This window comes from Polaromonas sp. CG_9.5 (genome assembly GCF_035984465.1).
Lineage (GTDB): Bacteria > Pseudomonadota > Gammaproteobacteria > Burkholderiales > Burkholderiaceae_C > Polaromonas.
In genome coordinates this window covers 55678-110927 of record NZ_JAXCHR010000003.1, presented here as the reverse complement: position 1 = coordinate 110927, position 55250 = coordinate 55678, and the positions used below count along the sequence as shown (strand labels likewise).

At 59.1% G+C, this 55250-nt stretch carries 57 protein-coding genes, 2 other RNA genes and 1 riboswitch (2 of these 60 only partly in view); of the genes, 33 read left to right on the top strand and 26 right to left on the bottom strand.

Annotated features, from left to right (window positions below; genetic code table 11):
- Both RCH06_RS03445 and RCH06_RS03440 read left to right on the top strand, forming a co-directional pair.
- On the top strand, positions 1-331 hold the end of the coding sequence (locus tag RCH06_RS03445; protein ID WP_327080029.1) for an efflux transporter outer membrane subunit. Its footprint begins 1106 nt before the window's first position; only the last 331 of its 1437 coding nucleotides appear in the window; the start codon falls outside the window, past its left edge; its stop codon occupies positions 329-331.
- A 263-nt stretch (positions 332-594) separates the two neighbouring features.
- A complete protein-coding gene (locus tag RCH06_RS03440) occupies positions 595-738 on the top strand; it encodes a DUF3149 domain-containing protein (RefSeq protein WP_327080028.1) in 144 nt (47 codons plus the stop codon).
- Positions 739-836: 98 nt separating this feature from the next.
- Here RCH06_RS03440 and RCH06_RS03435 read toward each other — a convergent pair whose 3' ends face one another.
- Positions 837-1778 carry a LysR family transcriptional regulator gene (locus RCH06_RS03435; RefSeq protein ID WP_327080027.1) on the bottom strand — a complete coding sequence of 314 codons (942 nt, stop codon included), beginning with the start codon at positions 1776-1778 and terminating at the stop codon, positions 837-839.
- 139 nt (positions 1779-1917) lie between these two features.
- On the opposite strand from RCH06_RS03435, the gene RCH06_RS03430 reads away from it, so the two are divergent.
- From RCH06_RS03430 to RCH06_RS03415, 4 genes are read left to right on the top strand one after another with little or no spacing between them, the layout of a single operon-like run.
- The gene (locus RCH06_RS03430; RefSeq protein WP_327080026.1) at positions 1918-2880 is read left to right on the top strand and encodes a Bug family tripartite tricarboxylate transporter substrate binding protein; all 963 of its coding nucleotides are present in this window, start codon (positions 1918-1920) and stop codon (positions 2878-2880) included.
- 4 nt (positions 2881-2884) lie between these two features.
- The gene (locus RCH06_RS03425) at positions 2885-3904 is read left to right on the top strand and encodes a 4-hydroxythreonine-4-phosphate dehydrogenase PdxA (protein ID WP_327080025.1); all 1020 of its coding nucleotides are present in this window, start codon (positions 2885-2887) and stop codon (positions 3902-3904) included.
- 16 nt (positions 3905-3920) lie between these two features.
- On the top strand, positions 3921-5093 hold the full coding sequence (locus RCH06_RS03420; protein WP_327080024.1) for an L-rhamnonate dehydratase: 1173 nt from the start codon (positions 3921-3923) through the stop codon (positions 5091-5093).
- A gap of 2 nt (positions 5094-5095) precedes the next feature.
- A complete protein-coding gene (locus RCH06_RS03415; RefSeq protein WP_327080023.1) occupies positions 5096-6013 on the top strand; it encodes a dihydrodipicolinate synthase family protein in 918 nt (305 codons plus the stop codon).
- A gap of 87 nt (positions 6014-6100) precedes the next feature.
- On the opposite strand, the gene RCH06_RS03410 is transcribed toward RCH06_RS03415, so the two are convergent.
- The 7 genes from RCH06_RS03410 to RCH06_RS03380 form a co-directional block, all read right to left on the bottom strand.
- Entirely contained in the window at positions 6101-6868 is a 768-nt protein-coding gene (locus RCH06_RS03410) for an ABC transporter ATP-binding protein (protein ID WP_327080022.1), read from the bottom strand.
- Between the two features lie 23 nt (positions 6869-6891).
- Positions 6892-7911, bottom strand: a complete 1020-nt coding sequence (locus tag RCH06_RS03405; protein WP_327080021.1) for a FecCD family ABC transporter permease — start codon at positions 7909-7911, stop codon at positions 6892-6894.
- Positions 7908-8768, bottom strand: a complete 861-nt coding sequence (locus RCH06_RS03400; RefSeq protein WP_327080020.1) for an ABC transporter substrate-binding protein — start codon at positions 8766-8768, stop codon at positions 7908-7910. Before RCH06_RS03400 ends, RCH06_RS03405 begins: the two co-directional genes overlap by 4 nt.
- A 68-nt stretch (positions 8769-8836) precedes the next feature.
- Positions 8837-9427, bottom strand: a complete 591-nt coding sequence (gene cobU, locus RCH06_RS03395; protein ID WP_327080019.1) for a bifunctional adenosylcobinamide kinase/adenosylcobinamide-phosphate guanylyltransferase — start codon at positions 9425-9427, stop codon at positions 8837-8839.
- Positions 9420-10271, bottom strand: a complete 852-nt coding sequence (locus RCH06_RS03390; RefSeq protein WP_327080018.1) for a cobalamin-binding protein — start codon at positions 10269-10271, stop codon at positions 9420-9422. Before RCH06_RS03390 ends, cobU begins: the two co-directional genes overlap by 8 nt.
- On the bottom strand, positions 10264-11607 hold the full coding sequence (locus tag RCH06_RS03385; protein WP_327080017.1) for a cobyrinate a,c-diamide synthase: 1344 nt from the start codon (positions 11605-11607) through the stop codon (positions 10264-10266). The genes RCH06_RS03390 and RCH06_RS03385 overlap by 8 nt, the downstream gene beginning before the upstream one ends.
- Positions 11608-11609: 2 nt before the next feature.
- Positions 11610-13427 (bottom strand): TonB-dependent receptor domain-containing protein, encoded by a 1818-nt coding sequence (locus RCH06_RS03380; protein WP_327080016.1) that lies wholly within the window; start codon positions 13425-13427, stop codon positions 11610-11612.
- Positions 13428-13511: 84 nt separating this feature from the next.
- Positions 13512-13797: riboswitch (cobalamin riboswitch) on the bottom strand.
- Positions 13798-13834: 37 nt separating this feature from the next.
- Here RCH06_RS03380 and RCH06_RS03375 point away from each other — a divergent pair.
- The 4 genes from RCH06_RS03375 to RCH06_RS03360 all read left to right on the top strand — a co-directional run bounded on the left by RCH06_RS03375 (position 13835) and on the right by RCH06_RS03360 (position 15493).
- Entirely contained in the window at positions 13835-14083 is a 249-nt protein-coding gene (locus tag RCH06_RS03375) for a DUF904 domain-containing protein (RefSeq protein ID WP_327080015.1), read from the top strand.
- Positions 14080-14367: a cell division protein ZapA gene (locus RCH06_RS03370; RefSeq protein WP_327080014.1), complete on the top strand. Its 288-nt coding sequence runs from the start codon at positions 14080-14082 to the stop codon at positions 14365-14367. Before RCH06_RS03375 ends, RCH06_RS03370 begins: the two co-directional genes overlap by 4 nt.
- Positions 14368-14414: 47 nt before the next feature.
- A non-coding RNA gene (gene ssrS / locus RCH06_RS03365) (6S RNA) lies at positions 14415-14594 on the top strand.
- Between the two features lie 77 nt (positions 14595-14671).
- Entirely contained in the window at positions 14672-15493 is an 822-nt protein-coding gene (locus RCH06_RS03360) for a sulfite exporter TauE/SafE family protein (RefSeq protein ID WP_327080013.1), read from the top strand.
- A 31-nt stretch (positions 15494-15524) separates the two neighbouring features.
- Here RCH06_RS03360 and rraA read toward each other — a convergent pair whose 3' ends face one another.
- Together rraA and RCH06_RS03350 are read right to left on the bottom strand one after the other, a co-directional pair.
- Positions 15525-16037, bottom strand: a complete 513-nt coding sequence (gene rraA, locus RCH06_RS03355; RefSeq protein ID WP_327080012.1) for a ribonuclease E activity regulator RraA — start codon at positions 16035-16037, stop codon at positions 15525-15527.
- Positions 16034-16210, bottom strand: a complete 177-nt coding sequence (locus RCH06_RS03350) for a hypothetical protein (RefSeq protein WP_327080011.1) — start codon at positions 16208-16210, stop codon at positions 16034-16036. Before RCH06_RS03350 ends, rraA begins: the two co-directional genes overlap by 4 nt.
- 65 nt (positions 16211-16275) lie before the next feature.
- Here RCH06_RS03350 and RCH06_RS03345 point away from each other — a divergent pair, with 65 nt between their 5' ends.
- Positions 16276-16665 carry an SWIB/MDM2 domain-containing protein gene (locus tag RCH06_RS03345; RefSeq protein WP_327080010.1) on the top strand — a complete coding sequence of 130 codons (390 nt, stop codon included), beginning with the start codon at positions 16276-16278 and terminating at the stop codon, positions 16663-16665.
- Between the two features lie 406 nt (positions 16666-17071).
- Here the strand turns inward: RCH06_RS03345 and aroC are convergent, their stop codons facing one another.
- Positions 17072-18169, bottom strand: a complete 1098-nt coding sequence (gene aroC / locus RCH06_RS03340; protein WP_327080009.1) for a chorismate synthase — start codon at positions 18167-18169, stop codon at positions 17072-17074.
- Between the two features lie 165 nt (positions 18170-18334).
- On the opposite strand from aroC, the gene RCH06_RS03335 reads away from it, so the two are divergent.
- On the top strand, positions 18335-18922 hold the full coding sequence (locus RCH06_RS03335) for a hypothetical protein (RefSeq protein ID WP_327080008.1): 588 nt from the start codon (positions 18335-18337) through the stop codon (positions 18920-18922).
- An 85-nt stretch (positions 18923-19007) separates the two neighbouring features.
- Here RCH06_RS03335 and RCH06_RS03330 read toward each other — a convergent pair whose 3' ends face one another.
- The gene (locus RCH06_RS03330) at positions 19008-19463 is read right to left on the bottom strand and encodes a CBS domain-containing protein (RefSeq protein ID WP_327080007.1); all 456 of its coding nucleotides are present in this window, start codon (positions 19461-19463) and stop codon (positions 19008-19010) included.
- 250 nt (positions 19464-19713) lie between these two features.
- On the opposite strand from RCH06_RS03330, the gene RCH06_RS03325 reads away from it, so the two are divergent.
- Both RCH06_RS03325 and RCH06_RS03320 read left to right on the top strand, forming a co-directional pair.
- Positions 19714-21015, top strand: a complete 1302-nt coding sequence (locus RCH06_RS03325) for an O-acetylhomoserine aminocarboxypropyltransferase (protein WP_327080006.1) — start codon at positions 19714-19716, stop codon at positions 21013-21015.
- Positions 21016-21017: 2 nt separating this feature from the next.
- Positions 21018-21833 carry an alpha/beta fold hydrolase gene (locus tag RCH06_RS03320; RefSeq protein ID WP_327080005.1) on the top strand — a complete coding sequence of 272 codons (816 nt, stop codon included), beginning with the start codon at positions 21018-21020 and terminating at the stop codon, positions 21831-21833.
- A gap of 168 nt (positions 21834-22001) precedes the next feature.
- Here RCH06_RS03320 and RCH06_RS03315 read toward each other — a convergent pair whose 3' ends face one another.
- Positions 22002-22403, bottom strand: coding sequence for a thioredoxin family protein (locus tag RCH06_RS03315; RefSeq protein WP_327080004.1), 402 nt, complete (start codon positions 22401-22403; stop codon positions 22002-22004).
- Positions 22404-22501: 98 nt separating this feature from the next.
- Positions 22502-23716, bottom strand: coding sequence for a YihY family inner membrane protein (locus RCH06_RS03310; protein ID WP_327080003.1), 1215 nt, complete (start codon positions 23714-23716; stop codon positions 22502-22504).
- Between the two features lie 21 nt (positions 23717-23737).
- Here RCH06_RS03310 and RCH06_RS03305 point away from each other — a divergent pair, with 21 nt between their 5' ends.
- The 6 genes from RCH06_RS03305 to xth are packed head-to-tail and all read left to right on the top strand — an operon-like array spanning position 23738 to position 28895.
- Entirely contained in the window at positions 23738-24139 is a 402-nt protein-coding gene (locus RCH06_RS03305) for a DUF2069 domain-containing protein (RefSeq protein WP_327080002.1), read from the top strand.
- Positions 24136-25638, top strand: a complete 1503-nt coding sequence (locus tag RCH06_RS03300) for an FAD-binding oxidoreductase (protein ID WP_327080001.1) — start codon at positions 24136-24138, stop codon at positions 25636-25638. Before RCH06_RS03305 ends, RCH06_RS03300 begins: the two co-directional genes overlap by 4 nt.
- A gap of 54 nt (positions 25639-25692) precedes the next feature.
- Entirely contained in the window at positions 25693-26523 is an 831-nt protein-coding gene (locus RCH06_RS03295; protein ID WP_327080000.1) for a thymidylate synthase, read from the top strand.
- Entirely contained in the window at positions 26523-27038 is a 516-nt protein-coding gene (locus tag RCH06_RS03290) for a dihydrofolate reductase (protein WP_442799583.1), read from the top strand. The genes RCH06_RS03295 and RCH06_RS03290 overlap by 1 nt, the downstream gene beginning before the upstream one ends.
- The gene (locus tag RCH06_RS03285) at positions 27035-28069 is read left to right on the top strand and encodes an NAD(P)H-dependent flavin oxidoreductase (RefSeq protein WP_327079999.1); all 1035 of its coding nucleotides are present in this window, start codon (positions 27035-27037) and stop codon (positions 28067-28069) included. The genes RCH06_RS03290 and RCH06_RS03285 overlap by 4 nt, the downstream gene beginning before the upstream one ends.
- A gap of 43 nt (positions 28070-28112) precedes the next feature.
- Positions 28113-28895 carry an exodeoxyribonuclease III gene (gene xth, locus RCH06_RS03280; protein WP_327079998.1) on the top strand — a complete coding sequence of 261 codons (783 nt, stop codon included), beginning with the start codon at positions 28113-28115 and terminating at the stop codon, positions 28893-28895.
- Positions 28896-28951: 56 nt separating this feature from the next.
- On the opposite strand, the gene ntrC is transcribed toward xth, so the two are convergent.
- From ntrC to RCH06_RS03240, 8 genes are all read right to left on the bottom strand, one after another.
- A complete protein-coding gene (gene ntrC, locus RCH06_RS03275; protein WP_327079997.1) occupies positions 28952-30496 on the bottom strand; it encodes a nitrogen regulation protein NR(I) in 1545 nt (514 codons plus the stop codon).
- Positions 30497-30548: 52 nt separating this feature from the next.
- The gene (gene glnL, locus RCH06_RS03270) at positions 30549-31646 is read right to left on the bottom strand and encodes a nitrogen regulation protein NR(II) (RefSeq protein ID WP_327079996.1); all 1098 of its coding nucleotides are present in this window, start codon (positions 31644-31646) and stop codon (positions 30549-30551) included.
- Positions 31647-31690: 44 nt separating this feature from the next.
- Positions 31691-32212, bottom strand: coding sequence for a hypothetical protein (locus RCH06_RS03265; protein ID WP_327079995.1), 522 nt, complete (start codon positions 32210-32212; stop codon positions 31691-31693).
- Positions 32213-32410: 198 nt separating this feature from the next.
- On the bottom strand, positions 32411-33826 hold the full coding sequence (gene glnA, locus RCH06_RS03260) for a type I glutamate--ammonia ligase (protein WP_327079994.1): 1416 nt from the start codon (positions 33824-33826) through the stop codon (positions 32411-32413).
- 233 nt (positions 33827-34059) lie between these two features.
- On the bottom strand, positions 34060-35025 hold the full coding sequence (locus RCH06_RS03255) for a competence/damage-inducible protein A (RefSeq protein WP_327079993.1): 966 nt from the start codon (positions 35023-35025) through the stop codon (positions 34060-34062).
- 26 nt (positions 35026-35051) lie between these two features.
- Entirely contained in the window at positions 35052-35954 is a 903-nt protein-coding gene (locus tag RCH06_RS03250) for an EI24 domain-containing protein (RefSeq protein WP_327079992.1), read from the bottom strand.
- Entirely contained in the window at positions 35951-36211 is a 261-nt protein-coding gene (locus RCH06_RS03245; RefSeq protein ID WP_327079991.1) for a hypothetical protein, read from the bottom strand. The genes RCH06_RS03250 and RCH06_RS03245 overlap by 4 nt, the downstream gene beginning before the upstream one ends.
- Before the next feature lie 164 nt (positions 36212-36375).
- Positions 36376-37110, bottom strand: coding sequence for a pseudouridine synthase (locus RCH06_RS03240; protein WP_327080143.1), 735 nt, complete (start codon positions 37108-37110; stop codon positions 36376-36378).
- Between the two features lie 177 nt (positions 37111-37287).
- Between RCH06_RS03240 and RCH06_RS03235 the strand changes: the two genes are divergently transcribed.
- The gene (locus RCH06_RS03235; RefSeq protein WP_327079990.1) at positions 37288-38571 is read left to right on the top strand and encodes a phospholipase D-like domain-containing protein; all 1284 of its coding nucleotides are present in this window, start codon (positions 37288-37290) and stop codon (positions 38569-38571) included.
- Positions 38572-39297: 726 nt separating this feature from the next.
- Here the strand turns inward: RCH06_RS03235 and ssrA are convergent.
- The 4 genes from ssrA to ompA all read right to left on the bottom strand — a co-directional run bounded on the left by ssrA (position 39298) and on the right by ompA (position 41823).
- Positions 39298-39684, bottom strand: a transfer-messenger RNA (tmRNA) gene (ssrA, locus tag RCH06_RS03230).
- 12 nt (positions 39685-39696) lie between these two features.
- A complete protein-coding gene (locus tag RCH06_RS03225) occupies positions 39697-40362 on the bottom strand; it encodes an HAD family hydrolase (RefSeq protein WP_327079989.1) in 666 nt (221 codons plus the stop codon).
- Positions 40363-40408: 46 nt separating this feature from the next.
- On the bottom strand, positions 40409-41116 hold the full coding sequence (gene ubiG, locus RCH06_RS03220; protein WP_327079988.1) for a bifunctional 2-polyprenyl-6-hydroxyphenol methylase/3-demethylubiquinol 3-O-methyltransferase UbiG: 708 nt from the start codon (positions 41114-41116) through the stop codon (positions 40409-40411).
- A gap of 68 nt (positions 41117-41184) precedes the next feature.
- On the bottom strand, positions 41185-41823 hold the full coding sequence (gene ompA / locus RCH06_RS03215; protein ID WP_327079987.1) for an outer membrane protein OmpA: 639 nt from the start codon (positions 41821-41823) through the stop codon (positions 41185-41187).
- A gap of 256 nt (positions 41824-42079) precedes the next feature.
- Between ompA and gyrA the strand changes: the two genes are divergently transcribed.
- From gyrA to rfaD, 12 genes are all read left to right on the top strand, one after another.
- Positions 42080-44782, top strand: a complete 2703-nt coding sequence (gene gyrA / locus RCH06_RS03210) for a DNA gyrase subunit A (protein ID WP_327079986.1) — start codon at positions 42080-42082, stop codon at positions 44780-44782.
- Positions 44779-45351 carry a DUF2059 domain-containing protein gene (locus tag RCH06_RS03205; protein ID WP_327079985.1) on the top strand — a complete coding sequence of 191 codons (573 nt, stop codon included), beginning with the start codon at positions 44779-44781 and terminating at the stop codon, positions 45349-45351. The genes gyrA and RCH06_RS03205 overlap by 4 nt, the downstream gene beginning before the upstream one ends.
- Positions 45348-46454 carry a 3-phosphoserine/phosphohydroxythreonine transaminase gene (gene serC / locus RCH06_RS03200; protein ID WP_327079984.1) on the top strand — a complete coding sequence of 369 codons (1107 nt, stop codon included), beginning with the start codon at positions 45348-45350 and terminating at the stop codon, positions 46452-46454. The genes RCH06_RS03205 and serC overlap by 4 nt, the downstream gene beginning before the upstream one ends.
- A gap of 1 nt (position 46455) precedes the next feature.
- Entirely contained in the window at positions 46456-47538 is a 1083-nt protein-coding gene (pheA, locus tag RCH06_RS03195) for a prephenate dehydratase (protein ID WP_327079983.1), read from the top strand.
- Between the two features lie 52 nt (positions 47539-47590).
- Entirely contained in the window at positions 47591-48469 is an 879-nt protein-coding gene (locus RCH06_RS03190; protein ID WP_327079982.1) for a prephenate dehydrogenase, read from the top strand.
- A gap of 10 nt (positions 48470-48479) precedes the next feature.
- Positions 48480-50483, top strand: a complete 2004-nt coding sequence (locus RCH06_RS03185; protein WP_327079981.1) for a bifunctional 3-phosphoshikimate 1-carboxyvinyltransferase/cytidylate kinase — start codon at positions 48480-48482, stop codon at positions 50481-50483.
- Positions 50484-50651: 168 nt separating this feature from the next.
- The gene (rpsA, locus tag RCH06_RS03180; RefSeq protein ID WP_327079980.1) at positions 50652-52340 is read left to right on the top strand and encodes a 30S ribosomal protein S1; all 1689 of its coding nucleotides are present in this window, start codon (positions 50652-50654) and stop codon (positions 52338-52340) included.
- A gap of 70 nt (positions 52341-52410) precedes the next feature.
- Positions 52411-52725: an integration host factor subunit beta gene (locus RCH06_RS03175; RefSeq protein WP_327079979.1), complete on the top strand. Its 315-nt coding sequence runs from the start codon at positions 52411-52413 to the stop codon at positions 52723-52725.
- Positions 52726-52782: 57 nt separating this feature from the next.
- Complete coding sequence (locus tag RCH06_RS03170; protein ID WP_327079978.1) at positions 52783-53070, top strand: LapA family protein; 288 nt, start codon at positions 52783-52785, stop codon at positions 53068-53070.
- Positions 53060-54205 (top strand): lipopolysaccharide assembly protein LapB, encoded by a 1146-nt coding sequence (gene lapB / locus RCH06_RS03165; RefSeq protein ID WP_327079977.1) that lies wholly within the window; start codon positions 53060-53062, stop codon positions 54203-54205. The genes RCH06_RS03170 and lapB overlap by 11 nt, the downstream gene beginning before the upstream one ends.
- Before the next feature lie 17 nt (positions 54206-54222).
- A complete protein-coding gene (gene rfaE1, locus RCH06_RS03160) occupies positions 54223-55164 on the top strand; it encodes a D-glycero-beta-D-manno-heptose-7-phosphate kinase (protein WP_327079976.1) in 942 nt (313 codons plus the stop codon).
- Positions 55165-55197: 33 nt separating this feature from the next.
- Positions 55198-55250: the start of an ADP-glyceromanno-heptose 6-epimerase gene (gene rfaD, locus RCH06_RS03155; RefSeq protein WP_327079975.1), read on the top strand. 961 nt of this gene lie beyond the right edge of the window; 53 of the gene's 1014 nt are visible here — the first part of the coding sequence; the start codon lies at positions 55198-55200; its stop codon lies beyond the right edge, outside the window.

Below are 55250 nucleotides of genomic sequence, written 5' to 3'. Positions count from 1 at the left end.
AGGCAGCGAAGCCGCGCATGCGCAGGCCGTGGCCCGTTACCGGCAAACCGTGTTGACCGCGTTTCAGGGCGTGGAAGACCAATTGGCCGCCACGCGCGTGCTGCTGGCCCAGCAAGACTTGCGCCGTCAGGCGTCACAAGCCGCTGACCAGGTCGAGCAGCAAGTGCTCAACCGCTACCGCAGCGGCCAGGTCAGCTACACCGAAGTGATTACCGCCCAAGCCACAGCCCTGAGCGCCCGCCGCGCGCTGGTGCAAGCGATGGCCGACCGGCAAACCACGGCAGTGGCGCTAATCCAGTCGCTGGGCTGCGGCTGGCAAGCGGGGCAATAAAGCGGGTGGCGGGTGGCACGTCACGTTGAATGCGGCTGGAGCGGGCTGAGCGTATTGCTATGCTTTAAATAGCTGCTTGCGCCCGCAGCTGTTGCACCAGCGGCCTGTTTGATGCATAAAACCTGTGTTATGCCGGTCTGGGCGAACCTGGCACCCTGCCATGCCGCGCTGAAACGCACTTTCAACCGCCGCATTGTTGACCTGGATCAGCATGGCCCTGAGTCGAATAGGGGATAGTGCATGGAACCAAGGAAGTGACCGCCATGAAACTGCTGATTGATTTGTTTTCTACCGACTATGGCCTGATGAGCATCATCGGTATTTTCTTCATGATGGGCATGGGCGTGTTCTTTCTTCGCCTGTTCATGGGCAAGATGAAGCACGACCCGACCGCACCACGCAAATAAGCCACCCGCGCGCCTCGAATATCGTCGATTAATGCTCAAACAGGCCGCTTTCGCACTGCCGGCGGGCGCAGGCAGCTACAAAATAAGTAGCAATTCAGCTAATCACCAGCCTTCTTTTCCGGTTGATGCAGTGCCGCCAGAAAAAACCGCGTGGCCTCGCTCAGCGGGCGGTCCCGGCGGGTAATCGAGCCAAACGACTCCATCTTGTGCCGGATAGCACACGGCAACACCCGCAGCAGCCCATGCCGCGCGTACGTGCCGGCAATCGACAGCGGCACGACGCCAATCATGTCGGTTTCGGCAATCAGGTTGGTCGTGGTCAGGATGGACGCGGTTTCTATCAAGCCGCGCGGCAACGGGGCCTGCTGCATCCGGAACTCCTGCTCCAGCACTTCGCGCATCGGGCTGCCGGTGGGCTGCAATATCCACGGGTAGTCGAGCAAGCTGGAAAACGCCACAGTTTTGCGGCTGGCCAGCGGGTGCTGCACGCCGACCACGACGGCCAGTTCCTCGTTTTCCAGCGGCGTGAATACGTAATCAGCCCACTGCTCGCCCCGAATCCGTCCAATCGCCACATCCAGCACGCCTTCGCGCAGCAACTCAAACAGGCGGTCGCTGGTGTCTAGCGTCACATCGAGCGACAGCAGCGGATAGGCTTTTTTCAGCGCAATGATGGCGTGCGTCAGCAGTGTCGGCGACGGTGCCATGATGCTGCCCACCGACAGCCGGCCTGAGCTGCCCAGCTGCAACTCGGCCAGCTCCCGCGTCATGGACGCCAGCGTGCCCCGCATGCCGGTGAAGTAACCCAGCACACTGGTGCCGGCAGGCGTCAGCTTCTGTCCGCGCCCTACCCGCTCAAACAGTTTTTGCCCCAGGGCCGACTCCAGCTCCTGAATCATCTTGGTCGCGGCGGGCTGCGTCATGCCGAGTTCTGCCGACGCCTTTCGCAGTGTGCCGTGTTCGCCCACCGCAAGAATCAGCGCAACCTGCCGCATGCGCAAGCGGTTCAGCAGCTGGGGAATCAAAGAAGGGGTGTTCATGCGCGTCAAACCGGCTCAAAAAAAGTGATGGGCAATGATAACCAGCGCTTATCAAATAATCATTAATTTTCAATTTACGTTAAGTTTTTGCCCCACTACGATCGGCGCAGTGATTCATAACAACAACCCGTGAGACAAGATGAAAAAAGTTCTGACCCTGCTCGCAGTCGCCTGCGCCTTCACCAGCACGCTGCCTGCCTTCGCCCAGGAATGGCCGACCAAGCCGGTGCGCATTCTGGTCGGCTCGGCGCCCGGCGGCGGCACTGACGCGATGGCGCGTGCGGTGGCTGACCGGCTCGGGCCGCTGCTCAAGCAAGCCGTGGTGGTCGAGAACCGGCCCGGCGCATCCAACACGCTGGCCGTTGACGTGGTGGCCAAGTCCACCGACGGTCACACGATGATCATGGGCGTCTCCACCGCGCACGCCATTGCGCCGCACCTGCTCAAGCTGAACTACGACAACAACAAAGACTTGGTGCCGGTGGTGTTTGTCGGCGCCGTGCCCAACGTGCTGGTCGTCAACAACGCCCTGCCGGTCGATTCGGTCCAGTCTCTCGTCAAGCTGGCCAAGGAAAAGCCCGGCCAGCTCAACTACGCCTCCAGCGGCTCGGGCAGCACGCAGCACATTGCCGCCGAATTGTTCAAGGATGCATCGGGCGTGTTCATCACGCACATTCCTTACCGGGGCAGCGGCCCGGCGCTGATTGACCTGGTCGGCGGCCAGGTGCAAATGAGTTTTGACACCATGCCGTCGGTCATCGGCCAGATCAAGAGCGGCCGCATGAAGCCGCTGGCGGTGGCCAGCGCCAAGCGCAATCCACAGCTGCCCAACGTGCCCACGATGGCAGAAGCCGGACTTAACGGCGTGGAAATGAACGCCTGGTACGGCATTTATATGCCCGCCTCGACCCCCAAAGCCGTGCAAGACCGCGTTTACACCGAAGTGACCAAGGTGCTGGCGATGCCTGAAACACAAGCCCGCCTCGGTGCCATCGGCGCCGACCTGACGCCCATGACGCAAGCCCAGTTCGCGGCCTTTCACACGGCGGAAAACAAACGCTACGGCGAACTGATCTCCAAGAAAAACATCAAGCTGGACTGACGCCATGAACCTGCAGCAAAACCCCGTCGTCGCCTTGACCCTGGGCGACGCAGCCGGCATCGGCCCCGAGCTGATCGCCCGACTGCTGAGCCAGCCGGGCATCACGGACAACGCCAATATCGTGCTGATCGGCGACCCTTGGCTGTGGCAGGACGGCCAGTCCACCGCCGGGCAACCTGTCGCCACGCAAGCCGTTGCGTCGCTGGCCGACGTGCGCAGCCGCGCCGACCAGTGCCTGCCGGCTTTTCTGGCCGTTGACACGATCCAGCCGGCGGACGTGCAACGCAGCCAGGCACAGGCAGCTTGCGGCACGGCGGTGCTCAAGGTGCTGGATATGTGCATGGACGGCACCAAGCGCGGCGAGGTCGATGCGATCTGCTTTGCACCGCTGAACAAGCAAGCGATGAAGCTCGGTGGCTTGAAACACGAAGACGAGTTGCACCACTTTGCCGAGTACCTGGGCGTGACCGGCTATTTCTGCGAATTCAACACGCTCGGCGACCTGTGGACATCGCGCGTGTCGTCGCACATTCCGCTGAAAGACGCGGCCAGCGTGCTCAGCCAGGAGCGCATCGTGGACGCGGCCCGGCTGATCTACCAGTCGCTGCAGGCCAGCGGCACGGCGCATCCGAAGGTGGCGATTGCCGCCTTCAACCCGCACGGCGGCGACGGCGGCGTCTGCGGACGCGAGGAAATCGACATCATCGTGCCGGCGATTGAAGCGCTGCGCGCCAGCGGCTTCCCGGTCGATGGCCCTTTCCCGGCTGACACCATCTTTCTGAAGGCCCGAGACGGCCAGTACCAGGCCATCGTCACCATGTACCACGACCAGGGCCAGATCGCCATCAAGCTGATGGGCTTCAGCAAGGGCGTGACGGTGCAAGGTGGCCTGCCGATTCCCATCACCACGCCGGCGCACGGCACGGCCTACGACATTGCCGGCCAGGGCGTGGCCGATGTCAATGCCACGCTGAACGCTTTTCGCATCGCCTGCCGCATGGGTGCGGCACGGCTTCATTCCTGAACAAAGCATCACCACCATGAAAATCAAATCCGTACGCGCCCGTGTTTTTGAGTGGAAGGGCAAAACCGTTCCGCCGCAGGGCAATTTTTGCGCCAACGCCATGGACCTGGTGTATTCGAACACCGAATCCATGAGCACTTTCCGCTTTTACTCCTGGACCGTGGTCGAAATTGAAACCGACGACGGCATCATCGGCCTGGGCAATGTCGCCCTGGCGCCAAGCATTGCCAAAGCCATCATCGACCAGTTCCTGACGCCGCTGGTGTTGGGCCAGGACCCGTGGGATTACGAATACCTCTGGCAGCGCATGTACCGCGCAACCCATGCCTGGGGCCGCAAGGGCGTGACGATGGCGGCGATTTCGGCGATTGACCTGGCGATCTGGGACATTCTGGGCAAGTCGGTCAACAAGCCGGTGTTCAAGCTGCTGGGCGGCCGCACCAAGGAAAAAATCCCGGTGTATTACTCGAAGCTCTACCGCACCAACCTCGATGACATGCAGGCCGAGGCGCAAAAGTACAAGGACGAGGGCTTTACTGCTTTCAAGATGCGTTTTGGCTATGGCCCGGCGCACCTGCAAAAGGGCGTGGCTGAAAACCTGAAGTCGGTCGAAGCGATCCGCGAAGTCATCGGCTACGACAACGACCTGATGCTCGAGTGCTACATGGGCTGGAACCTGGAATACGCCAAACGCATGCTGCCAAAACTGGAAAAGTTCGAGCCGCGCTGGCTGGAAGAACCCGTGATTGCCGACGACATCGACGGCTACGCCGAGTTGAACCAGCTCACCAGCATTCCGATTTCAGGCGGCGAGCATGAATTCAGCCTGTACGGCTTCAAGCAGCTGCTGGACAAAAAAGCCATCAGCGTGGTGCAGTACGACACCAACCGCGTCGGCGGCATCACGGCGGCGCACAAGATCAATGCGCTGTGCGAAGCGTTCAGCGTGCCGGTCATTCCGCACGCCGGCCAGATGCACAACTACCACCTGACGATGAGCACAATTGCCTCGCCGATGAGCGAATACTTTCCGATGTTTGACGTGGAAGTCGGCAACGAATTGTTCTATTACATCTTCGACGGCGAGCCCGTGGCCGAAAACGGCTTTGTGCAACTCGACGACAACAAGCCCGGCCTGGGTTTGACCCTGAAAACCGAGTTTCTGGATCAGTTCAACATCATCGAGTGACCATGACAGCACGCTACAAGGGCGTATTTCCGGTGGTGCCCACCACGTTTACCGATACTGGCGAACTCGATCTGCAAAGCCAGAAGCGCTGCGTTGATTTCATGATTGACGCAGGCTCCAACGGCCTGTGCATTCACGCCAACTACTCCGAACAATTCTCGTTGTCAGATGTCGAGCGCGAAACTATCACGCGCACCGTGCTGGCGCATGTGGCGGGCCGGGTGCCGGTGATCGTCACCACCTCGCACTACGCCACGTCCATCTGCGCGGCCCGCAGCCGCAACGCACAGGATATGGGCGCGGCGATGGTGATGGTGCTGCCGCCCTACCACGGCGCAACATTTCGCGTGCCCGAAGCGCAGATTTACGAATTCTTCGCCCGCGTGTCTGACGCCATCGACATCCCCATCATGATTCAGGACGCGCCCGTCAGCGGCACCATGCTGTCGCCGGCTTTCCTGGCCCGTATGGCCAAAGAGATCAAGCAGGTGTCGTATTTCAAGATGGAAACAGCCGGTGCGGCGTCCAAGCTGCGCGAGCTGATCCAGCTGGGCGGCGACGCCATCGAAGGCCCGTGGGACGGCGAAGAAGCCATCACGCTGCTGCCCGACCTGGACGCGGGCGCGACCGGCGCGATGACCGGCGGCGGCTACCCGGACGGCATCCGCCGCATCATGGACGCCTATGCCGCCGGCAAGCACGAAGAAGCCGCTGACCATTACATGCACTGGCTGCCACTCATCAACTGTGAAAACCGCCAGGGCGGCATTTTGACGGCCAAGGCGCTGATGAAGGCCGGCGGCGTCATTAGCTGCGAAGCGGGCCGCCATCCGTTTCCGGCCATGCAGCCTGAAGTGCGCAAAGGGTTGCTGGAAACCGCTCGGCGTCTGGACCCGCTGGTGCTGCGCTGGGGTAAATAAACCGCAGGGCGTAACCAACTCACTACGAATACGGTCAAGAAGCCCAAAGCGCTTGCGCAACGCCAGCGCTTTGTGGCTAGGGATTGACTAAATTCGCGGCAAAGCCAGCCATTGCCCGGCCAGATGATGCACGGCGATGCGGTGGTCAAACACCTCTTCAAGCGCGCGGTGCGTCGCTGCGTCCACGCAAGCGCCGTGGTGCGTCACGCGGCCTTTTTCCATTACCACCAGTTCATCGGCCTGCAAGGCAAAAGAGATTTCGTGCAGCACGCTGACCACCGTCTTGCCGCTGGCGACCAGCTGGCGCACCATCAGCAGCCAGTCGGTCTGGTGCGGCGGGTCGAGGTTGGCCAACGGCTCGTCCATCAACAACACCTCGGCTTCGACCGCCAGCGCACGCGCCAGCAAGACCCGCTGGCGTTCGCCGCCGGAGAGCTGGCCCAGCGCCCGGCCGCGCCAGTCCCAGGCCTGCGTCGCGCGCAAGGCACGCTCGACGGCGGCATGGTCAGCAGCGCTGGGCGGCGCCAGCCAGGCCTGGTACGGCAGGCGGCCCAGCATGGCTATGTCGTAGACCGTCAGGTCGTCCGCCGAGCTTTCGTTCTGGCCCAGCCACGACAGTTGCTGCGCCCGCTGGCGCCCGCGCATTCCGGCCATCGGCTGACCCAGCAAAGTCACGTCGCCACTGTGAGTCAGCAACCCGGCCAGCACTTTCAGCAGCGTTGATTTGCCCGCGCCGTTGGGGCCGACGATGCTGGTCCAGCGCCCGCGTGGCAACGCCAGGTCAATACTGTGCAATATCTCGTCATTTCCGAGCCTTGCGCATAGGGAGCGGGCACTGATAGCTATTGAATCCATAGCGGCATTGAATGCCGGAGCCGTCACAGCCCGTTTCCCCGGCCGGTATTTCGGTGCATCAGCCAGAGCAAATAAGTGCCGCCCAACACGGCGGTCAGCACGCCGACTGGCAGCTCTTGCGGCGCAATCAACCATCGCGCCAGGATGTCGGCGGCGCTCAACAGCACCGCGCCCATCAAACTGGCCAGGCCAATCAGCCGGCCATGCGTGGTCTTGACGACCGAGCGCACCAGGTGCGGCGCGGCCAGGCCGACAAAGGCAATCAGCCCGGTTTGCGCCACCGCCGTGCCGGTTGCCAGAGCCAGCACCGCCACCAGCGCCGCGCGCATCTGCGGCAGCGGCAGGCCCAGGCTGTGCGCGGTCGATTCGCCCAGCGCCAGGCCATCAAGCGCGTGGCTCAGCATCCAGGCGGCCAGCATCATCACGGCAAACACCGCGCCCATGATGGCGCAGGCCGTCCAGCCGACAAAAGCGGTGCTGCCCAGCATGAAAGACTGCATGGCCTGCATGATTTCGGGCGTGAGCAGCAAGATCAGCGACGTGATGGCACCCAGCACCACACCGACAATCACGCCGGCCAGCAGCAGCCGCAGCGTGTGCTGCACGCCCTTGGCCAGCAGCAAAGTCAGCAGCACGGCCAGCACGGCGCCGACAAAAGCCGCCCCCGTCAGCCCGATGCGCGCCAGCCAGTGCGTGGCCAGCGGCGACACGCCAAACAGCGCCATCGCCAGTGCCACACCCAGCGAAGCCCCCGACGCACTGCCCAGCAAATACGGGTCGGCCAGCGGGTTGCGAAACAGGCCCTGCGCCACCGCACCCGCCAGCCCCAGCAGCGCCCCGGCCAGCCACGCGCCCAGGGTGCGCGGCAGGCGGATTTCCGAGACAATCAGCAGCGCCTGCGCATCGTTTCGCATGTTCAGCACGCTGTCAAAACCGGTGCTACCCACGCTCATGCCCAGCAGCAGCAAAGCGAGTGATGCGGCCACCAAGCCGATGGCCAGCCAAAACGCCTTGCGGTGCTGGCGGGCGAAGCTCAGGCTCATCCGCCTGCAGCCCCGGCCTTGCTCGCGATGCATTCGGCCATGATGCGCGCGGCCTCGGCCATGCGCGGGCCGGGCCGGATCAGCACGTCAGACTGCTCGGGGGTGAAGACGCAAATGCGCTGCTCGCGAATCGCCTTGATGGCACCCCAGCCGGGATAGGCTTTCATGGCGTCGGCGCTGCGGCTGCTCACCATGATGAGGTCAGGGTTGGCGCGCACCACGAACTCCGGGTTGATGCGCGGAAACGGCCCCAGCGCAGCAGGAATGATATTTTTCACGCCCAGCCGGGTCAGCGTTTCGCCCATGAAGGACGACTCGCCAGCAGCGTAAGGCCCCCGGCTGACTTCAAAATAAACCCGCGTGTTGCGGGTACTGGCCGGCAGCGACTGCGCGGCCGCCGAAACACCACTGTCGATGAGGCGCCAGACACGGCCAGCGCCCGTAGCGTCAGGAATGTCAAGCAGCGCGCCCAGCTTTTTCAGCACGCGCTGTACATCGACATGGCTTTTGGGCTCCAGCGCCACGACTTTGAGGCCCAGCGACTCCAGGCGCTGGGTGGCGCGCGACGACGTGGCCAACACCACCACATCCGGCCTGAGCGCGACGATGGCCTCGATGTTCGGATCCAGCCCGCCGCCCACTGTGGGCAGGCTTTTGACACTGGCCGGGTCGTTGGAATAGCGGTCTACGCCCACCAGCCGCTGGCATGCGCCCAGCGCGCAGATGCTTTCGGTCAGCGAAGGCAGCAAGCTGACGATGCGCTGCGGGCTTTGCGCCAGCGTGACGCTGACGCCCCGGTCGTCGGTGAGTTGCAGGGCGTGGGCCGGAGCCAGTGCGGCCAGGCTGAGCAGCAGCATGAACGCTGTTGTGAAAGTTTTCAGCGCGCTGGCCCTCACCCGGCGGGAGGTGGAACAAGAAAAATTCTTCATGCCGTGCCTTTCAAAGTCAGCGGCAAACCGGCTGCCATGAAGGTCACGCGCTGGCAGGCCTGCGCCACTTGCTGGTTCAGCAACCCCAGCGCATCGACAAACGCCCGCGTTTCGCGCCCGAGCGGAATCACGCCCAGGCCAATCTCGTTGCCAACCAGCACGACCGGGCCGGCGGCGTTTTCTATTGCTCCTAAAACCATAGCTATTTGCGGCCGTGCAGCTTGCGCCAGAGCCTCATTTTGTTCATTATTTTCGGCGGGCATGAGCAAATTGGTCAGCCACAGCGTCAGGCAATCCACCACGACTAGGGTTTGCGGCTGGCTATGACACGCCAGGGTTTCGCCCAGCGCCAGCGGCTCTTCAACGGTGTGCATGCCCGGCACACGCGCGGCGCGGTCAACTTGGTGGCGCGCAATGCGTTCGCGCATTTCCTCGTCCCACGGCTGGGCGGTGGCGATCATCACGGCTTGATGCGACGGCGATTGCGCCAGCCAGCTGCGCGCCAGCAATTCGGCGCGGCGCGACTTGCCGCTTTTTTGGCCACCCAAAATCAGCTCGCTGCGGGCGGCGGACAGCAACTCATCCATGTGCTGCATTCCAACCGAGGATGAACTTGTGCAGCTTTTCCACGCCATCGGTCAGCGCGGCCGGGCCGGGCTGCAGGATTTCGGACGACTTGATCTCGAACAGCTGATTGTTTTTGATGGCCGGCACGTTTTCCCATCCGGGCCGTGCGGCAACAAGTTCGGGTCGGAATTTCTTGCCGCACCAGGAGCCAAAAATAATGTCGGGCGCACGCTGCACAATCTCCAGCCCGTCGGCAATGATGCGGCCCTTGCCCATCGGCTCTTTGGCCAGTTCAGGAAAGCAGTCGTCGCCGCCGGCAATGCCGACCAACTCGGACACCCAGGCGATGCAGCTGATGTGCGGGTCGTGCCATTCCTCGAAAAACACCTTGGGGCGGCGCTTGAGTGAACGCGCCGCCTGCTCGATGGCCAGCAGCCGCTGCTGCATTTGCCCGATCAGCACCATGCCGCGCTCGACCTGCCCGACCATCGCGGCGAGCTGGTACATCATCGAGAAAATCTCGGCCACGCTGCGCTGGTTGAAGATGGTGACCTGGATGCCATGGCGAATCAGCTGCGCGGCAATGTCGGCCTGCAGGTCTGAAAAGCCGATGACACAGTCGGGCTTCAAATCAACAATCTTGTCGATCTTGGCGCTCAGGTAGGCGCTGACCTTGGGCTTTTCGTCTCTGGCGCGCGGCGGACGCACGGTGTAGCCCGAGATGCCGACGATGCGGCGCTCTTCGCCCAGCAGATACAGCCATTCGGTGGGCTCTTCGGTCAGGCAGACGATGCGCTGCGGGCCGTAGGCCGAGGTGTCTTTGCTGGCGGCCCATTTGCGCCAGTCGCTTGCGGTGTCAGTCATGGTCGTCCTTCAAAAACAGGCGCGCCGCCGCAGCCGGGCTGGACGTAAACCAGGCATGAAAATAACTCGCCTTGACCGCGCCCGTCGGACCCGAGACATACAGCGCCTCGCCTTCACCGCGCAAGGTGCGCCCCGGCGCGGCCTGGGTGCGGCGGGCAGCGGGCAGCGGCGTGGCGCAGGTGGAATAGTGAAAGGTGTGACCGCGCAAGGTACCGCCCGGCATGTACAGCTGCTGCGGCCCCAGTGCAGCGAGCCGCTTTTGCATCGTCACGCGGCCGGGCAGGACGCCCCACATCGGCTGGCTGACGCCGTCGGTGTCGATGATTTCATCAAACAAGGCCATCATGCCGCCGCACTCGGCCCAGACCGGCTTGCCGGCCTGAACGTGCGCGGTGATGCTGCTTTTCATGGTGCTGTTGGCGCTGAGCATTTGGCCATGCAGTTCGGGGTAACCGCCGGGCAACCAGAGCGCGTCGCAGTCCGGCAGTGCATCATCTGCCAGCGGTGAAAAATACACCAGTTCGGCACCCATCTCCTGCAGGCAGTCGATGTTGGCGGCATACAAAAAGCAAAAGGCTGCATCGCGGGCGACGGCAATCGTGTGGCCCTGCAATGCGCCGGCGGGAAAGTCCTGCGCTGGCGCATCACGGCCCTGAAAGTCAACCGCCCAGGCTTGCAGGTCGTCGCCCGACATCTGCCCGAGTCGCGTAGCCGCCAGCGCATCGGCCGCTGCATCCAGCCGCTGAAGTGCATCGCCCAGTTCATGGTCCATCACCAGGCCCAGATGCCGCTCGGGCAGCGTCAAGGCTTCATTGCGCATCAGGGCGCCCAGCCATTGGGCCGGGTCGCGCAGGCTGTCTTCCAGCATCACGGCATGGCCGGGGGACGCCACCCGGTTGGCCAGCACGCCAGCAAAGCTCAAGCCTTCGCGGTAATGCTGCAAGCCCCAGGCCAGCGCGCCAAAGGTTCCGGCCATCGCGCTGGCATCAATCACCGCGACGACCTTCAAACCAAAGCGCTGCGCCAGATCAGCGGCGCTGGGCTGGCCGTCAAACAGCCCCATCACGCCTTCGACAATGATGAGGTCAGCGTCTTGCGCGGCAGCGTGCAGACGTTGCGCGCAGTCGGCCTCGCCGGTCATCCACAAATCGAGCTGATGGACTGGCGCGCCGCTGGCCAGCGTCAGCCAGTACGGGTCCAGAAAATCCGGGCCGCACTTGAAAACGCGCACCTGGCGGCCCTGCCGCGCATGCAGCCGGGCGAGCGCGCAGGCCACCGTGGTCTTGCCCTGGCCGGAAGCCGGGGCGGCGATGAGGATGGCGGGGCAGCGGGCCATGCTTATTTCGGTGCCCACTTCACGCCGGCATAGAACGTGCGACCGGCGGTGCCATAAGTACGCGCCACTTCGTATTTTTTGTCGGCCAGGTTGTCAATGCGCGCCAAGAGCGTCCAGTCTTTGGAAATCGGCGTGCTGGCGCTCAGGTTCACCAAGCTGTAGCCGCTCAGGACGCGGGTATTGGCCGCATCGTCAAAGCGCTTGCCCGAAAACTGCGCTTCGGCGCCCAGCTGCCAGTTGGCGACGCGGGTGTCGGCGCTCAGGGTGGCGTGCTCTTTGGCGCGGCGGGCCAACGATTTCCCGGTGGCAAGGTCGCGCGGGTTTTGCACATCCAGCGAAGCCGCCAGGTTGACGCCGTTCATGGCATGCGCGGCCGACAGCGTGGCGCCCGAATACTCGGCACGCGCCGTGTTGGAATAGCAGCCAAATGTCGAGATGCAGCCGCCCGCACCGGCAAAGGTGATCAGGTTGTCCACCTTGTTGCGATACGCCACCAGCCCCGCGCTGCTGGCACCCTGCGCCCAGCGCAGGCCGAGTTCGACGTTGCGGCTTTTTTCAGGCACCAGCGTGGCCACGCCGTATTGACTGAACCGCTGGTAGAGCGTCGGCGCACGAAATGCCGTTCCGGCTGAGGCGGTTGCTCGCCAGGCGGGCGTAAAGGCGTAGGCGTAGGCAGCGCTGCCGGTGGTCTTGCCACCAAATTCGCTGTCTTTGTCATGGCGAACATTGAGCTGGACGGTGTGTGCCTGATGGCTGAAGCCATAGCCCAGCGCCAGCGCGTTTTGCGAGCGGCCCTGGTCAATGGGGGCGTTTTTCAGGTGGTCTTCCTTGCGTTCCAAGGCTGCGGTCAGCAGATGCTCGCCCAAACGCACTTCGTTCAGGAGCGTGTAGCCGCGCAGGCGCGTCTCGGTCAGGTAAGGTGAAGGGGTGGTTTCATAGCGGTCTGTGGATTCAGTCACTGACAGCCGGGTGCTCCAGGCTTCGGTCCACTGCGCTTGCCAGTTCAGGCCCAGCGTTTGGAGCTTGTGCAGATTGCGGTCGTCCGCGCGCAGGCTGTTGTCATAGCCCGAATTGCCGTCACTCGACAGATAGGTCGCTTCAAGGCGCTGCGCCTTGTTGATCTGAAAGCCCAGCCGGAGGTTGGCTGACTGGTTGCGGTAGCCGTCCTTGTCGGGATTTTGCCCGGCAATGGGACGCGCGTTGAAGCCATCGCTTTTTTCATGCGCCAGACCCAGCGCGTAGTCAAAAGCCCCGCTGGCACCGCTGAAACCGGCCTCCAGCTTGCGCGTGTTGTAAGTACCCACGCCGACACCGGCATAGGGGGAAAAGCCGGTTTCGCCGCGCCTGGTGAAGAACTGGATCACGCCGCCCAGCGCGTCCGAGCCGTAAACAGCAGCGGCCGGGCCACGCAGCACTTCGATGCGGTCAATCAGCGCCAGCGGAATGGCCTCCCAGGCCGCGCCGCCGGTCGCCTGGGAATCGATCCGCACGCCGTCAATGTAAACAGCGGTAAACCGTGATTCAGCGCCGCGCAAGAACACGCTGGTCGTGGCACCAGGGCCGCCGTTGCGTGTAATTTCAATGCCGGGCAGGCGCTTGAGCACATCGGCCACGCCCACCGCGCCGCTGCGTTCGATTTGCGCGCGGTCAATGATGCTTACGTCGGCCACCACATCGCTCAGCGGCTGCGCCACGCGCGTGGCCGTCACGACGGTTTCTGCGAGTTGAGGAGTGGCCTGCGTTTGGGCAAAAGACGGAAATGCAGCAGCCAAGGCCAAAGGCAGCACGGCCAGGCGTGCGCTAAAAAAACAAGTTTTCATGAATCGAACCAGCGACAAAATGCCGTCACCAGCGTCCCCGCCAGTGCATGAGCGTTACGAAGGCGCATGCCTTTTTACAAAACATGCGCCTTCACGTTGTTGGCCGGTATCCGGGCTGGCGGAACTGCTTTCATCGCCTTCCCGAGCACGTGTTCAAAACGCTCAGTGGCTCATGATGAAAACTGACTGCAGCCCCTATTTTTCAGGGTGCTGCAGTCGTCCGTTTACCGTTGCGGGGGCAGCGCAGGTTAGAGGTCAAAGCGCTTGGCAAACCGGTTTGATCCGGCGCGCATGGCGTTGACTTCCCCCTGCTTCCCGTTGAACTGCAGCCTGTGAACCACGCCGCGAGCACCAACAGGCGAGATTCTACGCGGCAAAATGCTGCAAACCCTACAATCGGAAGTTCCATGCCGAACCCAAACCAAGTTACCCAAATCGACCAAATTACCGAGCGCGTAGAGCAGCTTTTGCTGCGCTACGAAAAATTGCTGCGCAGCAACGCGCAGTTAGGCCAACAAGTCAGCGCACTGACACAGGAGCGTGACTCGCTGAAGTCGCGGCTAAGTGCTTCACGCGCCCGCGTGGACGCCCTGGTCAAACGCCTGCCCGAGAGCGCCGAACCTCTTGTCAATACCCCCCTGGACCCTGCGCGATGAAACAGCTGGAAGTACAAATCATGGGGCATAACTACCTGCTGAGCTGCCCTGAAAACAGTGAACCCCAACTGTTTGAAGCCGTCAAAAAGGTCGACATTGCCATGTGCAAAATTCGCGATGCAGGAAAAGTCAAGGCGCGCGACCGCATTACCGTGCTGGCAGCGCTCAATCTTGCCTTTCAACTGCTTGAGCCAGCGCCAGTGGCGGACGTGCCCGATGCGGCGCTGCAAGCCTTGCTGCAGCGGCTGGACACCGCGCTGGCCGCTGAAAGCCCGAAGCCGTAATGTTTCCAGCTTTTGGCTTTAACCAAGGGCTGTAAAGCCTACAATTAAGCGGTCTGCGATGCGCACCGGGCTTTATATTTCCTTGAACCAATGCTCCACGAGCACGGGCTTGGTAAATTGTCAGGCTGGCGTGATCGTCTCGCGTCAGACGAACCCGAAGCCTGACTGCCCTCGCCCACCTGAACCCCGGTTCAGGATGACGGTCCGGTGGCATTCGCAGACACCTTTTATGCCTCCCGCTTGAAGCCGCTCACCGTTTTGGTTAAAACGCGCCGGGCACTTCAACGCCTGAACGACACGCGCCATGATTCTCGGACCCCTGCTGATTGTTGAGCTTGCTACGCTCGGTGTGTGTACCGGCTTTCTGGCCGGTCTGCTGGGCATCGGGGGCGGCATGCTGATGGTGCCGTTCATCACCATCATTCTGGCCAATTACGGTGTCTCTGCCGACCTGGCCGTGAAGATGGCCATTGCCACCTCCATGGCGACCATCATTTTCACCTCGCTGTCCAGCGTTCGCGCGCACCATCGACGCGGCGCTGTCCGGTGGGACATCGTCAAGCGGTTGTCTCCCGGCATCGTGCTGGGCAGCATCGTCGGCAGCCTAGGCGTTTTTTCACTGCTCAAGGGCTCTTATCTGGCCATTTTCTTTGGCTTGTTTGTGAGCTTTTCCGCCACGCAGATGTTCCTCGATAAAAAACCCAAACCAACGCGCCAGATGCCCGGTACTGCAGGACAACTGGCGGCGGGCGGTTTTATTGGTTTTCTGTCTGGCCTGGTGGGTGCGGGCGGCGGTTTTATCAGCGTGCCCTTCATGACCTGGTGCAACGTCAAAATTCACAACGCCGTCGCCACCTCTGCCGCCCTGGGTTTTCCGATTGCTTTAGCCAATGTCTTGGGCTACGTCATCAGCGGACAAACGGTGCAAAACCTGCCGGAAAATTCTTTTGGCTACATCTGGCTGCCGGCACTGGGCGTGATTGCGGTGTGCAGTTTTCTGACGGCACCGCTGGGTGCCAAGGCCGCGCACAGCATTCCGGTCGGCAAGCTCAAGCGCGTATTTGCCAGCATTTTGTATGTGCTGGCGGCCTACATGCTCTACAAAGGCTTGAGCAGCCTGGCTTGAGCCTGACTGACGCCGGTTAACGCTTACGGGCTCAGGCGACGAGCGGCGACGCCATCACCACCATGCCGTCTTCGTCGGCATAGAGCCAGTCCCCTGGCCGAACCCACACGCCCTGAACCTGCACAGGGATATCGCGCTGGCCTTCATGGCGTTTCTCGGTAGGTAACGGCATGGCCGCCAGTGCGCGTAGGCCGATGCTGCACTGCGCGAGTTCAATCACGTCGCGCACGCAGCCGTCCACCACCACGCCGGCCCAGCCGTTTCTGGCCGCTGCAGCGCCCAGGTTGCCGCCGACCAGCGCGCGGCGCAGCGAGGCGCCGCCATCGACGACCAGCACCCGGCCCTCGCCGGGCGAATCCACCGCAGCCTTGACCAGCGAATTGTCTTCAAAGCATTTCACTGTTGACACGGGCCCGCTGAACCGGGCCATGCCGCCGAAATTTTTGAACACGGGCGGCAGCACCCGGAACTGGCCCGAAGAGTCGTTTTTATGAACATCGCAAAGATCGCAGGTTGCGAACGCAACAGAAGGGGCAAGGGTCATTTCGGGTTCGCTTTCAGCAAAAGAGTGAAGGATTTTTCGGGTAGTTGCGCCGCTGCATAAGGCTCAGCGCGACACGCAAACAGTGATTTTTTGATTTTCAGGGCTAAATCTTCTGAATGAGGCTGGAAATAAAGTGTTTTTCCGCTTTCAAACCGGATTTTCTTTAGTAGCATGCGTTAAGCCCCGGGGAAGTGGTTCTTCGGGTAGCGATCTGTCAACTGTCTAGAAGGAATCCATCATGGCAACTGCCCCCAAAGCACCAGCAAAAAAAGCGGCCCCTGAAAAAACTGTCGCTGCAAAAAAAGTAGCACCTGCCAAAAAAGCCAGCCCTGCCAAGGACGCTGCAGCAGACACCAAAGCGGCCGTGCCAGCCAAGAAGCGCACACCGAACCCAGCGTTCATGAAAGCGCTGACATTGAGCCCCGAGTTGTCGGCTGTGGTCGGCGACAAGCCTTTGCCACGCACTGAAATCGTCAGCAAGCTGTGGGTCTACATCAAGGCCAACAATCTGCAAGACCAGGCCAACAAGCGCATGATCAATGCAGACGCAAAACTGCTGGCTGTTTTCGGCAAGCCCCAAGTATCCATGTTCGAGATGGCTGGCCTGATCGGCAAGCACGTCAAATAAACGGCACTTTTCTGTCCGTCAAAAAGCCGCTGTTCAGCGGCTTTTTTTATGGCTGTCTGCAAATCAGCGTTCGGCTTGAATGGGGATGCGCAAGCGGCTGCAGTTTGATCGACGAGGAAAGCGTTCTGCCGCGCTACTTATTTAATAGCTGTAAGCGCTTTCTGCTATTGCGCAAGAGGCCTGTCTTATCACTAATCAACAATTTTCACGCATCCTTCAGGCATCCACGCTGCCCGTGACGGGCCGCACGATGCGGGTGATGTGGCGAAAACACACCCACAAGGCCAGTAGAGCAAATCGAGCAGCCTGGACTCACCTTCCAGCCCCGTGACCGGACCGGTGTTGTGATGCACAAGCCTTTTCCCCAACCCTGTTAGCGTGGGCGCAGGCAGGCAACCTTGCCCGTTCAGCCCCGGCTGCGCATGATGTCCGGCGTACTGACCTTCACATCGCCGCACTGGGCGCGCTGGCGCAAGGCATGCTCCATGACGACAAGCGCCAGCATGGCTTCGGCAATCGGCGTGGCGCGAATGCCGACGCAGGGGTCGTGACGGCCCTTGGTCACCACCTCGGCCGGGTTGCCGTCGGTATCGATCGACTGGCGCGGCGTGATGATGGAACTGGTCGGCTTGATGGCAATCGTCACCTCCAGGTCCTGCCCGGTGCTGATGCCGCCCAGCACGCCGCCGGCATTGTTCGAGAGGAAGCCTTCGGGCGTCAACGAATCACCATGCGTCGTGCCGCGCTGCGTGACCGCGCCAAACCCCGCGCCAATCTCCACACCCTTGACCGCATTGATGCCCATCATGGCAAAGGCAATGTCGGCATCGAGCTTGTCAAACAGCGGCTCGCCCAGGCCGACCGGCACGCCAGAGGCCACCACGCGAATGCGCGCGCCGCACGAATCGCCGGCCTTGCGCAGCGCGTCCATGTAGTTTTCAAGGTGGGACACGTCGGCGCTGGGGGCAAAAAACGGGTTGTTCGGCACATGCTCCCAGGACTCAAACGGAATCACCGCCTCGCCGATTTGCGCCATGCAGCCGCGAAAGGTGGTGCCGTACTGTTCAAGCAGCCATTTCTTGGCCACCGCGCCCGCCGCCACCATCGGCGCTGTCAGCCGGGCCGACGAACGGCCACCGCCGCGCGGGTCGCGCAGGCCGTATTTGTGCAAGTAGGTGTAGTCGGCATGGCCGGGCCGAAAGGTGTCCAGGATGTTGCCGTAGTCCTTGCTGCGCTGATCGGTGTTTTTGATCAACAGGCAGATCGGCGTGCCGGTGGTCTTGCCCTGGTACACGCCCGACAGGATTTCGACCGTATCGGGCTCGTTGCGCTGGGTGACGTGGCGACTGGTGCCGGGCCGGCGCCGGTCCAGGTCGTCCTGAATGTCCGCCTCAGTCAGCGACATGCCCGGCGGGCAGCCGTCAATGATGCAGCCAATAGCCGGGCCGTGGGATTCACCAAAGTTGGTGACTGCGAATAGGGTTCCAAAGGTATTTCCACTCATGGCGCGGATTATCCCAGACGGTTTTGCCGGCTTTCAAACCTATTGCCAGAAAGCTTTCGGACATCGCGCTATTTGGTGTGCAAAGCCGTTTTTCTGCGGGGCACAATCGGGTTTGGCAGAGCTGGTTCTACGGGGGCTGGTGTTCGTTGCCGCTACAGGATTTCAATGAACGAAAAAATCACGCTGATACTGGCCCAGATGGCGGCGCTTGAAAATGATTTGCGCACTGCCGTGCACGAACAGGAAAGCAAAATGTTCTTTCAGATCAAAGGCAAACGCGTGGAGTTTGAAAGCTCGGTCAAGGCAGCGCACCGCAAGCTCAAAAAGAATTTCTTTCGCTGGCTGGTCACCGACCGCCCCCAGAACCTGATCACCGGCCCCATCATTTACGCCATGATTTTTCCGCTGATGATGCTGGACATCTGCGTCAGTTTTTACCAGTGGGTTTGCTTCCCCATTTACGGCATTACCCGGGTGCGACGTGCCGACTACATCGTGTTTGACCGCAGGCACTTGGGCTATCTCAATTTCATCGAGAAATTTCACTGCACTTACTGCGAATACGGCAATGGGCTGATGAGTTACATGGCCGAGATTCTGGCGCGCACCGAGGAATACTTTTGCCCCATCAAGCACGCACACAAGATTCTGGGCACCCACACACGCTACAACCGATTTCTGGACTATGGCGACGCTGCCGACTATGAAGCCAAGCTGGAAGAATATCGGGTGGCACTGGGCAAGGTCAAATAAGCCCCACAAGACTCAAACCGCGCGAACCCGCCATGCGGCGCAGCCAGCGTGACGGGCCGCATTTCAGCCCAACCAGCCCAAAGCATCAGTCACGATCCGCATCGCTTTCGGCAGGCCAGTCGCGGATGTAGGCCTTGAGCATCTTGTTTTCAAAATTCTGGCTGTCCACCACGGCCTTGGCCACGTCGTAGAAGCTGATCACGCCCATCAGCATGCGCTGGCTCATTACCGGCATGTAGCGGGCGTGGCGCTCCAGCATCATGCGGCGCACCTCGTCGATTTCGGTGTCGGGCGTGCAGGTCATCGGATGGTCGTCCATCGCCTTGCGCACCAGCGTGCGGCCAATTTCGCCGCCATTGTTGACGATGCAGACAATCACCTCGCGAAAGGTCAGCATGCCGACCAGGTCGCCATGCTCCATGACCACCAGCGAGCCGATGTCTTTTTCGGCCATGATGTCCGCCGCCTTGGCCAGCGGCTCGTCGGGCTGGACGGTGTACAGCGTGTTGCCTTTGACCCGCAGGATGTCTGCTACCTTCATCGTTTTTCCTAGGTGGTTCTGGCAGCAGCGCCTGCCAGCGTGTGTTTCAGGGTCACCGCCGTGACGCGGTGCGGGTATTCAAGGTAAAAATCGGCTTTCAATATAGCCCACAATGCTTTCACCAATATAACGATTATCACGACGTTATCGGACCGTAAATCTGCCCCTTATCGGGCGCTTTGGGCCCCTGCCCCGGATGCGGCGGGAAGCACTTGAAAAATCAGCTTTTTTTGCACTGGAGACTTCATTCATGCCCGGTTATTCAGACCCCGGTTTCGACACGCTGGCGCTGCACGCAGGCGCAGCCCCCGACCCCACCACCGGCGCGCGCGCCGTGCCGATTCACCTGACCACGTCGTTCGTGTTCGAGTCCAGCGACCATGCCGCCAGCCTGTTCAATTTGGAGCGCGCCGGCCATGTCTATTCGCGCATCAGCAACCCGACCAACGCGGTGCTGGAAGAGCGCATTGCCGCACTCGAAGGCGGCATTGGCGCCATTGCCACGGCCAGCGGCCAAGCGGCGTTGCACCTGAGCATTGCCACGCTGATGGGTGCCGGCTCGCACATCGTCGCCAGCACGGCGCTGTACGGCGGCAGCCAAAACCTGCTGCATTACACGATGCGCCGCTTCGGCATCGACACCACCTTCGTCAAGCCCGGCGACATCGACGGCTGGCGCGCGGCGGTACGGCCCACTACCAAACTGTTTTTTGGCGAAACCGTCGGCAATCCGGGACTTGAAGTGCTGGACATCGGCGCAGTGGCCGCCATTGCCCATGAAGCGCAGGTGCCGCTGCTGGTCGATTCAACGCTGACCTCGCCCTGGCTGATCAAGCCGTTTGACCACGGCGCGGATCTGGTCTACCACTCGGCCACCAAATTCCTGAGCGGCCACGGCACGGTGATTGGCGGGCTGGTGGTCGATGGCGGCAGTTTCGACTGGGACCGGTCTAGCAAATTCGCCGAACTGACCCAGGCTTATGACGGCTTTCACAACATGGTGTTCAGCGAGGAAAGCACCGTCGGCGCTTTTTTGCTGCGCGCCCGCCGCGAAGGCCTGCGCGACTTTGGCGCCTGCATGAGCCCGCACACCGCCTGGCTGATATTGCAAGGCATTGAAACCCTGCCGCTGCGCATGGCGCGCCACATGAGCAACACCGAAAAGGTAGTTGGATTTTTGGCAAGCCATCCGTTTGTGTCGCGCGTTGGCCATCCGCTGCTCGAATCGCACCCGAGTCATGCGCTGGCGCAAAAACTGTTGCCGCGCGGCGCGGGGTCGGTGTTCAGCTTTGACCTCAAAGGCAGCCGCGAACAAGGCAAGGCGTTTGTGGAAAGCCTCAAGGTCTTCAGCCATCTGGCCAACGTCGGCGACTGCCGCAGCTTGGTGATTCACCCGGCCAGCACCACGCATTTCCGCATGAGCGATGAGGCGTTGGCAGGCGCGGGCATCACGCAGGGAACGATTCGCCTGTCCATCGGCCTGGAAGACCCGGACGACCTGATCGACGACCTCAAACGCGCCCTGAAAGTGGCCGAGAAAGCGGGGGTTTGAGCATGGAACTCCTCGTCAATGGCACAAAAACTTATGGCTACACCGGCGGCAAACCCTTCGATGCTGCGCAGCCCACGGTGGTTTTCATTCACGGCGTGCTGAACGACCACAGCGTCTGGATTTTGCAAAGCCGCTACCTGGCGCACCACGGCTGGAACGTGCTAGCCGTCGATTTGCCCGGCCACTGCCGCAGCGCAGGCGACGCGCCCTCTTCCGTCGAGGAAGCGGCCCAATTCATCGCCGCATTGCTCGATGCAGCCGGCGTAGAACGCGCCGCGCTGGTCGGCCACAGTTGGGGTTCACTGATTGCGCTGGAAGCGGCGTCCCGGCTGAAAGACCGAATCAGCCACCTGGTGCTGGTCGGCACCGCGTTTCCGATGAAAGTGTCGCCCGCACTGCTGGAATCGTCGCTCAACGAGCCGATGAAGGCGCTGGCACTGGTCAACGTGTTCTCGCGCAGCACGCTGGCACCGCCGCCGTCGGCACTGGGGCCAGGCACCTGGGTGTATGGCGCGAGCATGGCGCTGGGCCGCCGCGTGCTGGCCAGCAACCGGCAGGTCAACGTGTTCCACCGGGGTTTCAAGGCCTGCGACAGTTATGCCAACGGCGAGGCCGCAATTCAGGCCATCACCTGCCCGGTGCTGTTTTTGCTCGGAGAACAAGACCAGATGACGCAACCCAAAGCCGCGCAGGGGCTGGTCAAAGCGGCCCGTGCGTCGGGCAAGTCGGTTCAAGTCACCAACCTGCCAGTCGGCCATAACCAGATGACCGAAGCGCCGGATGCGACGCTGTTTGCGATTCGGGATTTTTTGAGGTGACCGATACGGTTTGAACGGCTTTATTTGCTATTAATTAAATAGCTGCTTGCGCAGGTGCAGCATGCGCAAGCGGCACTTTTTATTAAAAAGTGTCCTGCAAATGATGAAAAAATGCTTTGGCGGGCATATACACCGCCAAGGCACAGTTCAGATGCCCGCGCAGGCGCCTCAAGCCTTGATCCAGTGTTGGGGCGCGCTTTGCAAGCCGTGCAGCAAATTCTTCGTGACGGGCGCGAGCGGCATGGCCTGCAAGCTGCCGTTTTCCAGCGATTCCAGCAGGCGCGACAAGGTATGCGCCTGCGGCGTGAGCGGGCCAAAAAACCGCGTGCCTTGTCTATCGGCCATCAGCAGCGTCGGGAACGTTTCCACCTCCATGTCGCCGACCAGTTCGGCTTGGTCTTCAATGTCGAGCCAGACAAACCTGAAAGCCGGAAAGCGCTTAGCCATTTGCGCAAAAACGGCTTCGTAATCGCGGCAAAGGCCGCACCACTCGGCGCACAGGCAGATCACCCAGACCACAGCATCAGGTGCATCGGGCAAGGAAACTTCAGGAACAGAGGAACGGGACATGCAAAAGACCAAGGTTAAAAGCGGTAAAGACAGGGTGGTTTTCCAGACGCATTGCCCAGCGTTGGGCAGTCAGAAAAACTAGCAATATGACTCATTTTTTATAGCGCATCGCGCAGGTTCAGCAAGGGCCAGCCGGCTTTTTCCCATAATTTATTGACTGACGGAGCGCGGTCCAGCAGCAACTGCTGCATCAGCGGTGCCAGCAAGGTGACATCCGGGTCAACCAGCAGCAGGTAACGCGACGCTGAATCGCCTTCGTCATCATTGAGTTGGCCCACCCAGTCCAGGTCCACCAGCGTTTCCAGCACCGGCTCCAGCTGCAGCATGTCAACTTCCAGCAGGTCGGCCAGTTGCTCGGCGTTCACGCCCATGCGTGGGGTAGTGCGCGCCTTGTCCAGGTGCTGAAGCATTTCAATCGCCAGCTGAAAATTCCAGCCGTGGGCACTGCCGCGCCGCGACACGCCTGCCAGCAGGCTGGGCAAATACGCAGTAATCACGGCGCCCATCAGCACAATCACCCACGACACATAAATCCAGACCAGCAAAATAGGCAAGGCGGCAAAAGCGCCGTACACCATGGAATACGTTGGCACGGCACTCAGGTAAACGCTGAGTATTTTCTTGCCGATTTCAATGCCCGAGGCCACAAACAGCCCCCCGGCAAAAGCATGCGCCCATTTCACATAGGTGTTGGGCACATAACGGTAAAGCGCCGCCATGCCGCTGACCACCAGAAAAAACTGCGCCATATCCAGCACGAAACGCAAGCTGATCGGCAGCGCGCCCACCAGCCCGCTGGATGCCGACACGACATAAGACGTGACCGCCAGGCTGGCCGCCAGCACCAGCGGCCCGAGCGTGATGGCCGCCCAGTAGATCAGCACGCGCTGCGCCAGCGGCCGGGGTTTGCGCACGCGCCAGATGCTGTTCAGCGTGCGGTCAATCGTCAAAATCAGCGCAATTGCCGTGACCAGCAGCACCGCCAGACCGGCACCGCCGAGCTTGCTGGCCTGGCCGCTGAACTGCGTCAGGTAGCCCAGCACCTGGCGCGCGATGTTGTCGGGAATCAGGCTTTTGACCAGCCAGGCTTGCAGCGCTTCCTGCAACGTGGAGAACATCGGGAAGGCGGTAAAAACGGCCAGCGCCACGGTAAAAAAAGGCACCAAGGCAATCGAGGTGGTAAAGGTCAGGCTGCTGGCTGTCAGCCCCATGTGGTCTTCGCGGAAACGCTGGCGCAGGGTGATGGCGGTGTCGCGCCACGGAAAATGCGAGAGATCGACCAGCAAGGCCTCCAGTGAGGGCGGAAATTTCATCCCCGGTATCATGCCATCGACATGAACAAAGCAAACCAAATTGAAATGACGCGCCTGCTGGCCCTGGGCAGCCTGATCGGGCTGATTGTGCTGGGCCTGGCCTGGGAAATGTGGCTGGCGCCGATACGTCCGGGCGGCTCGTTGCTGGCACTCAAAGTGCTGCCGCTGTGCATTCCGCTGGCCGGTATCTGGAAAAACCGCATGTACACCTACCGCTGGGTCAGTTTGATGGTGTGGCTGTATTTCACCGAAGGTGTGGTGCGCGCCTGGAGCGACCGCGCGCCGGGCAACTATCTGGCCATGGTGGAAGTGCTGCTGTGCCTGCTGCTTTTCATTGCCTGCGCGCTGCATGTGCGCGTGCGTTTCAAGAACCTTCCTGACGCTATTGCCAACCCAGCCACTGCCGGCTCTACCGCACCATGACCGCTACCCCTGAGTTTCTCGACACCCTGCGCCAGATCACCGGCGCAGCCTATGTGCTGTGCGACGGCGACCTGTCCGCCTACACCCAGGACTGGCGCAAGCGCGCACAAGGCGTTGCGCTGGCTGTGGTACGCCCGGCCAGCGTGGGCGAAGTGGCCGCCATCGTCAAGGCCTGCGCTGCTGCGGGCGTCAGCCTGGTGCCGCAAGGCGGCAACACTGGCCTGGCCGTCGGCTCGGTACCTGACGAATCGGGCACGCAGGTGGTGCTGAGCCTGCAGCGCATGAACGCGGTGCGCGCCATTGACGGCGACAACCTGACCATGACGGTCGAGGCCGGTTGCATTTTGCAAAGTCTGCAAGACGCCGCAGAAAAAGCCGGTTTCCTGTTTCCCCTGAGCCTGGCCGCCGAGGGCAGCTGCACCATTGGCGGCAACCTGGCGACCAATGCCGGCGGCACGCAAGTGGTGCGCTACGGCAATGCGCGCGATTTGTGCCTGGGGCTCGAAGTCGTCACCGCGCAAGGCGACATCTGGCACGGCCTGTCGGGTCTGCGCAAGGACAATACCGGCTACGACCTGACAGACTTGTTTATCGGCAGCGAAGGCACGCTGGGCATCATCACCGCCGCCACGCTCAAGCTGTATCCACAACCTGCCGCACGGCTGACGGCGTGGGCGGCGGTGCCGTCGATGGAAGCAGCCGTCACGCTGCTCGGTCTGGCGCACCAGCACTTGGGCGCGGGCCTGACCGGCTTTGAAGTGATGGGCCAGTTTGCGCTGAGCCTGGTGGACAAGCACTTCCCGCAGTTGCGGGTGCCCTTTGTGGAAGCGCAGGCCGCCAGCGCCGGGCCGCCCCAAGCCAGGCCAGCCCCCTCGGGGGGCAGCGAACCACACGCAGTGGGGAGCGTGGGGGTTGCTTATTGCGTGCTGCTTGAAAACTCCGACCATGAATCCGAAGCCCATGCGCGTTCGCAGTTCGAGCGTCTGCTGGAAACTGCGTTTGAAAACGGCTGCGTAAGCGACGCCGTGGTGGCCGAAAGCATTGCGCAGGCGCACCAACTCTGGCACATCCGCGAAAGCATTCCGCTGGCGCAGGCCGAGGAAGGCCTGAACATCAAGCACGATATTTCCATTGCCGTGTCGCGCATTCCCGAATTTGTAAGAACCACCGACGCGCTGCTGCAGCAAAACATTGCCGGCGTGCGGCTGGTCAACTTCGGCCATCTGGGCGACGGCAACCTGCACTACAACGTGCAAGCGCCCGAAGGCGGCGACGCCAAAGCTTTCCTGCGCGACCGCGAAGACGAAGTCAACACGCTGGTGTATGACTCGGTGGCACGTTTTGAGGGCTCGATTTCTGCCGAACACGGCGTGGGCAGCCTGAAAACCGACAAGCTGCCGGTTTACAAGTCGCCCGTCGCGCTGTCGATGATGCGCGCCATCAAGCTCGGCCTGGACCCGCAGAACATCATGAATCCGGGGCGAATCGTCAAGCTTTAAGGTGCTAGGGCGACGGGTATAATGGGAGCTTTTTTCTTGATTTCCCTCTCCCCCATGACCCGCCCCATACGCTCCCAATACGAAGACCTCATGCGACTGGTGGACACGCAAGGCGTCCACAAGGCCGACCGCACCGGCACCGGCACCAAAAGCGTGTTTGGCCACCAGATGCGCTTTGACTTGAACGAAGGCTTTCCGCTGGTCACGACCAAAAAAGTCCACGTCAAATCGATCATTCAGGAACTGCTGTGGTTCCTGACCGGCTCCAGCAACAATAACTGGTTGACTGAGCGCGGCGTGACGATCTGGAACGAATGGGCGCGCGAAGACGGCGATTTGGGGCCGGTTTATGGCGTGCAGTGGCGAAGCTGGCCGACGCCAGACGGCGGCCACATCGACCAGATTGCCGAAGTCATCAAGACGCTCAAGTCCAACCCCGACTCGCGCCGCATCATCGTCAGCGCCTGGAACGTGGCAGAGCTGGACAAAATGGCGTTGATGCCCTGCCATGCACTGTTCCAGTTCTACGTCGCGCCCGCCCTGGACGCCGGCGGCAAAGGCCGGCTCAGCTGCCAGCTGTACCAGCGCAGCGCCGACATTTTTTTGGGCGTGCCATTCAACATCGCCAGCTACGCGCTGCTCACGCACATGGTGGCGCATCAGTGCGACCTGGAGGTCGGTGATTTCATCTGGACTGGCGGAGACTGCCATATTTACAGCAACCACGCCGAGCAAGTGGCGCTGCAACTGAGCCGCGCGCCGTTGGCCTATCCGACGCTGAACATCAAGCGCAAGCCTGATTCAATCTTCGACTACCAGTTTGAAGATTTTGAATTTTTGGACTACCAGCATCACCCGGCCATCAAGGCACCGGTGGCGGTTTGATGGCCGCGCCGCAAACGCCGATGCCCCGCATCAGCCTGATTTACGCCCGTGCCGCCAATGGCGTGATCGGCCAGAACAACGCCATGCCCTGGCACTTGCCCGAAGACCTGGCGCATTTCAAGCGGCTGACGCAGGGCTGGCCGGTCATCATGGGCCGCAAGACCTGGGATTCATTGCCGCCCCGCTTTCGTCCCCTGCCCGGCCGCACCAATATCGTCATCACGCGGCAGCCGGACTGGAAACAAGCCGGCGCGCTGACCGCTGCCAGCCTGGACGCAGCGCTGAAGCTTTGCCAGCAGTCCGAACAAGTCTGGGTGATTGGCGGCGCGCAAATCTACGCCCATGCCGAGCCGCTGGCCCACTGCATTGAGGTGACTGAAATCGCCCAGGACTTTGAAGGCGATGCGTTTGCGCCGCCATTGAGCGACGCCTGGCAGGAAACAGCGCGTGAAGCGCATGTGTCAAAAAACGGTCTGACTTTCAGCTTCGTCACGTTTGAAAAGGCCGGCGCATGAACATCCAGGATTTTTTTGGCATCGAACTGCCCATTGTTCAAGCGCCTATGGCGGGCGTACAAGGCAGCGCGCTGGCGATTGCCGTGTCGAACGCCGGTGGCCTGGGTTCACTGCCCTGCGCCATGCTGACGCTTGACGCTCTTCGCGCAGAACTGGAAACCATCACGGCGCAGACCCGCCGGCCTTACAACGTCAATTTTTTCTGCCACACGCCCACCGCGCCCGACGCGGCCCGCGAGGCCAAATGGCGCGCATCCCTCGCGCCGTATTACGCCGAATTTGGCATTGACCTCGCCTCGGTACCCACCGGCGGCGGACGCGCGCCTTTCAGCAGCGAGTTAGCCGATGTGCTGGAAGGTTTCAAGCCACCGGTCGTGAGCTTTCATTTCGGCCTGCCATCGCCAGCGTTGGTGCAACGTGTGAAGTCCTGGGGCGCAAAGGTCATTTCCTCGGCCACCACCGTCGCGGAAGCCCGCTGGCTGGAAGCGAACGGGGCTGACGCGATCATTGCCCAGGGACTTGAGGCGGGTGGCCATCGCGGCCTGTTCCTGAGCGACGATTTGACAACGCAAATCGGCACGCTGGCGCTGCTGCCACAGGTGCTGCGCGCTGTGCGTGTGCCCGTCATCGCAGCCGGCGGCATTGCCGACGCCCAGGGCGTGAAAGCCGCGCTGGCATTAGGTGCGGCGGGCGTGCAGGTCGGCACGTCTTACCTGCTGTGCCCTGAAGTCACCACCACGCCGTTGCACCGCGCTGCACTGAAAAGCGACCGGACACAGCACACGGCCCTCACCAACCTGATCACCGGTCGACCGGCGCGCGGCATGTACAACCGGCTGATGCACGAGCTGGGCCCGATGAGCGACGCACCGCCGGCGTTTCCGCTGGCGACAGCGGCCTTGACGCCCTTGAAAGCCGCCGCCGAAAAGCGGGGCCGCGATGATTTTTCCACGCTCTGGGCAGGCCAGAACGCAACCGGCTGCCGCGAGATTCCCGCCGCTGAACTGACACGCCAGCTTGCCGCTGCTTGACACCCCTCACTTCCGTCCTGATTGCGCTGGAGCCCTGAACGCCATGAAAATTTCCACCTGGAATGTGAACTCCCTGACCGTTCGCCTGCCGCAGGTGCTCGACTGGCTGGCCGCCAACCCGGTCGATGTGCTTTGCCTGCAAGAACTCAAGCTCAGCGACGACAAGTTTCCCTTGGCGGCACTCGAAGCAGCCGGCTACCAAAGCGCGGTGTTCGGCCAGAAAACTTACAACGGCGTCGCCATCCTGAGCCGCACGCCGCCACGCAACATTGTCAAGAACATCGCCGGCTTCACTGACGAGCAGTCACGCGTCATCACTGCCACGGTAGACATGCCTGGGGGCGAGGTGCGCGTGGTCAACGGTTATTTCGTCAACGGCCAGTCGCTAGGCAGCGAAAAGTTTGCCTACAAGATGAAGTGGCTGGAAGGCCTGCGCGAATGGCTGCGTGAAGAGCTGAAGGTGCACCCGAACCTGGTGCTGCTGGGCGACTTCAACATCACCGCCGACGACCGCGATACGTGCGACCCGGAAGGCCTGCGCGAAACCATCCACCACAGCACCGAAGAACGCCAGCATTTCCAGGCGCTACTGCAGCTAGGGCTGACGGATGCGTTTCGGATGTTTGAGCAGCCCGAGAAAAGCTATTCCTGGTGGGATTACCGCGAGATGGCCTTTCGGCGCAACCGGGGCTTGAGGATTGACTACATCCTGGTCAGCGACGCGCTCAAACCGCTGGTCAGCAGCTGTGTGATCGACAAACTGCCGCGCAAAAACGAGCGGCCCAGCGACCATGTGCCGGTTGTAGTGGAACTCGCTTCACTATAAAAATAATAGCTGGCAGCGCATGCAGTACGTGCGCTACAGCCCTTATTTACTTAAATTCACTCAAGATTGAGTTCCTGAATCTTGCGCGTTATGGTATTGCGCCCGATACCCAGCTTGTGCGCGGCTTCAATACGCCGGCCATGCGTGTTGGCCAGCGCGGCCTGAATCAGCCGCGACTCAAAACGGCGCGTCAGCACCTCCCAGACATCGCTGTGCCCGGCAGTCAGCAGCGCCAGCGCTTCGGCTTCCAGCCCGGTTTCCCAAGGCGATGAGGCTGGACTTGCGTTGGCAACGTCTATCACGACAGCTTGCGACGCAACGGGTGCAGGCGCTTCAGGCGAAGCCGTCAGCAAAGGTTTTCCTGCATCACCAACCCGCTCTGGCTTGGGCTGCCCGGCTTTTTCAGCTGGCGTCAAATTTTGCGTCTCTGCAGGCGCAGCGCCCTGCACTTCGGGCGGCAGGTCTTTGGGCTCAATCACCTGGGCCGGGGCCATCACGGTGAGCCAGTGGCAGATGTTTTCCAGCTGACGCACGTTGCCCGGAAAATTGAACAGACTCAGTTGCCTCAAGGCCGCTTCTGAAATCCGCTTGGGCTCAACGCCGAGCTGCCGGGCGCTTTGTTGCAAAAAGTGGCGGGTCAGCATGAAGACATCTTCGCGCCGCTCGCGCAGCGCGGGCAGGCGCAGGCGGATCACGTTCAGGCGGTGATACAAGTCTTCGCGAAAGCTGCCTTCCTTGACGCGCTGCTCCAGATCCTGATGCGTGGCGGCAATCACGCGCACGTTGGCCTTGACGGCGTTGTGGCCGCCGACGCGGTAAAAATGACCATCGCTCAGCACGCGTAGCAGCCGCGTCTGCAAATCAGACGGCATGTCGCCAATTTCATCGAGGAACAGCGTGCCGCCGTCGGCTTGCTCAAAACGCCCGCGCCGCAGCGTCTGCGCGCCGGTAAACGCGCCGCGCTCGTGGCCGAATAGCTCGCTTTCCAGCAAATCCTTTGGAATGGCGGCGGTGTTGATGGCGATGAACGGCCCGTTGGCGCGCGGTGAATGCTTGTGCAGCGCGCGCGCCACCAGCTCTTTGCCCGAGCCCGATTCGCCGGTAATCATCACCGTGACCATGCTCTGGCTGAGCCGGCCAATGGCGCGGAACACATCCTGCATGGCCGGTGCCTGGCCCAGCATTTCGGGCGCGGCGGCCATGCGTTCCTCGGCGACTTCCTCGCGCTGGCTTTCTTCGACGGCGCGGCGAATCAGCTCGACTGCCTTGTGCAGGTCAAACGGTTTGGGCAGGTATTCAAACGCGCCGCCCTGAAAGGCCGACACGGCGCTGTCCAGATCAGAAAACGCCGTCATGATGATGACCGGCAAGCCGGGCAGCTTGAGATGGACTTTTTCCAGCAAATCCAGCCCCGAGCCGCCCGGCATGCGGATGTCGCTGACCATGATTTGTGGCCCGTTTGCTTCAGTGGCAACGTCGAGCGCCGCCAGCACTTCGCGCGGATTGGTAAAGCTGCGGGTGGGCAAACCTTCACGCAACAGCGCTTTTTCCAGAACAAACCGGATGGACTGGTCATCATCAACAATCCAGATCGGTTTCATGCGGGGATTCCTTTGCGCGGGCAGTTAGCTGTTGAAAATGCGACGACAGCGTTCAAGGCAGCGGTATGAGCAGCTTGAAATCTGTATGGCCGGGCCGGCTGTCGCACTCAATCAAACCGTGGTGTTGCTGAATAAAGGTTTGCGCCAATGTCAGCCCCAGCCCCGAACCGCCTTCACGCCCTGAAACCAGGGGATAAAAAATACGGTCTTTGATAGCGTCCGGCACGCCTGGCCCGTTGTCAATCACATGCAATTCCAGTGCCAGGCGATAGCGCTGCTTGCCAAACGTGACTTGCCGGGCGATGCGCGTCCTGAAAGTGAGGGTGGCGTTGCCCGCGCTGATGTGCCCGGCCAGCGCCTGGGCGGCATTGTGGGCAATGTTCAGCACCGCCTGAATCAGCTGCTCGCGGTCACCGCGAAACTCGGGGATCGACGTGTCGTAGTCGCGCACCACCCGCAGCCCCTTGGGAAATTCCGCCAGGATGAGCGAACGCACGCGCTCGCAGACCTCGTGAATGTTCACGTCGCCTACCAGGTGCGGCTGGCGGTGCGGCGCCAGCAGGCGGTCGACCAGCGTCTGCAGGCGGTCGGCTTCATGAATGATGACCTGGGTGTATTCAGTCAGCTCTTTGTCAATGTCCATCTGCAAGAGTTGCGCCGCACCGCGAATGCCACCCAGCGGATTCTTGATCTCGTGGGCCAGGTTGCGAATCAGCTCCTTGTTGGCCTGCGCCTGGTCAATCAGCCGCTCTTCACGGTCTTGCCGGGCCTGCTGCTCCAGCGGCAGCATTTCCACGATGGCCTCGCCCGGCGTGTCGGTTTGCGCCACCACAACATGCACCGGCAGCGGCTCATGGTTCAGCCGCTTGAGCCAGGCGTCGTAGCGCAGCGCGGCAAATTCGTTGCTTCCCGCGCCTTCGAGCGCGTGCGTCAAGATGGGCGGCTCAGTGAAGCATTCGGGCAGTTGCGAGCCTTCGATGGTGCGGCGCGAGGTGCCCAGGGCGTCTTCAAGCGCGGCATTGGCAAATACCACGCAGCCATCGGTGCGCACCACGGCCACCAAAGTGGCCAGCAGATCAAACGCCTGAAAGCGCGCAGCGCCCGAGTGGGTGAAGGAGGAAAGGACGGTGGGGAGGGATGGCTTTTTCAAGCGCCCAATTTTGGCGCAGAACGCGCAGCACGCACAGGAAGTGCTTAATTTGCAGCGGGCAAGCGCGATATTTCGCGTTTCAGGCCGGCCACATCGCTTTGGGTGCGTGCCAGGCTCTCTTTGAGTTCATTCACACGGTCGAGGTAACGCTGGTAGTTGCGTCCCTCTATGCCCTGCTTTTCGGGCTCGCCGTTGTTGTATTCCTTTTGCAGATCGGCCATTCGGGACTCTGCCCGCCTCAATTCTGACTCCAGAATCAGGCGCGAATCGCTGTCGCGTGCGCGCTGCTCCACGCCGCTATCGGGGCGGGGGTTGGACGCGCCGGAATTGCTGGCGGCACGCGGCGCAGGGTTGGCGGCTTTAGGCACGGGCGTGCCCTGCACCACGGTGACATTGCCGCCAGAGACCTGTTGGCAGTTGCGCGTCCTGGCCTCTTTCACGTTGTTGATGTATTCAGGGGCCGCGCCGCCCACACCGTTGCAGCGGTAAATCTGCTGCGCCCAGACGCCATGACCGGTCGCCAGCAACGCCAGGGGAAAAAGAAACAGGGATAAACTTTTTTTCATGAGAATTTGTTCACGCGCCGCAAAGACGCTGGAGGAGGATGGACAGTGAGAAAGACGGATGGCGGCAAGTATGCTGCAAAGCGGCAAAAATACGAAATTACGCCCTTATCTTTATGCGCGGGCATAAAAAAAGGATGGCATTTGCCATCCTTTTTTTATGCTCGTTCACTTCGCGCGAAGTGAACGGATGCGCCTTGATTACAGCGAAAAATACATGTCGAATTCGACCGGCGCCACTTCAACCCGGGTGCGGTTGACTTCGCCCATTTTCAGCTCGATGTAGGCGTCCAGCATGGAGTCGGTGAACACGCCGCCCTTGGTCAGGAAAGCGCGGTCTTTGTCCAGCTCTTCGAGCGCCTGGTCCAGGCTGTGGCACACGGTGGGCACCAGCTTGTCTTCTTCTGGCGGCAGGTGGTACAGATCCTTGGAGGCGGCTTCGCCCGGATGAATCTTGTTTTCCACGCCATCCAGACCAGCCATCAAGAGCGCCGCAAAACCCAGGTAAGGGTTCATCAGTGGATCAGGAAAGCGTGCCTCGACGCGGCGGCCCTTGGGGTTCGCCACAAACGGAATGCGGATCGAAGCCGAGCGGTTCTTGGCCGAATAAGCCAGCTTGACCGGTGCTTCAAAATGCGGAACCAGGCGGCGATAGCTGTTGGTGCCGGGGTTGGTGATGGCATTCAGGGCGCGCGCATGCTTGATGATGCCGCCGATGTAGTACAGCGCAAAATCGCTCAGACCGGCATAGCCGTCGCCGGCAAACAGGTTCTTGCCGTCTTTCCAGACCGACTGGTGGACATGCATGCCAGAGCCGTTGTCGCCCGCGTAAGGCTTGGGCATGAAGGTAGCGGTCTTGCCATAGGCGTTGGCCACATTGTGGATCACGTACTTTTGCAGCATGGTCCAGTCAGCGCGCTCGACCAGCGTCGAGAAACGGGTGCCGATTTCGTTCTGGCCCGCGCCAGCGACTTCGTGGTGGAACACTTCGACCGGAATGCCCAGGGATTCAAGAATCAGGGACATTTCAGCGCGCATGTCTTGCGTGCTGTCGACCGGGGGAACGGGGAAATAGCCGCCCTTGTTGGTCGGGCGATGGCCACGGTTGCCACCTTCGAGCTTGGTGCCACTGTTCCACGGCGCTTCGTACTCTTCGATTTCGTAGAAGGTGTGGTTCGGCTCGGTGCTCCAGCGCACGCCGTCAAAAATGAAAAACTCGGGCTCCGGGCCGAAGAAAGCGGTGTCGCCCAGACCGGTGGACTTCAGATAAGCCTCGGCGCGCTTGGCAATCGAACGCGGATCGCGTTCGTAGGCCTTGCCGTCCGTGGGCTCAATCACGTCGCAGGTCATGATCAGCGTCGTTTCTTCAAAGAACGGATCAATGTTGGCCGTGCTGGGGTCGGGGATCAGCTGCATGTCCGAAGCTTCAATGCCCTTCCAGCCCGCGATGGACGAACCGTCGAAAGCGTGGCCATCGGTGAACTTGTCTTCATCAAAGTGGGACACAGGCACCGTGGTGTGGTGCTGCTTGCCCCGGGTATCGGTAAAGCGAAAGTCAACGAACTTAACTTCGTTTTCCTTGACCATTTTCATGACGTCTGCGACGGTCTTAGCCATTCAAGAATCTCCTGTTACGCGGTGGTGGGTTGAAAAAAATTCTATTCGGATCGGGTGAACGCACTTTTTGTGCCAGCGACACAAGAGCCCGGCTGGCACCCAACCCCTGATTGTGCAACTATTGTCGCCAAGGAAAACCACTGGATTCTTTGGGGAGGGTGTGTTTTTAAGCCCCCCTGCGCAAACCGCACCATAAAAGTGCGAACCCTGCACGTACTTCTCAAAAAACCTGATTAACGCACCAATTCAGGGCCTAACTGCAGATTAAAAGGGTGCAAGCCCGCCAGCAAGGCCGGATAAGCCAGGCTGACGGCTTCAGGCGCACCTTTTACGCCCAGCTCTATATGGCGTCCGTACTGGGGATGGTCAACGCTGGGCAGGCTGAACACCTTGACGCCCGCGTACTCTGCTTCAATGGCCAGCATCAGCGGTGTGAGCGTGGCCTCCATCGAGCCCATCACAATGATCGACTTTTCAATGGAGGGCGATTTCTGGTGCAGGTCGGCATACCGCTGGTCCAGCACCCATTCAATCATCGGCCAGGCCATGACCGGGAAACCCGGAAAAAAGTGGATGCCCCCACGCGCGCCCACTGCGTGTGGGTCGCTGCCCCCCGAGGGGGCTGCTCCGCCTGCAGTCCGGCTAAGCCGGTCCTGCGGCCCTGGCTGGTGAAGAAGCGCTGTCAATGCGCTTGCGTGTAGATCGCTGTTATTTTGGGCAAGGGACTCGACAAAGCAGCTAAAACCCGGAATCTTGTTGTACGGATTGGGAATAATCTCGGCACCGAGGGGGAACACGCCCATGTTCAGGCGGTGCAGGTTGTCGTGGCGGTCGGGCTCGTAGGCAGCGCCCTGCTCCTGGGCGGTCTCGCGTATGCGCTCTTCAATCAGCCGCCTGGCTTCGGGGTGCAGCGCCAGTTCCACGCCCAGCGCCCGGGCTGCGCACTGGCGCGTGTGGTCGTCTGGTGTGGCACCGATGCCGCCGGTGCAAAACACCACATCGCCCGACGCCCGGCTGGCGGCAAAGGCGCGCGCCAGCGTTGCGGTGATGCGCGCAGGGTCGTCGCCGACATAGTCGGCATACGCCAGCGGCAGGCCTCTGGCGGCCAACAGTTCGATGACTTTCGGCAAGTGCTTGTCAGCACGTTTTCCCGAGAGAATTTCATCGCCGACGATGATGAGTCCGAAATTTGGGGTCATACCAGTGAGTCCAGAAGTTAAGTTGATCAATCAAGCGGCCTGCCCGCTGCGCCGTAGCCGGGCACCGGCTTGGGCAAGGCGTCTGTCAGCGGCTGATTCACTATCAAATCAGTAGCATCTTGCGCCAGAGGGTTATTTGTCTTGCGAAGCTGCTCCAGCGCGCTCAGGCAGTAGTGCGCAAACCAGAGCGACGAAAAAGCAAACACCAGGGTATATATCCAGATCGCCAAGGGCACCAAAACGGGTGCCATCGCCACAAAAATAGCGCCCGACGCCCACAGCAGGCTGGGCGCTGCGCCCAAGTAGCCACTGAGCACGCCGATGCCCAGCAGCGGCAGCCGGTTTTCACGAAGTATCTGCTCTCTTTCGTCAGCGCTGGCATGCTCTGCAAGCGCGTCGTAGGACATGACCCGGTAGGTCAGCCAGCCCCAGATCAACGGCGGCAAAATCAATATCAGCGGCGGCACCAGCCACAAGGGAATCGTGATCAGCAGCAGAAAAGCGGCCAGCAGGGTCGCCGCCAGCGAGCGGAAAACGCCGGCCAAAAAGGAGCCGCCTTTTTTACGCTGCAATAGCGGAAAGCGCCGGTTGGCCACCAGCGTCACCATGCTGGGCGTCATGAATATTGCCACCAATAGCAGCGTGCTGATGACGATCACGGGAATGGTCAAAAACAGCATCAGTACAGGCGCCAACACCGCGTTCAGGCCGCTCAGGCCCACGCCCTCCAGCCAACGCACCATCGCATTGATCAGCGCATAGCTGTCCAGGTGGCTGCGCACCACCAGCAGCGCGCTTTCCCAGTAAAAATACCCCAGGCCCAGCGACAAGGCCCCCATGAGGATCACGGGCAGCACGGAAAGCAGCATGACGCGTGGACGCAGGCAGTACATGACTGCGCGCCAGAAGGAATCGAAAAGCTGACTCATGAGCAGGTCAATATAGCCACCGCATGTATGGCTGACGACATGGCGATGGATTGCGGGGAGGCTTGCTTGCGTGGTTTCGCGCCGACGGCCCGGATGGCCTCATTCACGCCGCAGCAACTCATGCGCGCCCGGCCAGACATTTCAGCCCCAGCCACTGCTGAGGTCTGAAAGCGCGCACCATCAGCACGCCAAAAACGGTAATCAGCATTCACAAAAAGTACTTTCAAAATCAATTTTCCAGTGTAGCGACCGACCATTAGACAAAGTCTCCAACGCCTTGATACGCATGAACAAGCGTCATGCCACGCAAGGTTGATCTTCATCATCATGACGCCAGAATAGCTATTATTTTTATAGCTATATACGCCCGTCCAATAAGCGCACAAGCCACTTTTCTTCATAAAATTGGCAAAACACCGGTTTATTTCTTCACAGATGCGCCTGAAATACTGAGCAGGTCTTGCGCCGTCAGCCAGCGCCACTCGCCGGGTTGGAGGTCAGCGGGCAGCCCGAGCGAGCCGATACGCGAGCGGTGCAGGCCTTCGACCCGGTTGCCTACAGCCGCAATCATGCGTTTGACCTGATGGTATTTTCCTTCGGTAAGGGTCAGGCTCAGCTGCAACTCGCTGGTCTGCTCGCAGGCCGCAGCCCGCACCGGTTTGGGGTCATCGTCCAGCACCACGCCGGCCAGCAGTTTGCTGATCTGCTCGCTGTCCACGGGGTGCTTGGCCGTAACGTCGTAGACCTTGGGCACATGGTGTTTGGGTGAACTCATGCGGTGAATGAATTTGCCATCGTCCGACAGCAGCAGCAGCCCGGTGGTGTCCTGGTCCAGCCGCCCGACCGCTTGCACGCCGGCCGCCGCGCCGCCGCCACGCTGGCGAATCGGTGCCGGCAGCAGCGTGTAAATGCTGGGGTAGGTGCTCGGCTTTTGCGAGCACTCGTAACCCGCAGGCTTGTGCAGCATCAGATACGCTTTTTCATGGTATTGCCACGCTACGCCCTGCACCGTGAAGCACAGGTCTTGCGCTATAAATTCCATAGCTTCATCCGTACAGGGGTCGCCCGCTACCGTCACAAAACCTTGTTGAACCAGCCCCGCGCAGACGCGCCGTGTGCCAAAACCTTGGGAGAAAAGAATTTCCTGCAATTGCATATGTGTTTTTGCCATGTCTGTATTGTCGCCCGTCCATTCAGGATGATGGACTACTTGGACAAGGCATGCCTGCGTTCGGTGCAACAAGCTGCATGCCCAATAATGCGTGAGCCTGAAAAAAATACTTACACCTGCTTCTCCATTTCACCTTCAACCCGACCACTTCACTGCAACAAAATGATTAAAAAGAAACGCTTTGTCCTTGCCATTGTTGCGACCTTTTTTCTCACGCTGATCGGCGTATTGATTTTCGCCAACTTCAGCAGCGGCGAAAAAGACGTCAGTCGTGAATTGCCCCGGCTTTACGCGACAGAAGACGCTCAATTTCGCCGCGCTATCGGCTCGCTGTTGGGGCCCGCGCTGGTGGGTGGAAACCGGGTGCAAGAACTGCTCAATGGTGACCAGATTTTCCCGGATATGCTGCAGGCCATCCGCAGCGCCCAGCACTCCATTACCTTTGAAACGTACATCTATTGGTCAGGCGATATTGGCCGCGAATTTGCCGATGCCCTGAGCGAACGCGCCAAGGCCGGGGTGAAGGTGCATGTACTGCTCGACTGGGTGGGCAGCGCCAAGATCGACGATTCTTTTCTCGATGAAATGCGTGCCAGCAGCGTGGAAATCCGCAAATTCCACAAACCCAACTGGTACAACCTGGGCCGTCTGAACAACCGCACGCACCGCAAGCTGCTGGTGGTTGATGGAAAGACCGGCTTCACCGGGGGTGTCGGCATTGCGCCCAAATGGACAGGCAATGGCCAGGATGCCGAGCATTGGCGAGACTCCCATTTCCGCGTCGAAGGCCCTGTCGTCGCCCAGATGCAGGCCGTGTTCATGGAGAACTGGCTGAAGGTCACAGGCCAGGTCATGCACGGCGAGGCGTACTTTCCTGCAATACAAGTCATGGGCGACACCAACGCCCAGGTTTTCTCCAGTTCCCCGTCAGGCGGCAGCGAAAGCATGCAGTTGATGTACCAGCTGTCCATTACGGCGGCGGCGCATTCAGTTGATTTGTCGAGTGCCTACTTTGTTCCAGATGAGCTCACGACCAAGGCATTGACCGACGCACTCAAGCGTGGCGTCAAGATCCGCATCATCATGCCCGGTGAAATTATCGATACGGATACCGTGCGCGCGGCGTCCCGGGGAAGCTGGGGGCCGCTGCTCAAGGCAGGCGCCGAAATTTACGAATACCAACCCAGCATGTATCACTGCAAGGTCATGATTGTTGACAACTTGCTGGTGTCTGTCGGTTCAACCAATTTTGACAATCGCTCATTCCGTCTGAACGACGAGGCTAATCTCAATGTGTATGACGCGGCGTTTGCGCAGCGGCAAACCCTCATTTTTGAAGACGATCTAAAAAAATCCAGGCAAGTGACTTACGACGAATGGATGAACCGACCCCTGAAAGAAAAGCTTCTGGAAAAGCTGGCCTTGCTGCTGGGCTCGCAGCTTTGATTTTCTAGCCATCTCCACCACTTGCTATGCATTTATTGATTCATGGCGCCGCCATCCTGGAACAGCGCTTTTCTGCATGGTTGGCGCATGAAATCAAGCCTCCTCCTGCATACACCAGGTGCGAGACACCGTGGCTTTTAGCTGAGGGCTGCTCACGTCCATTCAGGTGCTTACCCTCTGTCAGCCTTTGGTCTATTTTGGCTCTGACCACTCGACCTTCCACCTCGAACGAAACCCGATCGGGACACATCGACCTGTGAACCCAATGAGGCACAATTTTCGCCATTGCCGACGTAGACCAAAGTCGCACCCGCACCAAAGCGCTGTGGTACGGTCATGTGATATTGCAGCCGCGTGTCCACAGGCGCATCACTGGACTGGTGAATTACTTTTCCTGCGCTGCTGTATACGGTGTAACAAGTAGCATGAGCTGAGATTGCCCAGCCCAAAGTGGCAATGATGACCAAAGCTCTTTTCATAATTTCTCCAGGAGTAAAAACCAATCTTAAGGGTTTACAGGCGACGCTTCCTCGGCGTCAGCTTTCTCATGAAACCTGACTCGACGGTCAACTTGCTTTGCCCTCGGATTGCCTATCCCATAACTGACTTCACGAGTTGGCTTGCCTGGCAAAGCCATTCTTTGGCATTCCCTGCAATGCAAACTATTGATTTAACAATGAAAAAGGCCGCCAGGAGTATGTCCCTAGCGGCCTTTATCTTCTATGGTGGTGGAGCTGGGGGGATTTGAACCCCCGTCCGCAAGCCTTCTTCGGGCAGATCTACATGTTTAGCGGTCTGATTTAAGTCTCGCCACCTGTATCGCGCAGTCGCACGCTATACAAGACGCCAGCACCCTATTGTCTTGCTCCGGGTTAAGGTACCCAGCCTGGAGCCAGCCGATAAAATTATCTTTACAGCCTGGAATCTTTAACTTGCGTTAAAAACCCCTTGCCCAGCCCATCGGCCTGCTGTTGTAAAGCTCACAGGCAATTAAGCTGCGAGTGCGAAACGTTCGTCGTTTGCAGTTAGTTTGTTTTAGTCAGTTTTACGAGCGCACTAAGCTCGACATGCACCACACCGCGTCCGAACCCACGTCGAAACCAATGCAGCCCCAAGCCATGTAGTTTAAGCCATTTTTAACAATTTCAAGAGCTCGGCAGGCTGGCTAATCGTAAAGTCAGCTTTCCAGACTGCCGTATTAGCAACTTGACCCAGATAGCCATAAGCCGCTGCTACTGTAACCATGCCAGCTGCACGACCGGCAACGATATCGCGCTCATCATCACCCACATATATGCAGCGATTAGGGGGGACTTGAAGCTGTCGCGCCGCTTCGAGCAAGGGTGCTGGGTGGGGCTTGGCATGGGGCATGGTGTCGCCGCTGATAATGGTCTGGGCTGTCTTGAAGAGCGGAATGGCCCGGGTCAGCGGAGTGGTAAAGCGAGCAGATTTATTCGTGACGATGCCCCACTTGAGTCCGCCTTGGCAGATACGCGATATCAGTTCTGCCACTCCTTCAAACACGTAGGTTTGATCCACCAGACGCACTTCGTAATTGGAAAAAAACTCCTCTTTCAACGCCTCGAATCCGATATCTTCAACTGTCAAGCCAAAAGCCACGGCAATCATCCCTCTGGCACCCGCCCCTGCCATAGGACGGTACTCGGATGCGGGAAGCGATTCGAGACCACGGTCAGTGCGCATTTTGTCAGCGGCCGCTCCCAAGTCAGGAGCACTGTCAATCAGGGTGCCATCCAGATCGAACAGTACAGCGTCAGTATCTTTGAACATACAAGGTGCAATCCGGAACATTGAGTTTATCAAGGAAGTAGGGCATTCAGGCTTTCCGTGTCGCTAGCAGGTAATTCACATGAGTGTCTGCGTTGAGCCAGTAATGGCGGGTAAGCGGGTTATATTGCATCCCTTTGCTTTGCACAAAATCCAGGCCAGTGTTGCGGCAGTAGCACGCAAGCTCACTCGGCTTAATTAACTTGGCATATTCATGCGTACCACGTGGCAACATATTGAGCATATATTCTGCTCCGACGATGGCAAACAAAAATGATTTGGTATTGCGGTTGATCGTGGAAAAAAATACGTGCCCACGTGGTTTGACCAATGACGCGCAAGCTTGGACTATAGAAGACGGATCCGGCACATGCTCAAGCATTTCCATGCAAGTCACAACATCAAAGCTTCCAGGTTGCTCGGCAGCAAGGGCCTCAGCACTAATCTCACGGTACGTCACACCTTCAGTCTGCGCCTCAAGCGCATGAAGCTGGGCCACCTTCAAAGCCTTGCTTGCCAGATCAATTCCAAGGACTTCTGCTCCCATGCGTGCCATGGAGTCAGCCAAAATACCGCCACCACACCCCACATCCAGCACACGCAACCCCTTCAAGGGCGCCAATCCATCTATCCACTCAAGCCTGAGAGGATTAATTTCGTGTAATGGACGAAACTCACTTTCCTTGTCCCACCAGCGGTAGGCCAAGTCAGAAAATTTAGCTAATTCGGCAGGGTCAAAGTTGTCTTTTGTAAGCATGTGGTCATTATCCTTGAGACGTAAAAAAACCGCGCCTCAGCGCGGTTTTTCAAGCAACCCGTATTGGATTACTTGTTGGCACGTGTACCAACCACTTCGATTTCGACGCGGCGGTTTTTCGCACGGCCTTCAGCTGTTTTGTTGTCAGCAACAGGCTGTTTCTCGCCTTTACCTTCGGTATAAACGCGATTCTTCTCAATGCCTTTAGACACGAGATAGGCTTTTACGGCTTCAGAGCGGCGAACCGACAGTTTCTGGTTGTAAGAGTCGCTGCCAACCGAGTCAGTATGACCGACAGCAATAATCACTTCCAGATTGATGTCCTTGATTTTACCGATCAGGTCATCCAGCTTCTCTTTACCTGCAGGCTTGATGACTGACTTGTCGAAGTCAAAGAAAGCATCAGCAGCGTAAGTTACTTTGGTAGCAGCAGGAGGAGCCACCGGAACAACGATAGGGGCAGCTACCGGAGGAGCGACCACTACAGGAGCAGGAGCAGGAGCAACAACAGGAACAAGTGCGCCATCGCAGCCTGGAGCTGCAGTTGCAGGCGTCCAGTTGGAATCACGCCAGCACAGCTCATTGGTACCGTTTTTCCAGACCAGTTCGCCGTTGCCGTTTTTCCAGTTGTCGATAGTTTGTGCACCAGCGGCGGTAACAAGCGCTGCGGAAGCAAACAACATTGCCACTTTGTTGAGTTTCTTCATGATTCTCCTCTAGAGAAAAGCCGCAGACTTGCTGCGATTATTAAGATTTACACGCCCTAAGTGACCATCACTCAAGGCGTTACATTGATTGTGCCACACACATTATCGGCTTCAAGCACCCTAGGGGCTTCGTCTTACACAGAGCGAAGAATCTTCAAAATATGTTGCGGTACAGCCACAAACCAGCCGCCTTAAACTCAAGGATTAAAATCAGAGAATTTATCTTCTCCATCTTGATACTCTAACCAGGCTTTTCATGACCCAGTTCGCCAAAGAAACCCTGCCCATCAGTCTTGAAGAGGAAATGCGAAGGAGCTACCTCGACTATGCAATGAGCGTAATCGTTGGACGGGCACTTCCCGATGCCCGTGACGGACTTAAGCCGGTACACAGGCGCGTTTTGTTCGCCATGCATGAGTTGAACAACGACTGGAACCGTCCCTACAAAAAGTCAGCTCGTATCGTAGGCGATGTCATTGGCAAATACCATCCGCACGGCGACCAGTCTGTATATGACACCATCGTGCGCATGGCCCAGGACTTTTCGCTGCGCCACCTGCTGGTGGACGGCCAAGGCAATTTCGGCTCCGTTGATGGCGATAGCGCAGCAGCCATGCGCTACACAGAAATCCGGCTCTCCAAGATCGCTCACGAATTGCTGGCAGACCTTGACAAGGAAACCGTTGATTTCGGCCCCAACTACGACGGCAGCGAACAGGAACCGCTGGTCATGCCAACGCGGTTACCTAACTTGCTGGTCAACGGCTCAGGCGGCATCGCCGTGGGCATGGCCACCAACATACCGCCGCACAACCTCAACGAAGTGGTGGATGCCTGCCTGCACCTGTTGAAAAATCCGGACGCCTCAATTGACGATCTGATGGAAATCATTCCGGCCCCCGACTTTCCTACCGGCGGCATTATTTATGGCATCAGCGGTGTCAAAGACGGCTACCGCACGGGACGCGGCAGAGTCGTGATGCGCGCCAAATGCCATTTTGAAGACATCGACAAAGGTCAGCGTCAGTCAATCATCGTTGATGAGCTGCCTTACCAAGTCAACAAAAAGACGCTTCAGGAGCGTATGGCCGAACTGGTACACGAAAAGAAAATCGAAGGCATCAGTCATATTCAGGACGAAAGCGACAAGTCCGGAATGCGCTTGGTCATCGACCTCAAACGTGGCGAAGTTCCTGAGGTAGTGCTGAACAATCTGTACAAGCAAACGCAGCTACAAGACACTTTTGGCATCAATATGGTGGCGCTGATCAATGGTCAGCCCAAACTGTGCAACCTGATGGACTTGATTCAGGTGTTCATTTCGCATCGCCGCGAAGTGGTCACACGCCGTACGGTGTTCACGCTGCGAAAGGCACGCGAGCGCGGCCATGTGCTAGAAGGTCTGGCAGTTGCATTGGCCAATATTGATGAATTTATTGCCATCATTCGCAATGCGCCTACACCACCGGTTGCGAAAGCAGAATTGATGGCACAGACATGGGACAGCAGCCTTGTACGTGAAATGCTTACACGTGCACACACCGATGGTGGTGTGGTTAACGCTGACGATTACCGCCCCGATGGTCTCGAGAAGTCTTTTGGCATCGGTGTTGACGGCCTTTATCGTCTATCAGAAACACAGACGCAGGAAATTTTGCAGATGCGTCTGCAGCGCCTGACGGGACTGGAGCAGGACAAGATCGTTGCAGAATACAAAGAGGTCATGGCAGAGATCGATGACCTGCTTGACATTTTGGCCAAGCCAGAGCGGGTATCTACCATCATTGGCGAAGAACTGGCGGCTATCAAGCTTGAATTTGGTCAAACCAAGCTCGGCACGCGACGCAGCCATATTGAGCACAGCTCATTTGACCTAAGTACCGAAGACCTTATCACGCCCACCGATATGGTGGTCACACTTTCACATACTGGCTACATCAAGAGCCAGCCCCTTTCAGAATACCGGGCACAAAAACGCGGCGGTCGAGGCAAGCAGGCCACCGCAACCAAGGAAGACGACTGGGTCGACCAACTGTTCATTGCCAATACGCATGACTACATCCTCTGCTTTTCAGACCGTGGGCGTCTGTACTGGCTCAAGGTGTGGGAAGTTCCAGCAGGCTCGCGCGGCTCGCGCGGCAGGCCGATTGTCAACATGTTTCCATTGCAAGACGGTGAAAAAATTACTGTTGTCTTGGCACTGACTGGAGAAAAGCGCACTTTCCCTGCAGATCAATATGTCTTCATGGCCACCTCTATGGGAACTGTCAAAAAAACGCCGCTGGATGAGTTCAACAACCCCCGCAAAGCCGGAATTATTGCGGTCGCCCTGGACGACGGAGATTACCTGATCGGTGCAGCGCTAACCGACGGAAAGCACGACGTCATGCTGTTCAGCGATGGCGGAAAGGCCGTTCGTTTTGACGAAAATGATGTGCGTCCGATGGGCCGCAATGCACGGGGTGTACGAGGCATGAATCTTGAAGAAGGACAAGGTGTCATTGCGATGCTTGTTGCAGGAGACGGCGAACAAAGCGTCCTAACGGCTACTCAAAAGGGTTATGGCAAGCGCACGTCCATCACTGAATACACGCGTCATGGCCGAGGCACCAAGGGCATGATTGCCATCCAGCAAAGTGAGCGCAATGGCAAAGTCGTTGCAGCAACGCTGGTTCATGCGGATGACGAAATCATGCTGATCACAGACAAGGGTGTACTGGTCCGCACGCGCGTCAGTGAAATCCGCGAAATGGGACGCGCCACACAAGGCGTTACGCTTATCGGTCTGGATGAAGGCTCTCAATTAAGTGGCCTGCAGCGAATCGTCGAGAACGACGCCGCTCTTGGCGACAGCGAGACAACGACGGATACCGAATCAGAGACACCAAACAGCCCAGACAGCCCAGACAGCCCAGACAGCAGCGACTCTGCTCCTGCCAACCCGGAAAATAATTCATGAAAAATCTTACTGCCTCTTTAATCCTTGCCGGCCTTGCTTGCGCGACCGCATTTCATGCGCAAGCGGCCGATCCGAAAACCGAAATGGCGGCAAAAGTCGTCAAACTTCAACAAGGCCCCGAACTGGACCGACTGATATCCCAACTCGCAGGCAGTACCACCCAGGAGTTGATCGCCAATTGGGGGCCAAAACTGGAAGCGAATGTTCCCAAGGCAAACCAGCAAAAGGCGTCTGATGCACTGAACGCCGAACTCAAAAAGTATGCTGATGACACTAACAAACTGATTAGCAACCAAGTCAGCAAAGTGAGCGCAGCCGTACTGGTGCCGGCTTATGCAGAGCGTTTTACGCTTGAGGAATTGCAGCAGATTGCAACGTTTTTCGAGTCGCCTGCCATCAAAAAATACCAAGCGGTTTCGCCAGAAATGGGCAAGGCTTTCGTTGAAAAGCTGATCGATGCATCACGCGCCGATGTCATTGCAAGGGCCAAGCAGTTTGATGATGCGGCACTGAAAATTGTGGGTGGCCCTGCTGCAGTGCCCAAGGCCAGCAAGCCGATCAAGAAATGACCCGGCCCTTCAATTTTTCTGCCGGTCCGGCCAATTTGCCTGAAGAAGTTTTGCAGCAGGCAGCCGCCGAAATGCTGGACTGGCACAGCAGCGGCATGAGCGTCATGGAAATGAGCCACCGAGGCAAAGAATTCATTTCAATTTACGAGCATGCTGAAGCCGATTTCCGTGAGCTGATGGCTGTTCCAAAGCACTTCAAAATCCTGTTCATGCAAGGCGGTGGACTGGCAGAAAACGCCATCGTTCCGCTGAATATTTCGCGCGGTGGTTCTGCTGATTTCGTGATAACCGGAAGCTGGAGCGACAAGTCGCAAAAGGAAGCGCGCAAATACTGCGATGTGCAGATTGCCGCTACCAATGAAAGCAGCGCTCATACCACCCTCCCCCCACCAGCCAGCTGGAAGTTACGGCAGGGAGCAAGCTATGTGCATGTCTGTACCAACGAAACCATCCACGGTGTCGAGTTGCACGAATTGCCGGACTTGAAGTCACTGGGATGTGACGCGCCACTGGTGATTGATTTTTCGTCGCATGTTGCATCCCGACCTGTTGACTGGTCCAAAGTGGGTCTGGCTTTTGGCGGCGCACAAAAGAATCTCGGCCCAGCCGGTGTGACGCTGGTGGTCGTACGTGACGACTTGCTCGGCCATGCATTGCCCATCTGCCCGAGCGCCTTCAATTACAAAATGGTGGCAGACAGCGACTCGATGTACAACACGCCGCCGACCTACGCCATCTATATAGCGGGGCTCACCTTCCAGTGGCTCAAGCGGCAAAAAGAAGGCGACTCTACGGGCATTGCGGCCATTGAAAAACACAACATAGCCAAGGCAAAACTGCTTTATGACGCGATTGATGCTTCGGGATTTTTCTTCAACAATGTCAGTAAAGACTGCCGTTCGCGCATGAACGTGCCGTTCATGTTGCGTGACGAAACCCGTAACGACGCCTTCCTGGCAGGCGCCAAAGCCCGTGGCCTGCTGCAACTCAAAGGCCACAAGTCTGTGGGCGGCATGCGTGCCAGCATTTACAACGCCATGCCCCTGGCCGGCGTGCAAACGCTGGTGAGCTATCTGCAAGAATTTGAACAAAAACACGCCTGACATGACTGCAAACCTCGCTGATTTGCGCGTCCAGATTGACGCACTCGACAAAGAACTGCTAACGCTCCTAAACCGTCGTGCACTGGTCGCCGAACAAGTTGGAGAAGTCAAAAAGCGCGAAGGAACCCCTTTTTTCAGGCCTGATCGGGTGGCCCAGGTGATTGAAAAAATCCAGCAAGCCAACACCGGCCCGCTCAAGAATGAGCATGTGGCGGCCGTGTGGCGGGAAATCATGTCGGCTTGCCTGGCGCTTGAATCACCCGTGCGGGTGGCCTATCTGGGCCCTGCAGGCACCTTCAGCGAGCAAGCCGCACTTCAGTACTTTGGCACCAGCATTGAGCATGTTCCCTGCGTCAGCATTGATGAAGTATTTCGTGCCACGGCAGCTGGCAGTGCGAGCTTTGGTGTGGTGCCGGTTGAAAATTCAACCGAAGGTGTGGTGTCGCGTTCCCTGGATCTGTTGCTGAACTCTCCGCTGCACATCGTTGGAGAAGTCAGTTTGATGGTGCGCCACAACCTGCTGCGACTGACGGACTCCCTGGAAAATATAGAGGTCATTTTTGCCCACCCGCAAGCCTTGGCGCAATGCTATGGCTGGCTGACAACCCATTTACCGCATGTCGAACGCCGCGCCGCCTCCAGCAATGCGGAAGGCGCGCGCCTGGCTTCCACCAATCCGGCCTGGGCCGGCATCGCCAGTGACCGCGCAGCAACCCAGTTTGCCCTGCATACGGCTGCGCATGCCATTCAGGACGACGCTTTTAACCGCACGCGTTTTGCAGTAATTTGCCTGCCGCACACCCTGGCGGCTCCCTCCGCCACCGGCAAGGATTGCACCAGCTTGCTGGTCTCAGTGCCCAACCGTCCAGGTGCCGTGCATGACATTCTGGTGCCACTGAAGACGCATGGTGTTTCCATGACCCGTTTTGAGTCGCGTCCAGCCCGCTCGGGCGAATGGGATTACTACTTTTATATTGATCTCCAGGGCCATCCCTCACAAGACCATGTAACAGCCGCACTGGCCGAGTTGCAACAGCTTTGCGCCTTCTACAAGGTTCTGGGCACTTACCCCATCAGCGATTGATGCGGGCAACTTCGGTCAGATGAAGCGACAACAACAAACCCCGGTTCCCGTTATGTTTGAACAATTAGGTCTTATCGGCTGCGGCCTGATGGGAAGCTCCTTTGCGCTGGCACTCAAGCGTGCCGGTCTGGTCAAGCGCGTTGTTGGCTACAGCAAATCGCCCTCCACCACAGAACGTGCGCGCCAGATGGGTGTCATTGATGTAGAAGCGCCTTCTGCGTTAATGGCCGTCTCAGGCGCGGACATCGTTTTGCTGGCCATACCCGTATCGGCCACTGAGGCCACGCTCAAGGCAATCCGTCATCTGGTCGGGCCTCATACGCTCATCATGGATGTGGGCTCTACCAAGCGCGATGTAGTGGACGCAGCACGCCGCGTTCTGCGTGAAAATGTTGGCGCTTTTGTGCCTTGCCATCCAATTACCGGCAAGGAGGTTTCTGGCGTCGAAAATGCAGACGAGAGCCTGTACGCCGGCAAGCAACTCATCATCACCCCGATTGAACGCACCTTTACCGTTCAACTGAAAAAAGCAATCGACGTCTGGACGGCATTGGGCTGCCATGTGATGCAAATGTCGCCGCAAGCGCACGACGCAGCGTATGCGGCCGTCAGCCACCTGCCGCACCTGATTGCTTTTGCCATGATCAACGGCATCAAGTCTCAAGAGCATGGAAAAGATTACATGGCGCTGGCAGGACCGGGCTTTCGTGACTTCACCCGCATTGCCGCCAGCGATCCGCAAATGTGGCGCGATATCCTTCTTGCCAACCGGGACGAACTGCTGGCGCAGTCCAAAATTTTCCAGCAGTCGCTGCAATCGCTTGAAGAACTAATTTCAAGCGGCAGCGGTGACGCACTTCAGTCCCTGATTGGCCAAGTCAGCGAAACGCGTGCCAGCTGGCGCATTTCCTCGCCTAAAACCAACAAATAAAGCACGTTTCATGTTCGACATCGAGTTTCTGGATATTCCGCCCCTGAGTAGCGCCGCGGGCATGGTGCGTCTGCCCGGCTCCAAAAGTATTTCCAATCGCGTTCTGCTGCTGGCTGCCCTGAGCCACGGACAAACCACCGTCCACGACCTGCTGGCCTCTGACGACACGGCTGTCATGCTGACAGCGCTGGAGCAGCTGGGCTGCACCGTGCGCCAAAATGGCGACACTGCCGTGATTGGCGGTTTGGGCGGCCAGCTCGTCCAACGCAAGGCAACGCTGTTCATGGGCAATGCCGGAACCGCCATGCGCCCTCTGACCGCCGCGCTGGCCTTGCTGGGCGGTGAGTTTGAGCTGTCGGGCGTGCCGCGTATGCACGAAAGGCCGATTGGCGATCTGGTTGATGCCCTGCGGCAACTCGGTTGCGCTATAGAGTACCTGGGCAACGAAGGATTCCCGCCTTTGCGCCTGCTGCCCGGTCAATTGAAGCTGGACGCGCCCATTCGCGTGCGAGGCGACGTTTCCAGCCAGTTTTTGACTTCCCTGCTGATGTCGCTGCCGCTGGTGGCTGGCCGCGCCATCCACATCGAAGTGGTGGGCGAGTTGATTTCTCGTCCTTATATCGAGATCACGCTTAATCTACTCAAGCGTTTCGGCATCCAGATTGAGCGTGAGGGCTGGCAGCGTTTTACGATTCCTGCCGGTAGCCAGTACCAGTCTCCAGGTGAAATTCATGTCGAAGGCGATGCCTCATCTGCTAGCTATTTCATAGCACTTGGTGCCCTTGCAGATTGCACAACCGCCCAAAATGGCATAAAAATCATGGGTGTGGGTGCAGATTCCATCCAGGGAGACATCCGTTTTATTGAAGCGGCCCGAATGATGGGCGCGCAAATCGACAGCACACCAAATTCCCTGCATATCTCACGCGGCGCCTGGCCGCTCAAGGCAATTGAGCTGGACTGCAACCACATCCCCGACGCAGCCATGACGCTGGCCGTGATGGCGCTTTACGCAGACGGCACCACCGTGCTGCGCAATATCGCCAGTTGGCGCGTCAAGGAAACCGATCGCATCGCCGCCATGACCTGCGAATTGCGCAAGCTGGGCGCCACGGTAGAAGAAGGTGCCGATTACCTGAAAATCACGCCACCCGGCGAATTGGCTGCATGGAAACCCGCCGCCATTCACACGTATGACGACCATCGCATGGCCATGTGCTTTTCGCTGGCAGCATTCAATCCCGCCAAATTGCCGGTCAGGATTCTGGATCCGAAATGCGTCGCCAAAACTTTTCCTGATTATTTTGAAGCTTTGTTTTCGGTGACACAAGCGCAAACTGACCAGATCCCCGTGATTTGCATCGATGGCCCGACAGCCTCCGGCAAGGGAACGCTGGCGGCACTGACCGCGCACCAGCTCGGTTACCACTACCTTGATTCAGGCGCCCTCTACCGTTTAAGCGCTTTTGCAGCCTCGCGTGCAGGCGTGTCGCTGGACGATGAGCAAGCCGTTGCCCAAATGGCGCGTACCTTGCCGGTTCGATTCAAGGGTGACAGGATATTTCTGGCAACGCCCGAAGCTGAAGAAGACGTTTCCGAAGCCATACGGACTGAGGTTGTTGGGATGCAAGCATCACGGATCTCGGCGCATCCACAAGTTCGCACAGCCCTGCTGGACTTGCAGCGCAGTTTTCGACAGCTGCCCGGGCTGGTTGCCGACGGTAGGGATATGGGAACAGTGGTGTTCCCGGACGCATCCCTCAAGATTTACCTCACAGCCAGCGCACTGCATCGTGCTGAACGCCGGCACAAGCAGTTGATTTCAAAGGGGAATACGACTACAATCGCCGCCATTCGGCAGGATTTGGAGGCGCGCGACGCAAGGGACATGTCCCGCAAAACCGCCCCGTTAAAACCCGCTGAAGATGCTAGGCTGCTGGACAACTCCGAACTCACGATTGAACAATCGCTTGTTCAGGTGCTGGACTGGTGGCAAGGCACCCGGCCCTTCTGACCGCCGACGCGCAGCCCTCTGATGGGGCGCAAGGTCAGCAGGAATACTTAAGAAACTTGCGGTTTTATTCATTGTTTAACCGCTAAATCCTCACCAAACCGCCGCAAGCAGCTATAAAAACAATAGCAATCCCGCTATTGAAATCCTGTTTTGTGGATTAGGAAATTCATGTCTGAATCTTTTGCCGACCTGTTTAACGAATCGCTGCAACGCTCTGAAATGCGCTCCGGTGAAGTCATCACCGCCGAAGTAGTGCGCATTGATCACAACCACGTGGTTGTGAACGCCGGCCTCAAGTCCGAGGCTTACATTCCCCTCGAAGAATTCAAGAACGACCAGGGCGAAGTTGAAGTCCAAGTCGGTGACTTTGTCTCCGTCGCCATCGACTCCGTCGAAAACGGCTACGGCGACACCCTGCTGTCCCGCGACAAGGCCAAGCGCCTGGCCTCGTGGATGAGCCTGGAAAAAGCCCTGGAATCCGGCGAATTCGTCACCGGCCAGACCAGCGGCAAGGTCAAGGGCGGCCTGACCGTTCTGGTCAACGGCATCCGTGCTTTCTTGCCAGGTTCGCTGATCGACACCCGCCCCATCAAGGACTTGTCTCCGTACGAGAACAAGACCATGGAATTCAAGGTCATCAAGCTCGATCGCAAGCGCAACAACGTCGTGCTGTCACGCCGCGCCGTGGTCGAAGCCAGCATGGGCGAAGAGCGCGCCAAGCTGATGGAAACCCTGAAAGAAGGCTCTGCCGTCAAGGGCATCGTCAAGAACATCACCGAATACGGTGCGTTTGTTGACCTGGGCGGTATTGACGGCTTGCTGCATATCACCGACATGGCATGGCGGCGCGTGCGTCATCCAAGCGAAGTGGTGACGGCGGGTCAGGAAATCGTGGCCAAGATTCTGAAGTTTGACACCGAGAAAAACCGTGTCTCGCTGGGTCTGAAGCAAATGGGCGACGACCCATGGATGGGTGTAAACCGCCGCTACCCGCAAAGCACCCGTCTGTTCGGCAAGATCACCAACATTGCCGACTACGGCGCGTTTGTGGAACTCGAGCCAGGCATCGAAGGTCTGGTCCACGTGTCCGAAATGGACTGGACGAACAAGAACGTGGCACCAAGCAAGCTCGTCGCCCTGGGTGACGAAGTCGAAGTCATGGTCCTTGAGATCGACGAAGACAAGCGCCGCATCAGCCTGGGCATGAAGCAATGCAAGGCCAATCCATGGCAAGAGTTCGCCGTGGAAACCAAGCGTGGCGACCGTGTCAAGGGCCCGATCAAGTCGATTACCGACTTCGGCGTGTTCGTGGGTCTGGCTGCCGGTATCGACGGTCTGGTTCACCTGTCTGACCTGTCGTGGAACGAGCCCGGCGAAGCTGCAGTTCGCAACTACAAAAAGGGCCAGGAAGTCGAAGCCATCGTGCTGGCTGTTGACGTTGACCGCGAGCGTATCTCCCTGGGTATCAAGCAGCTTGATTCCGACCCGTTCACCACTTTCGTGTCGATCAACGACAAAGGCGCGATCGTGACCGGCAAGGTCAAGACCGTGGACGCCAAGGGTGCTGAAATCGATCTGGGCGAAGACATCATTGGCTACCTGCGCGCCAGCGAAATCAGCCGTGACCGCGTTGAAGATGCGCGTAACGTACTGAAAGAAGGCGACGAAGTGTCTGCAGTCGTGGTGAACGTGGATCGCAAGACCCGCAATATCCAGCTGTCGGTCAAGGCCAAGGACAACGCTGACCAGCAAGAAGCCATGGCATCCTTGAGCCAGCAGTCGAAGCACGAGAGCGCTGGCCTGACCAGCCTGGGTGCCCTGCTGCGCGCCAAGCTGGACAGCAACGAGTCGAAGTAATCTCTTGCGGGACAGTCCACATGACGCGGCTTGCCGCCCATGTGCTCTGTTCCCAACCAGATAATTTTGTATGACCCGCAGCGATTTAGTAGAAGAACTGGCAGCCCGATTCAGCCAGTTGACGCACCGCGATGCCGAACATGCCGTCAAGACACTTCTTGATGCGATGAGCGATACGCTGGCCGCCGGCAACCGAATTGAAATCAGGGGGTTTGGCAGTTTTTCAACCAATCGGCGTCCTCCTCGCATGGGACGCAATCCCCGTTCCGGAGAAAGTGTGGCCATCCCTGAAAAAAGGGTGACTCATTTCAAACCGGGAAAGGCATTGCGCGAAGCGGTCGAGGCTCAACCCGGTGCATTGCTGAAGGTCATGCTTTCCAGGTAACCTCAGGTTTTCCCCGATGGGCTGGCTACAATCGCCAGACCACTCCGGGAATTGCCAGTGAAATATCTGATGTGGCTGCTCAAAGCAGCCATTTTTTTTACGCTTTTTGCTTTTGCACTCAATAACCAGCAAACGGTTGCCGTGCATTTCTTTTTTGGCACCTTGTGGCAAGCGCCTTTGGTGCTGGTGGTGCTGGTCACCTTCGCTTGCGGGCTGTCACTCGGCGTTCTGGTGATGATGCCGCGCTGGTGGAAAAAACGCCGGGCCGCATTGCCTTCTTCTACTCCAGGCATGCCTTCCGGACAAGCCGACAACAACCCCGTTCCGCTACACCATGGAATTTGATTTCACCTGGGTTCTGCTCGGGTTCCCGATTGCCTTCACGCTGGGCTGGCTGGCTTCGCGCCTGGACATCAGGCAATTGCGAATCGAAAACCGCCAGGCGCCCAAAGCCTATTTCAAAGGGCTGAACTTCCTACTCAACGAGCAGCAGGACCAGGCCATTGACGCCTTCATCGAAGCGGTTCAAAACGACCCCGACACCTCGGAGCTGCATTTTGCGCTGGGCAACCTGTTTCGCCGGCGCGGTGAATATGACCGCGCAGTCCGGGTGCATGAACATTTGATGTCACGTGGCGATTTGACTCAACCCGAACGCGAACGCGCCCAGCATGCGCTGGCGCTCGACTTCCTGAAAGCTGGCTTGCTGGATCGTGCTGAGGCCGCACTTCGCAAGCTGGAAGGCACACCCTTCGAAGAGGAAGCCCGGCTTGCGCTGCTGTCCATCTACGAGCGCTCCCGCGACTGGCCAAATGCCACCGAAATTGCGGCTCGGCTGGGCAGTTCCAGCCACGGCAGCTTCAACACCCGCCAAGCACATTACCTGTGCGAGCAAGCCAGCGCATCAGTCGCCACAGGCGATACCGCAAAAGCCCTCGACACCTTGATGCAGGCCGCTGCCATGGCGCCTGCGTCAGCGCGGCCACTGATTGATCTGGCCAAACTGCAGAATCAGCTGGGCCACGCGCAAGAGGCATTGCAGACCTTGCTCAAGCTTCCCGCCATCGCCCCCCAAGCGCTGCCGCTGGCCGCTGGATTGCTGGCCAATATTGCGCAAAACAGTGGTGAGCAACAAGCGACGCTGGCGCTGTTGAAGGAGAGCTATGCCCAAACGCCTTCGATTGATGTGATTGAAGCCATCGTCAAGCTTGAAAAAGAGCCTGCCAACGCGCGCCAGTGGTATGTCCGGCATCTGGAACGCGAGGTTTCTCTGGTCGCTGCAAGCAAATGGATTGCAGGCGAAAAACTTGAAGATGAACACCATCATGCCTTGGTGCAGCGCGCGATGGACCAAGCCACCAAACCGCTGCTGCGCTACCGCTGCGCCGCTTGCGGCTTTGAGGCCACGCAGCATTTCTGGCACTGCCCTGGCTGCCAGGCGTGGGACAGTTATCCCGCGCGCCGCATTGAAGAGCTGTAAACCGCGCCCCGCACAAAATGACCTTGACAATGACTCCTGAAAAAATTGCTTCGGCCCGCGTTCTGGTGGTCGGCGACGCCATGCTGGACCGCTACTGGTACGGCGCGGTTGACCGTATATCGCCCGAGGCTCCTGTCCCTGTGGTCCGCGTAACGCGCACCGAAGAGCGCATTGGCGCGGCCGCCAATGTCGCCTACAACATCGTGACGCTGGGCTCGCAGGCTTCGCTGCTCAGCGTGGTGGGAGATGACGAAGCCAGCCACATTCTGGAATCACTGGTGGCCAAGACCGGCATCACACCCTATTTTGGCCGCGATCCACAACTCAAAACTACCGTTAAGCTGCGGGTGATTGGGCGCCAGCAACAGTTGCTGCGCCTGGATTTTGAAAATATCCCCGATCACGAAGTGCTGGCATCCCAGTCTGCTACCTTTGAAAAACTGTATCCACAGCACGATGCGGTGCTGTTTTCCGATTACGGCAAGGGAGGCCTGACGCACATCGTGACCATGATTGCCCAGGCGCGCGCCGCAGGCAAAGTGGTGCTGGTAGACCCCAAGGGCTCCGACTTTACGCGTTACAAGAACGCCAGCATCATCACCCCCAACCGGGCCGAGCTCGAACAGGTGATTGGCGCCTGGAGCAATGAAGCCGAACTTTGCACCAAGAGCCACAACCTGCGCGACGCACTCAAGCTCCAGGCCATTCTGGTAACGCGCAGCGAAGAAGGCATGACCCTGTTTGACGCACAAGGCGAGTTGCATGTGCCCACGGTAGCCAGAGAGGTGTTTGACGTTACCGGCGCAGGCGATACCGTGATTGCTACCCTCGCCACCATGGCGGCGGCAGGCATGAGTTTGCGTGAAGCAGTCCTTGTTGCCAACCGCGCCGCAGGCATTGTCGTGGGCAAGTTTGGGACTGCCACCGTCAGCTACAGCGAACTTTTCGCTGCGCCCTGAAACATGCCACGGCATCAACCCCGAGAAAATTCCATGAAAATCGTAGTCACCGGCGCTGCCGGCTTTATCGGCAGCAATCTGGTCAA

Coding starts and splice junctions, on each gene's coding strand:
- RCH06_RS03295 (WP_327080000.1), top strand. CDS start 25,693: ATGACCCGCCCCATACGCTCCCAATACGAAGACCTCATGCGACTGGTG.
- RCH06_RS03420 (WP_327080024.1), top strand. CDS start 3,921: ATGAAAATCAAATCCGTACGCGCCCGTGTTTTTGAGTGGAAGGGCAAA.
- lapB (WP_327079977.1), top strand. CDS start 53,060: ATGGAATTTGATTTCACCTGGGTTCTGCTCGGGTTCCCGATTGCCTTC.
- RCH06_RS03240 (WP_327080143.1), bottom strand. CDS start 37,110: ATGCAATTGCAGGAAATTCTTTTCTCCCAAGGTTTTGGCACACGGCGC.
- rpsA (WP_327079980.1), top strand. CDS start 50,652: ATGTCTGAATCTTTTGCCGACCTGTTTAACGAATCGCTGCAACGCTCT.
- RCH06_RS03350 (WP_327080011.1), bottom strand. CDS start 16,210: ATGCTACTAAAGAAAATCCGGTTTGAAAGCGGAAAAACACTTTATTTC.
- RCH06_RS03335 (WP_327080008.1), top strand. CDS start 18,335: ATGAACGAAAAAATCACGCTGATACTGGCCCAGATGGCGGCGCTTGAA.
- RCH06_RS03385 (WP_327080017.1), bottom strand. CDS start 11,607: ATGGCCCGCTGCCCCGCCATCCTCATCGCCGCCCCGGCTTCCGGCCAG.
- RCH06_RS03300 (WP_327080001.1), top strand. CDS start 24,136: ATGACCGCTACCCCTGAGTTTCTCGACACCCTGCGCCAGATCACCGGC.
- RCH06_RS03360 (WP_327080013.1), top strand. CDS start 14,672: ATGATTCTCGGACCCCTGCTGATTGTTGAGCTTGCTACGCTCGGTGTG.
- rraA (WP_327080012.1), bottom strand. CDS start 16,037: ATGACCCTTGCCCCTTCTGTTGCGTTCGCAACCTGCGATCTTTGCGAT.
- xth (WP_327079998.1), top strand. CDS start 28,113: ATGAAAATTTCCACCTGGAATGTGAACTCCCTGACCGTTCGCCTGCCG.
- RCH06_RS03430 (WP_327080026.1), top strand. CDS start 1,918: ATGAAAAAAGTTCTGACCCTGCTCGCAGTCGCCTGCGCCTTCACCAGC.
- RCH06_RS03235 (WP_327079990.1), top strand. CDS start 37,288: ATGATTAAAAAGAAACGCTTTGTCCTTGCCATTGTTGCGACCTTTTTT.
- RCH06_RS03315 (WP_327080004.1), bottom strand. CDS start 22,403: ATGTCCCGTTCCTCTGTTCCTGAAGTTTCCTTGCCCGATGCACCTGAT.
- aroC (WP_327080009.1), bottom strand. CDS start 18,169: ATGAGTGGAAATACCTTTGGAACCCTATTCGCAGTCACCAACTTTGGT.
- RCH06_RS03345 (WP_327080010.1), top strand. CDS start 16,276: ATGGCAACTGCCCCCAAAGCACCAGCAAAAAAAGCGGCCCCTGAAAAA.
- gyrA (WP_327079986.1), top strand. CDS start 42,080: ATGACCCAGTTCGCCAAAGAAACCCTGCCCATCAGTCTTGAAGAGGAA.
- RCH06_RS03330 (WP_327080007.1), bottom strand. CDS start 19,463: ATGAAGGTAGCAGACATCCTGCGGGTCAAAGGCAACACGCTGTACACC.
- serC (WP_327079984.1), top strand. CDS start 45,348: ATGACCCGGCCCTTCAATTTTTCTGCCGGTCCGGCCAATTTGCCTGAA.
- RCH06_RS03310 (WP_327080003.1), bottom strand. CDS start 23,716: ATGAAATTTCCGCCCTCACTGGAGGCCTTGCTGGTCGATCTCTCGCAT.
- RCH06_RS03390 (WP_327080018.1), bottom strand. CDS start 10,271: ATGACTGACACCGCAAGCGACTGGCGCAAATGGGCCGCCAGCAAAGAC.
- RCH06_RS03435 (WP_327080027.1), bottom strand. CDS start 1,778: ATGAACACCCCTTCTTTGATTCCCCAGCTGCTGAACCGCTTGCGCATG.
- glnA (WP_327079994.1), bottom strand. CDS start 33,826: ATGGCTAAGACCGTCGCAGACGTCATGAAAATGGTCAAGGAAAACGAA.
- RCH06_RS03370 (WP_327080014.1), top strand. CDS start 14,080: ATGAAACAGCTGGAAGTACAAATCATGGGGCATAACTACCTGCTGAGC.
- ntrC (WP_327079997.1), bottom strand. CDS start 30,496: ATGAAACCGATCTGGATTGTTGATGATGACCAGTCCATCCGGTTTGTT.
- RCH06_RS03250 (WP_327079992.1), bottom strand. CDS start 35,954: ATGAGTCAGCTTTTCGATTCCTTCTGGCGCGCAGTCATGTACTGCCTG.
- RCH06_RS03425 (WP_327080025.1), top strand. CDS start 2,885: ATGAACCTGCAGCAAAACCCCGTCGTCGCCTTGACCCTGGGCGACGCA.
- RCH06_RS03325 (WP_327080006.1), top strand. CDS start 19,714: ATGCCCGGTTATTCAGACCCCGGTTTCGACACGCTGGCGCTGCACGCA.
- rfaE1 (WP_327079976.1), top strand. CDS start 54,223: ATGACCTTGACAATGACTCCTGAAAAAATTGCTTCGGCCCGCGTTCTG.
- cobU (WP_327080019.1), bottom strand. CDS start 9,427: ATGGATGAGTTGCTGTCCGCCGCCCGCAGCGAGCTGATTTTGGGTGGC.
- RCH06_RS03225 (WP_327079989.1), bottom strand. CDS start 40,362: ATGTTCAAAGATACTGACGCTGTACTGTTCGATCTGGATGGCACCCTG.
- RCH06_RS03290 (WP_442799583.1), top strand. CDS start 26,523: ATGGCCGCGCCGCAAACGCCGATGCCCCGCATCAGCCTGATTTACGCC.
- RCH06_RS03405 (WP_327080021.1), bottom strand. CDS start 7,911: ATGAGCCTGAGCTTCGCCCGCCAGCACCGCAAGGCGTTTTGGCTGGCC.
- RCH06_RS03440 (WP_327080028.1), top strand. CDS start 595: ATGAAACTGCTGATTGATTTGTTTTCTACCGACTATGGCCTGATGAGC.
- RCH06_RS03320 (WP_327080005.1), top strand. CDS start 21,018: ATGGAACTCCTCGTCAATGGCACAAAAACTTATGGCTACACCGGCGGC.
- ubiG (WP_327079988.1), bottom strand. CDS start 41,116: ATGCTTACAAAAGACAACTTTGACCCTGCCGAATTAGCTAAATTTTCT.
- RCH06_RS03185 (WP_327079981.1), top strand. CDS start 48,480: ATGTTCGACATCGAGTTTCTGGATATTCCGCCCCTGAGTAGCGCCGCG.
- RCH06_RS03410 (WP_327080022.1), bottom strand. CDS start 6,868: ATGGATTCAATAGCTATCAGTGCCCGCTCCCTATGCGCAAGGCTCGGA.
- ompA (WP_327079987.1), bottom strand. CDS start 41,823: ATGAAGAAACTCAACAAAGTGGCAATGTTGTTTGCTTCCGCAGCGCTT.
- RCH06_RS03245 (WP_327079991.1), bottom strand. CDS start 36,211: ATGGTCGGTCGCTACACTGGAAAATTGATTTTGAAAGTACTTTTTGTG.
- RCH06_RS03380 (WP_327080016.1), bottom strand. CDS start 13,427: ATGAAAACTTGTTTTTTTAGCGCACGCCTGGCCGTGCTGCCTTTGGCC.
- RCH06_RS03190 (WP_327079982.1), top strand. CDS start 47,591: ATGTTTGAACAATTAGGTCTTATCGGCTGCGGCCTGATGGGAAGCTCC.
- RCH06_RS03205 (WP_327079985.1), top strand. CDS start 44,779: ATGAAAAATCTTACTGCCTCTTTAATCCTTGCCGGCCTTGCTTGCGCG.
- RCH06_RS03305 (WP_327080002.1), top strand. CDS start 23,738: ATGAACAAAGCAAACCAAATTGAAATGACGCGCCTGCTGGCCCTGGGC.
- RCH06_RS03255 (WP_327079993.1), bottom strand. CDS start 35,025: ATGACCCCAAATTTCGGACTCATCATCGTCGGCGATGAAATTCTCTCG.
- RCH06_RS03285 (WP_327079999.1), top strand. CDS start 27,035: ATGAACATCCAGGATTTTTTTGGCATCGAACTGCCCATTGTTCAAGCG.
- RCH06_RS03400 (WP_327080020.1), bottom strand. CDS start 8,768: ATGCTGCTGCTCAGCCTGGCCGCACTGGCTCCGGCCCACGCCCTGCAA.
- RCH06_RS03175 (WP_327079979.1), top strand. CDS start 52,411: ATGACCCGCAGCGATTTAGTAGAAGAACTGGCAGCCCGATTCAGCCAG.
- RCH06_RS03265 (WP_327079995.1), bottom strand. CDS start 32,212: ATGAAAAAAAGTTTATCCCTGTTTCTTTTTCCCCTGGCGTTGCTGGCG.
- pheA (WP_327079983.1), top strand. CDS start 46,456: ATGACTGCAAACCTCGCTGATTTGCGCGTCCAGATTGACGCACTCGAC.
- RCH06_RS03415 (WP_327080023.1), top strand. CDS start 5,096: ATGACAGCACGCTACAAGGGCGTATTTCCGGTGGTGCCCACCACGTTT.
- RCH06_RS03375 (WP_327080015.1), top strand. CDS start 13,835: ATGCCGAACCCAAACCAAGTTACCCAAATCGACCAAATTACCGAGCGC.